This window comes from Janibacter sp. YB324 (assembly GCF_014217915.1).
GTDB classification, from domain to species: domain Bacteria; phylum Actinomycetota; class Actinomycetes; order Actinomycetales; family Dermatophilaceae; genus Janibacter; species Janibacter indicus.
Genome location: NZ_CP060120.1, coordinates 1,751,996 through 1,809,666, shown reverse-complemented (window position 1 = coordinate 1,809,666; position 57,671 = coordinate 1,751,996). Strand labels below are relative to the sequence as shown.

42 protein-coding genes and 1 tRNA gene (2 of these 43 running past the window's edge) are annotated in these 57,671 nt (G+C 71.6%); 30 read left to right on the top strand and 13 right to left on the bottom strand.

Annotated features, from left to right (window positions below; translation table 11 throughout):
• From H7A72_RS08725 to H7A72_RS08690, 8 genes are all read left to right on the top strand, one after another.
• A protein-coding gene (locus H7A72_RS08725; RefSeq protein WP_185220283.1) for a MauE/DoxX family redox-associated membrane protein crosses the window boundary here: on the top strand, positions 1-208 show its 3' portion. 272 nt of this gene lie to the left of the window's left edge; only the last 208 of its 480 coding nucleotides appear in the window; its start codon lies beyond the left edge, outside the window; it ends in the stop codon at positions 206-208.
• Entirely contained in the window at positions 205-1,002 is a 798-nt protein-coding gene (locus H7A72_RS08720; protein WP_185220282.1) for a thioredoxin domain-containing protein, read from the top strand. Before H7A72_RS08725 ends, H7A72_RS08720 begins: the two co-directional genes overlap by 4 nt.
• Positions 999-1,874, top strand: a complete 876-nt coding sequence (gene lgt / locus H7A72_RS08715; RefSeq protein WP_185220281.1) for a prolipoprotein diacylglyceryl transferase — start codon at positions 999-1,001, stop codon at positions 1,872-1,874. The genes H7A72_RS08720 and lgt overlap by 4 nt, the downstream gene beginning before the upstream one ends.
• Before the next feature lie 128 nt (positions 1,875-2,002).
• On the top strand, positions 2,003-6,568 hold the full coding sequence (gltB, locus tag H7A72_RS08710) for a glutamate synthase large subunit (RefSeq protein WP_185220280.1): 4,566 nt from the start codon (positions 2,003-2,005) through the stop codon (positions 6,566-6,568).
• Entirely contained in the window at positions 6,561-8,018 is a 1,458-nt protein-coding gene (locus tag H7A72_RS08705) for a glutamate synthase subunit beta (RefSeq protein WP_185220279.1), read from the top strand. The genes gltB and H7A72_RS08705 overlap by 8 nt, the downstream gene beginning before the upstream one ends.
• A gap of 86 nt (positions 8,019-8,104) precedes the next feature.
• Entirely contained in the window at positions 8,105-9,589 is a 1,485-nt protein-coding gene (pyk, locus tag H7A72_RS08700) for a pyruvate kinase (RefSeq protein ID WP_084451724.1), read from the top strand.
• Between the two features lie 43 nt (positions 9,590-9,632).
• Positions 9,633-9,718 (top strand) — tRNA-Leu (locus H7A72_RS08695).
• 28 nt (positions 9,719-9,746) lie between these two features.
• Complete coding sequence (locus H7A72_RS08690) at positions 9,747-10,346, top strand: ANTAR domain-containing response regulator (RefSeq protein WP_072624725.1); 600 nt, start codon at positions 9,747-9,749, stop codon at positions 10,344-10,346.
• Positions 10,347-10,361: 15 nt separating this feature from the next.
• On the opposite strand, the gene H7A72_RS08685 is transcribed toward H7A72_RS08690, so the two are convergent.
• From H7A72_RS08685 to H7A72_RS08675, 3 genes are read right to left on the bottom strand one after another with little or no spacing between them, the layout of a single operon-like run.
• Positions 10,362-11,114 (bottom strand): DUF554 domain-containing protein, encoded by a 753-nt coding sequence (locus H7A72_RS08685; RefSeq protein WP_185220278.1) that lies wholly within the window; start codon positions 11,112-11,114, stop codon positions 10,362-10,364.
• A 15-nt stretch (positions 11,115-11,129) separates the two neighbouring features.
• Positions 11,130-12,827: a hypothetical protein gene (locus H7A72_RS08680; RefSeq protein WP_185220277.1), complete on the bottom strand. Its 1,698-nt coding sequence runs from the start codon at positions 12,825-12,827 to the stop codon at positions 11,130-11,132.
• 3 nt (positions 12,828-12,830) lie between these two features.
• On the bottom strand, positions 12,831-13,274 hold the full coding sequence (locus H7A72_RS08675; protein ID WP_185220276.1) for a PaaI family thioesterase: 444 nt from the start codon (positions 13,272-13,274) through the stop codon (positions 12,831-12,833).
• 85 nt (positions 13,275-13,359) lie between these two features.
• Here H7A72_RS08675 and polA point away from each other — a divergent pair, with 85 nt between their 5' ends.
• A complete protein-coding gene (gene polA, locus H7A72_RS08670) occupies positions 13,360-16,026 on the top strand; it encodes a DNA polymerase I (protein WP_185220275.1) in 2,667 nt (888 codons plus the stop codon).
• A gap of 6 nt (positions 16,027-16,032) precedes the next feature.
• Here polA and H7A72_RS08665 read toward each other — a convergent pair whose 3' ends face one another.
• On the bottom strand, positions 16,033-17,007 hold the full coding sequence (locus tag H7A72_RS08665; protein WP_185220274.1) for a sugar phosphate nucleotidyltransferase: 975 nt from the start codon (positions 17,005-17,007) through the stop codon (positions 16,033-16,035).
• Between the two features lie 14 nt (positions 17,008-17,021).
• Positions 17,022-18,965, bottom strand: a complete 1,944-nt coding sequence (locus H7A72_RS08660; RefSeq protein ID WP_185220273.1) for an acyltransferase family protein — start codon at positions 18,963-18,965, stop codon at positions 17,022-17,024.
• 58 nt (positions 18,966-19,023) lie between these two features.
• Between H7A72_RS08660 and H7A72_RS08655 the strand changes: the two genes are divergently transcribed.
• Together H7A72_RS08655 and H7A72_RS08650 are read left to right on the top strand one after the other, a co-directional pair.
• A complete protein-coding gene (locus H7A72_RS08655; protein WP_185220272.1) occupies positions 19,024-19,617 on the top strand; it encodes a hypothetical protein in 594 nt (197 codons plus the stop codon).
• Entirely contained in the window at positions 19,617-20,453 is an 837-nt protein-coding gene (locus H7A72_RS08650; RefSeq protein ID WP_185220271.1) for a class I SAM-dependent methyltransferase, read from the top strand. Before H7A72_RS08655 ends, H7A72_RS08650 begins: the two co-directional genes overlap by 1 nt.
• A gap of 28 nt (positions 20,454-20,481) precedes the next feature.
• Here H7A72_RS08650 and H7A72_RS08645 read toward each other — a convergent pair whose 3' ends face one another.
• Positions 20,482-21,750: a lipopolysaccharide biosynthesis protein gene (locus H7A72_RS08645; RefSeq protein WP_185220270.1), complete on the bottom strand. Its 1,269-nt coding sequence runs from the start codon at positions 21,748-21,750 to the stop codon at positions 20,482-20,484.
• Positions 21,751-22,009: 259 nt separating this feature from the next.
• Here H7A72_RS08645 and H7A72_RS08640 point away from each other — a divergent pair, with 259 nt between their 5' ends.
• Genes H7A72_RS08640 through H7A72_RS08620 form a run of 5 tightly spaced genes read left to right on the top strand, consistent with a single transcriptional unit; the run spans position 22,010 to position 30,194 of the window.
• Positions 22,010-26,332, top strand: a complete 4,323-nt coding sequence (locus H7A72_RS08640) for an alpha-(1->3)-arabinofuranosyltransferase family protein (protein ID WP_185220269.1) — start codon at positions 22,010-22,012, stop codon at positions 26,330-26,332.
• A complete protein-coding gene (locus H7A72_RS08635) occupies positions 26,329-27,171 on the top strand; it encodes a glycosyltransferase family A protein (protein WP_185220268.1) in 843 nt (280 codons plus the stop codon). Before H7A72_RS08640 ends, H7A72_RS08635 begins: the two co-directional genes overlap by 4 nt.
• Positions 27,168-28,277: a glycosyltransferase gene (locus H7A72_RS08630; protein WP_084451705.1), complete on the top strand. Its 1,110-nt coding sequence runs from the start codon at positions 27,168-27,170 to the stop codon at positions 28,275-28,277. The genes H7A72_RS08635 and H7A72_RS08630 overlap by 4 nt, the downstream gene beginning before the upstream one ends.
• Complete coding sequence (locus H7A72_RS08625) at positions 28,274-29,992, top strand: hypothetical protein (RefSeq protein WP_185220267.1); 1,719 nt, start codon at positions 28,274-28,276, stop codon at positions 29,990-29,992. The genes H7A72_RS08630 and H7A72_RS08625 overlap by 4 nt, the downstream gene beginning before the upstream one ends.
• Positions 29,993-30,044: 52 nt before the next feature.
• Entirely contained in the window at positions 30,045-30,194 is a 150-nt protein-coding gene (locus H7A72_RS08620; RefSeq protein ID WP_185220266.1) for a hypothetical protein, read from the top strand.
• A 77-nt stretch (positions 30,195-30,271) separates the two neighbouring features.
• Here H7A72_RS08620 and H7A72_RS08615 read toward each other — a convergent pair whose 3' ends face one another.
• On the bottom strand, positions 30,272-31,507 hold the full coding sequence (locus H7A72_RS08615; RefSeq protein ID WP_185220265.1) for a glycosyltransferase family 4 protein: 1,236 nt from the start codon (positions 31,505-31,507) through the stop codon (positions 30,272-30,274).
• 100 nt (positions 31,508-31,607) lie between these two features.
• Between H7A72_RS08615 and H7A72_RS08610 the strand changes: the two genes are divergently transcribed.
• Genes H7A72_RS08610 through H7A72_RS08600 form a run of 3 tightly spaced genes read left to right on the top strand, consistent with a single transcriptional unit; the run spans position 31,608 to position 37,187 of the window.
• A complete protein-coding gene (locus tag H7A72_RS08610) occupies positions 31,608-32,435 on the top strand; it encodes a class I SAM-dependent methyltransferase (RefSeq protein WP_072624713.1) in 828 nt (275 codons plus the stop codon).
• A 13-nt stretch (positions 32,436-32,448) separates the two neighbouring features.
• A complete protein-coding gene (locus tag H7A72_RS08605) occupies positions 32,449-33,171 on the top strand; it encodes a class I SAM-dependent methyltransferase (protein WP_185220264.1) in 723 nt (240 codons plus the stop codon).
• The gene (locus H7A72_RS08600) at positions 33,138-37,187 is read left to right on the top strand and encodes an alpha-(1->3)-arabinofuranosyltransferase family protein (protein WP_185220263.1); all 4,050 of its coding nucleotides are present in this window, start codon (positions 33,138-33,140) and stop codon (positions 37,185-37,187) included. The genes H7A72_RS08605 and H7A72_RS08600 overlap by 34 nt, the downstream gene beginning before the upstream one ends.
• Here the strand turns inward: H7A72_RS08600 and H7A72_RS08595 are convergent.
• Positions 37,078-38,265 (bottom strand): acyltransferase, encoded by a 1,188-nt coding sequence (locus H7A72_RS08595; RefSeq protein ID WP_185220262.1) that lies wholly within the window; start codon positions 38,263-38,265, stop codon positions 37,078-37,080. The two genes, H7A72_RS08600 and H7A72_RS08595, sit on opposite strands and share 110 nt — an antisense overlap.
• Positions 38,266-38,345: 80 nt before the next feature.
• On the opposite strand from H7A72_RS08595, the gene H7A72_RS08590 reads away from it, so the two are divergent.
• From H7A72_RS08590 to H7A72_RS08575, 4 genes are all read left to right on the top strand, one after another.
• Complete coding sequence (locus H7A72_RS08590; protein WP_072624710.1) at positions 38,346-39,389, top strand: GHMP kinase; 1,044 nt, start codon at positions 38,346-38,348, stop codon at positions 39,387-39,389.
• Entirely contained in the window at positions 39,386-39,994 is a 609-nt protein-coding gene (locus H7A72_RS08585; RefSeq protein WP_185220261.1) for an SIS domain-containing protein, read from the top strand. The genes H7A72_RS08590 and H7A72_RS08585 overlap by 4 nt, the downstream gene beginning before the upstream one ends.
• On the top strand, positions 39,955-40,581 hold the full coding sequence (locus H7A72_RS08580; protein WP_185220260.1) for an HAD-IIIA family hydrolase: 627 nt from the start codon (positions 39,955-39,957) through the stop codon (positions 40,579-40,581). The genes H7A72_RS08585 and H7A72_RS08580 overlap by 40 nt, the downstream gene beginning before the upstream one ends.
• Before the next feature lie 76 nt (positions 40,582-40,657).
• Complete coding sequence (locus H7A72_RS08575) at positions 40,658-41,701, top strand: DUF3068 domain-containing protein (RefSeq protein ID WP_185220259.1); 1,044 nt, start codon at positions 40,658-40,660, stop codon at positions 41,699-41,701.
• Positions 41,702-41,771: 70 nt separating this feature from the next.
• Here the strand turns inward: H7A72_RS08575 and H7A72_RS08570 are convergent, their stop codons facing one another.
• A complete protein-coding gene (locus tag H7A72_RS08570) occupies positions 41,772-42,611 on the bottom strand; it encodes a class I SAM-dependent methyltransferase (protein WP_185220258.1) in 840 nt (279 codons plus the stop codon).
• A gap of 147 nt (positions 42,612-42,758) precedes the next feature.
• On the opposite strand from H7A72_RS08570, the gene rpsA reads away from it, so the two are divergent.
• Positions 42,759-44,252, top strand: coding sequence for a 30S ribosomal protein S1 (gene rpsA / locus H7A72_RS08565; protein ID WP_072624705.1), 1,494 nt, complete (start codon positions 42,759-42,761; stop codon positions 44,250-44,252).
• A gap of 67 nt (positions 44,253-44,319) precedes the next feature.
• Here rpsA and H7A72_RS08560 read toward each other — a convergent pair whose 3' ends face one another.
• Positions 44,320-45,612, bottom strand: a complete 1,293-nt coding sequence (locus tag H7A72_RS08560) for a hemolysin family protein (protein ID WP_084451689.1) — start codon at positions 45,610-45,612, stop codon at positions 44,320-44,322.
• A gap of 61 nt (positions 45,613-45,673) precedes the next feature.
• Here H7A72_RS08560 and coaE point away from each other — a divergent pair, with 61 nt between their 5' ends.
• The 4 genes from coaE (at position 45,674) to H7A72_RS08540 (ending at position 50,597) form a co-directional block, all read left to right on the top strand.
• A complete protein-coding gene (gene coaE, locus H7A72_RS08555; protein ID WP_185220257.1) occupies positions 45,674-46,882 on the top strand; it encodes a dephospho-CoA kinase in 1,209 nt (402 codons plus the stop codon).
• Positions 46,882-47,235, top strand: a complete 354-nt coding sequence (locus tag H7A72_RS08550) for a hypothetical protein (RefSeq protein WP_143445558.1) — start codon at positions 46,882-46,884, stop codon at positions 47,233-47,235. Before coaE ends, H7A72_RS08550 begins: the two co-directional genes overlap by 1 nt.
• Positions 47,236-47,268: 33 nt before the next feature.
• Positions 47,269-49,359 carry an excinuclease ABC subunit UvrB gene (uvrB, locus tag H7A72_RS08545; RefSeq protein ID WP_185220256.1) on the top strand — a complete coding sequence of 697 codons (2,091 nt, stop codon included), beginning with the start codon at positions 47,269-47,271 and terminating at the stop codon, positions 49,357-49,359.
• Positions 49,360-49,607: 248 nt separating this feature from the next.
• Positions 49,608-50,597 (top strand): TerC family protein, encoded by a 990-nt coding sequence (locus H7A72_RS08540; RefSeq protein ID WP_084451832.1) that lies wholly within the window; start codon positions 49,608-49,610, stop codon positions 50,595-50,597.
• Positions 50,598-50,679: 82 nt separating this feature from the next.
• On the opposite strand, the gene H7A72_RS08535 is transcribed toward H7A72_RS08540, so the two are convergent.
• On the bottom strand, positions 50,680-51,567 hold the full coding sequence (locus H7A72_RS08535) for a DMT family transporter (protein WP_223277583.1): 888 nt from the start codon (positions 51,565-51,567) through the stop codon (positions 50,680-50,682).
• 23 nt (positions 51,568-51,590) lie between these two features.
• Between H7A72_RS08535 and H7A72_RS08530 the strand changes: the two genes are divergently transcribed.
• Complete coding sequence (locus H7A72_RS08530; RefSeq protein WP_084451682.1) at positions 51,591-52,217, top strand: LysE family translocator; 627 nt, start codon at positions 51,591-51,593, stop codon at positions 52,215-52,217.
• A 3-nt stretch (positions 52,218-52,220) separates the two neighbouring features.
• Here the strand turns inward: H7A72_RS08530 and H7A72_RS08525 are convergent, their stop codons facing one another.
• Positions 52,221-52,898 (bottom strand): MBL fold metallo-hydrolase, encoded by a 678-nt coding sequence (locus H7A72_RS08525; protein WP_185220255.1) that lies wholly within the window; start codon positions 52,896-52,898, stop codon positions 52,221-52,223.
• On the bottom strand, positions 52,895-54,712 hold the full coding sequence (locus H7A72_RS08520; RefSeq protein WP_185220254.1) for a glycoside hydrolase family 15 protein: 1,818 nt from the start codon (positions 54,710-54,712) through the stop codon (positions 52,895-52,897). Before H7A72_RS08520 ends, H7A72_RS08525 begins: the two co-directional genes overlap by 4 nt.
• Positions 54,713-54,783: 71 nt before the next feature.
• On the opposite strand from H7A72_RS08520, the gene uvrA reads away from it, so the two are divergent.
• Positions 54,784-57,671, top strand: the 5' portion of a protein-coding gene (gene uvrA, locus H7A72_RS08515) for an excinuclease ABC subunit UvrA (protein WP_370543522.1). Its footprint extends 223 nt past the window's final position; 2,888 of the gene's 3,111 nt are visible here — the first part of the coding sequence; its start codon is at positions 54,784-54,786; its stop codon lies off the right edge, out of view.

Genomic DNA, 57,671 nt, shown 5'->3' with positions numbered 1-57,671 from the left:
CGGCATCGCGCAGGCGTGGGCCCGCGGGCTGACCATCGACTGCGGCTGCTTCGGAGGCGGCGGTCAGGTGTCTCCCGAGGAGACGAAGTACGGTCGCGAGATCGTCCGCGACCTGGCGCTCGCCGTGTGCGGCGCCTGGCTGGTCGCCCGGCCCGGTTCGACCTGGAGCCTCGATCGGCTCCTCTTCGGTGACAAGGAGAGCGTGTGAACGCCAACGATCGCAAGGCCAAGGCCCAGGCGGCCGTCCGCCGGAGCGGGGGTGGTGCCAACGTCATCCTCGTCGCCGGCATCGTCATCGTCCTCGCGATGGCCCTGATCATCGGCGGCGTCATCTGGGCAAGCCGCGACGACGGGGGGAGCGCGGGTGGCTCCACCCAGCTCCCCGACGGAGTGACCAAGGGCGAGCCCATCGAGCCCTTCGCCGCGGCGAAGCCGGCCAAGGACGCCCCGGTCGTCGACGTCTACGAGGACTTCCGGTGCCCGATCTGCCAGGTCTTCGAGCAGAAGATGGGTGGGTCGATCAACGAGCTCGCCCAGGACGGCAGGATCAGGCTGCGAGTCCACCTCAAGACGGTCATCGACACCAACACCGGTGGCAACTCGTCCGCCGTCGCCGGGTCGACCGCGGTGTGCGCCGCCGACCAGGGCCGGTGGGAGGAGTACCACTCCGCGCTCTTCGCGCTGCAGCCGGCGCAGGAGACCCGAGACGGCTTCCCCTACGGGTCCTACACCGAGGCCGCGGAGGAGGCCGGGCTCTCCGGTGAATCCCTCGCCTCGTGGGAGGACTGCGTCAACAAGGACACCTACGTCGACTACGTCAAGAGCGTCGACGACCAGACGGTCAAGGACGGCATCACCGGCACGCCGGCGATCTCCGTCGGCGGGACCAAGCTCAACTGGGGAGCGCTCATCGACGAGAAGACCGGCCGGGCCGACACCGAGCGCCTCCAGCAGGTGCTCACCAGCGCCACGGTGCCCCGGGACCTGAGGGTCACCCGATGAGTCCGGCGGCCCTCCCTTCGCCCACCGTCGGGGTCCTCGAGCTCGGACCGCTGACGATCCACGCCTACGCCCTGTGCATCCTCGCCGGCATCGCTGCGGCCATCTGGATCGGCGACCGCCGCCTGCGTGACCGCGGTGGCGAGGCGGGCGTCGTGCTCGACGTGGCCATGTGGGCGGTGCCCTTCGGCATCGTCGGCGGCCGGATCTACCACGTCATCACCACCCCCCAGCCCTACTTCGGCGAGGGCGGCCACCCGATCGACGCCCTGAAGATCTGGGAGGGTGGGCTCGGCATCTGGGGTGCCGTCGCGCTCGGCGCCGTCGGCGCCTGGATCGGCTGTCGCCAGCTCCGGGTGTCATTTCTCACCTTCGCCGACGCCGTCGTGCCCGGGATCCTCGTGGCGCAGGCCATCGGGCGGTGGGGCAACTGGTTCAACAACGAGATCTACGGTCCGGCCACGGACCTGCCCTGGGGGCTCGAGATCCACCGTTGGGACGGCGCCACGGGGCGGGCCGCGGTCGACGCGGCTGGTGACCCCGTCGTCCTCGGGACCTTCCACCCGACCTTCCTCTACGAGTCGCTCTTCCTGCTCGTCCTCGCGGTCGCGCTCCTCGTGCTCGACCGGCGGCTGCGGCTGGCGCCGGGGCAGGTCATGGCCCTCTACATCGCGGGCTACCCCGTGGGGCGCTTCTTCATCGAGCTGCTGCGCACCGACGCCGCGAACACGATCCTGGGACTGCGCGTCAACATCTGGACGAGCCTCGCCGTCTTTGTCCTCGGTGTGGTTCTGTACATCGTCCTCGGCCGACGCGCACGCTCGGGCGAGGAGATCAACATCTCAGACAGTGAGACAGTGCCTCTCAGTAGGTAAGACAGGCGCTGTTACACTTCCACTCGCCGTGGCCGTCGACGTCCGCGGATGCCCCCCCTGAAACAGGTACCCCGTCGACCCGGCTCCGGTGTCACGGGTACCTGTCCGAACCTTTGCACCCGAGGACGGTGACCGACGTGACCGATGTGTCCTTCTCCCCTTATGACCGCTGGTCCGCCCTGCCGCCCGACACCGGTCTCTACCGTCGTGACACCGAGAAGGACGCTTGCGGCGTCGCCATGGTCGCCACGATGCGTGGCCACGCCGGTCACGACATCATCGACCACGCCCTGCTCGCCCTGGCCAACCTCGACCACCGCGGCGCCACCGGTGCCGACCCGCTCGTCGGGGACGGCGCCGGCATCCTCAGCCAGGTCCCCGACCGGTTCCTCCGTGAGGTCGTCGACTTCGAGCTGCCCGAGGCCGGCCACTACGCCGTCGGCATCGCCTACGTCCCGACGGACGCGGGCGAGCGCGAGACGATGACCCAGCGCATCGACGAGATCGTCCACGAGGAAGGCCTGACGGTCCTCGGCTGGCGCCATGTGCCCGTCCAGCGCGACATCGTCGGCCAGATGGCCCGCGACTGCATGCCCGACTTCTGGCAGCTCTTCGTCGCCGCACCCGGCGGCGAGGTCTCCGGCTTGACCCTCGAGCGGCTGGCCTTCGTCGCCCGCAAGCGCGCCGAGCGCGAGACCGGCGTCTACTTCTCCTCGCTGTCGGCCCGCACCATCACCTACAAGGGGATGCTGACCACCGCGCAGCTCGAGCCCTTCTACCCCGACCTGTCCGACGAGCGCTTCGAGAGCGAGCTCGCACTCGTCCACCAGCGCTTCTCGACCAACACCTTCCCGAGCTGGCCGCTCAGCCACCCCTTCCGGTTCATCGCGCACAACGGCGAGATCAACACGGTCAAGGGCAACCGCAACTGGATGCGGGCGCGCGAGTCCCTGCTGAGCAGCGACATCATCCCCGGTGACCTGCAGCGGATCATGCCGATCTGCGCCCCGGAGGCGTCGGACTCGGCGTCCTTCGACGAGGTGCTCGAGCTGCTCCACCTCGGTGGCCGCTCGCTGCCGCACGCCGTGCTGATGATGATCCCCGAGGCGTGGGAGAACCACGCGACCATGCCGCAGGAGCTCAAGGACTTCTACGAGTTCCACTCCATGTTCATGGAGCCCTGGGACGGCCCGGCCTGCGTGACCTTCACCGACGGCAGCCTCGTCGGCGCGGTCCTCGACCGCAACGGCCTGCGTCCCGGTCGTTACTGGGTCACCGACGACGGCCTGGTCGTCCTCGCCTCCGAGTCGGGGGTGCTCGACCTCGAGCCCGAGCACGTCGTGCAGAAGGGGCGCCTGACGCCGGGCCGCATGTTCCTCGTCGACACCGCCGCCGGCCGGATCATCGAGGACGAGGAGATCAAGGGCCAGCTTGCCGCCGAGCGCCCCTACGGGCAGTGGCTGGACGAGGGCCGGATCATGCTCGGCGACCTGCCCCCGCGCGAGCACATCATGCACACGCCGGCGTCCGTCGCCCGCCGCCAGCAGACCTTCGGCTACACGCAGGAGGAGCTGAAGATCCTGCTCATGCCCATGGCGGAGAAGTCCATGGAGGCGCTCGGCTCGATGGGCACCGACACCCCGGTGGCGGTCCTGTCGGAGAGGCCACGGCTGATCTTCGACTACTTCACCCAGATGTTCGCCCAGGTGACCAACCCGCCGCTCGACGCGATCCGCGAGGAGCTCGTCACGGCGCTCGGCACGGCGATCGGCCCGGAGGGCAATGTCCTCGACGCCGACCCCGACCACGCCCGCCAGCTCGTCCTGCCCTTCCCCGTCATCGACAACGACGAGCTGGCCAAGATCGTCCACATCGACGCCGACGGCGAGCTGCCCGGCAAGGTGACGCACGTCGTGCACGGTCTCTACGACGTGACCGGGGGAGAGGAGGCGCTGCGCGCCACCCTGACCCGCATCTGCGCCGAGGTCTCCGACGCGATCGCCGAGGGCGCCCGGTTCATCGTGCTGTCCGACCGCGACTCCGGTCGTGACCTCGCGCCGATCCCGTCGCTGCTGCTCACGTCGGCCGTGCACCACCACCTCATCCGGGAGCGCACGCGCACCCAGGTCGGCCTGATCGTCGAGACCGGTGACGTCCGCGAGGTGCACCACGTCGCGCTGCTCATCGGCTATGGCGCCGCCGCGGTCAACCCCTACCTGGCCATGGAGTCCGTCGAGGACATGGTCCGTCGCGGGGTCATCACCGCGGTCGACGAGGAGACGGCGGTCCGCAACCTCATCAAGGCGCTCGGCAAGGGCGTGCTCAAGGTGATGTCGAAGATGGGCATCTCCACCGTGGCCTCCTATCGCGGCGCCCAGGTCTTCGAGGCGCTCGGCCTGAGCCAGGAGCTCGTCGACGAGTACTTCACCGGCACGGTCAGCCAGCTCGGCGGCATCGGTCTCGACGTCATCGCGGCCGAGACCGCGGCCCGGCACGCGCGGGCCTACCCGCCGGAGGGCATGCGCCCGCCGCACCGGGTCCTCGAGGTCGGTGGCGAGTACAAGTGGCGTCGCGAGGGCGAGCCGCACCTCTTCGACCCGGAGACGGTCTTCCGCCTCCAGCACTCCACCAGGGCGCGGCGCTACGACATCTTCAAGCAGTACACCGACCGGGTCAACGAGCAGTCCGAGCGGCTGATGACCCTGCGTGGGCTCTTCGCCCTCGCCGACGACCGCCCGTCGATCCCCATCGACGAGGTCGAGCCGGTCAGCGAGATCGTCAAGCGCTTCTCCACCGGTGCGATGAGCTACGGCTCGATCAGCCGCGAGGCCCACGAGACCCTCGCGGTCGCGATGAACCGCCTCGGTGCCCGCTCCAACACGGGTGAGGGGGGCGAGGACCTCGAGCGCCTCATGGACCCCGAGCGTCGCAGCTCGATCAAGCAGGTCGCTTCGGGTCGCTTCGGCGTCACGTCGGCCTACCTGACCAACAGCGACGACATCCAGATCAAGATGGCGCAGGGCGCCAAGCCGGGCGAAGGGGGGCAGCTCCCGGGCCACAAGGTCTACCCGTGGGTCGCGAGCACCCGTCACTCGACCCCGGGTGTCGGCCTGATCAGCCCGCCGCCGCACCACGACATCTACTCGATCGAGGACCTGGCGCAGCTGATCCACGATCTGAAGAACGCCAACCCGCAGGCGCGCGTGCACGTCAAGCTCGTCAGCGAGATCGGTGTCGGGACGGTCGCGGCGGGCGTGAGCAAGGCGCACGCCGACGTCGTGCTCATCTCGGGTCACGACGGCGGCACCGGTGCCTCGCCGCTCACCTCCCTCAAGCACGCCGGTGGTCCGTGGGAGCTCGGCCTCGCGTCGACCCAGCAGACCCTCGTGCTCAACGGCCTGCGCGACCGCATCGCGGTGCAGGTCGACGGGCAGATCAAGACCGGCCGTGACGTGATCATCGGTGCCCTGCTCGGCGCGGAGGAGTTCGGCTTCGCCACCGCCCCGCTCGTCGTCAGTGGCTGCATCCTCATGCGGGTGTGCCACCTCGACACCTGCCCGGTGGGCATCGCGACGCAGAACCCCGAGCTGCGCGAGCGCTACTCGGGCAAGCCGGAGTTCGTCGAGACCTTCTTCGAGTACATCGCCGAGGAGGTGCGTGAGCTGCTCGCCGAGCTCGGCTTCCGCACCCTCGACGAGGCCATCGGCCGGGTCGACCTGCTCGACACCCGCAAGGCGGTCGAGCACTGGAAGGCCTCGGGTCTCGACCTGGGCCCGATCTTCGCCAAGGTCAGCTCCTTCGACGGCTCGGGCGTGCGCCACGCGCGGGCCCAGGACCACGGCCTCGACAAGGCGCTGGACCACGAGCTCATCGCGGCGGCGCAGCCGGCCCTCGAGGGTGGCGAGCACGTCGCGGCGGAGTTCGCGGTGCGCAACGTCAACCGCACGCTCGGGACGATGCTCGGCCACGAGGTGACCAAGCGGCACCCGGAGGGCCTGCCCGACGGCACGATCGAGCTGACCCTCACCGGCTCGGCCGGTCAGAGCCTCGGCGCCTTCCTGCCCGCAGGCATCACCGTGACGATGGTCGGCGATGCCAACGACTACGTCGGCAAGGGCCTGTCCGGTGGTCGCATCATCGTGCGGCCCCCGGAGGACGCGAAGTACGTCGCCGAGGACAACGTCATCGCCGGCAACGTCATCGGTTACGGCGCCACCTCGGGCGAGATCTTCCTCCGTGGTGTCGTCGGCGAGCGCTTCTGCGTCCGCAACTCCGGCGCCACCGCCGTCGTCGAGGGCGTCGGCGACCACGGCTGCGAGTACATGACCGGTGGCACGGTCCTCGTCCTCGGGCCGACCGGCCGCAACTTCGCGGCCGGCATGTCCGGGGGCAATGCCTTCGTGCTCGATCTCGACGAGTCCCTCGTCAACCCCGAGCTCGTCGATGTCACCCCCCTTCGCGAGGGCGACCGGGAGGTCGTGAGTGGTCTGCTCCAGCAGCACCTCGAGCGCACCGGCTCCGCCGTCGCCCAGCGTCTGCTCGACGAGGGTGGTGCGGGCCTGGACCGCATCAAGCTCGTCCTGCCCCGCGACTACCAGCGCGTCCTCGACGTGCGGGCGGACGCCGAGGCCGAGGGCCTCGACGTCGACGGCTCCGTCGTCTGGGACCGGATCATGGAGGCTTCCCGTGGCTGACCCGCATGGATTCCTGAACACCCGCGAGCGCGAGCTCCCGCAGCGTCGTCCCGTCGACGTGCGCATCAAGGACTGGAAGGAGGTCTATGAGGAGCAGGAACGTGGCCAGCTGCAGCGCCAGGCCGGCCGCTGCATGGACTGCGGCATCCCCTTCTGCCACTCGGGCTGCCCGCTGGGCAACCTCATTCCGGAGTGGAACGACCTCGCGTGGCGCGGCGACTGGCACGACGCCATCGAGCGGCTGCACGCGACCAACAACTTCCCGGAGTTCACCGGTCGCCTGTGCCCGGCGCCCTGCGAGACCGCCTGCGTGCTCGGCATCAACCAGCCGGCCGTGACGATCAAGCAGATCGAGGTGCGCACGATCGAGGAGGCCTTCGGCCGCGGCGACGTGCCCCCGCATATCCCCGACCGGCTCACCGGCAAGACCGTTGCGGTCGTCGGCTCGGGCCCGGCCGGCCTGGCCGCGGCCCAGCAGCTGACCCGCGCCGGTCACACGGTGGCCGTCTACGAGCGCGCGGACGCCCCGGGCGGCCTGCTGCGCTACGGCATCCCGGAGTTCAAGATGGAGAAGCGGGTCCTCGACCGGCGCATCCAGCAGATGACCTCCGAGGGCACCCGATTCCGCTCCGGTGTCGACATCGGCAACGAGATCACCGGCCAGCAGCTGCGGGACCGCTACGACGCCGTCGTCCTCGCGATCGGTGCGACCGTGCCCCGCGACCTGCCGGTCCCGGGCCGGGAACTCGACGGTGTCGTCCAGGCGATGGACTTCCTCCCGCCGGCCAACCGGGTCGCGCTCGGCGAGGAGGTCGAGGGCCAGGTCACCGCCGAGGGCAAGGACGTCATCATCATCGGTGGCGGCGACACCGGCGCCGACTGCATCGGCACCTCCATCCGTCAGGGCGCGAAGTCCGTGACGAGCCTGGAGATCATGCCGCAGCCGGGCACGGAGCGTCCGGGCAGCCAGCCGTGGCCGACCTACCCGATGCTCTTCCGCGTCGCCTCGGCGCACGAGGAGGGCGGCGACCGGGTCTACGCCGTGTCGACGACCGAGATCATCGGCGACGACGAGGGCAAGGTCTCCGGCCTGCGCCTGACCGAGGTCGAGCGCACGGACCAGGGCTTCGAGCCGGTCGAGGGCACCGAGCGGGTCCTGCCGGCCCAGCTCGTCCTGCTCGCCATGGGCTTCCTCGGCCCCGACCCCGAGGGTGTCGTGGCGCAGCTCGGGCTCGAGACCGACGAGCGCTCCAACATCGTGCGCGGCAAGGACTACCAGACCGGTGTCCCGGGCGTCTTCGTCGCCGGTGACGCCGGCCGCGGGCAGTCGCTCATCGTGTGGGCGATCGCCGAGGGCCGCGCCGCAGCCAACGGTGTGGACACCTATCTCATGGGCCGCTCGCAGCTGCCGCGCCCGATCAACCCCACGGACCGTCCGCTCGTCGTCTGAGCCGGCACGGCCCGACGAAGGGGGATGACCGTCTCGGCGGTCATCCCCCTTCGTCCGTGGTGGCGTCACGGTCATAGGGTGGTGACATGCGTCGCGCCAAGATCGTGTCCACCCTCGGTCCCTCGACATCCACCCCCGAGCGCATCCGTGAGCTGGTCTCGGCCGGCATGGACGTCGCCCGGCTCAACCTCTCGCACGGCGAGTACGCCGTCCACGAGGCCAACTACCGCAGCGTGCGCGAGGCGAGCGACGCGACCGGCCACGCCGTGGGTGTGCTCGTCGACCTGCAGGGGCCCAAGATCCGCACCGGGCGATTCGCCGACGGTCCGATCACCCTCGCCGCCGGCGACCACTTCACCATCACCACCCGCGACGTGCCCGGCGACCGGGAGATCGTCGGCACGACCTATGCAGGCCTCGCCGGTGACGTGAGCGCGGGCGACACGATCCTCGTCGACGACGGCAAGATCACCCTCGCGGTCCACGACGTCGACGAGACCGACGTGCGTTGTGTCGTCGTCTACGGCGGCCCGCTGTCGGACAACAAGGGGATCAACCTGCCGGGTGCCGCGGTGAGCGCGCCGGCGTTGTCCGACAAGGACGAGCAGGACCTGCGCTGGGCGCTCGGTCTGCGGGCCGACTACATCGCCCTGAGCTTCGTGCGCTCTGCCGACGACATCACGAGGGTCCACGAGATCATGGACGAGGTCGGCGTGCGCCTGCCCGTCATCGCCAAGATCGAGAAGCCGCAGGCCGTCGACGCCCTCGAGGAGATCATCGACGCCTTCGACGGCATCATGGTCGCCCGCGGAGACCTCGGGGTGGAGCTGCCCCTCGAGCAGGTGCCGCTCGTGCAGAAGCGCGCCGTCGAGCTGTGCCGGCAGAAGGCCAAGCCGGTCATCGTGGCCACCCAGGTCCTGGAGTCGATGATCGACAACAGCCGCCCCACCCGCGCCGAGGCCTCGGACGCGGCCAATGCGGTCCTCGACGGCGCGGACGCGCTGATGCTGTCGGGGGAGACCGCGGTCGGCAAGTTCCCCATCGAGGTCGTCAAGACGATGTCGAAGATCATCGAGACGACCGAGGAGCAGGGTCTGAGCCGCATGCGCGACCTCATGGCCCCGCCGACGACCCAGGGTGGCGTCATCGCTGCGGCGGCTGCCGAGACCGGAGAAGCGCTCGGGGTGAAGTACCTCATCGCCTTCACCCAGCTCGGTGGCTCCGCACGCCGGCTGGCGCAGGTCCGCAGCGGCCTGCCGATGCTCGCCTTCTCCCCGGTGCAGGACACCCGCTCCCAGCTGTCGCTCGTGTGGGGCATGCAGACCTTCCTCACCCCGCCGGTGACCCACACCGACCAGTACGCACTCATGGTCGACGAGCAGCTGCTCGACCTCGGGTGGGTGACGGAGGGCGACCGGGTGGTCATCGTCGCCGGCTCGCCGCCCGGTGTCCCCGGCTCGACCAATGCCCTGCGGGTGCACCGCATCGGCGATGCTCGCAACAAGACGACCATCGCCTACCGTGACGACTCCGAGCCGCCCGCTGGGGCGCTGCCCGGCGGCATGGGCTGAGTCGGGCACCACCTGATCCGGTCGGTATGCTGACCACGCCCCGGCCGGGGTGGTGGAATGGCAGACACGGAGCACTCAAAATGCTTTGCCCGCAAGGGCGTGCGGGTTCAAGTCCCGCCCTCGGCACCAGAGCACAACCTACGACGAAGGGTCCAGCATGACCGCGCAGACGGAGTCCTCCCAGGGGCAGCGAGTGCTGCTCGCCGAGGACGAGGCACTGATCCGCCTCGACCTCGCCGAGATGCTCACCGACGCCGGCTACGACGTCGTCGGCCAGGCGAGCAACGGCGAGGAGGCCGTCTCGCTGGCGGAGTCGCTCCAGCCGGACCTGATCATCATGGACGTCAAGATGCCGGTGATGGACGGGCTCCAGGCTGCCGAGACCATCGGTGAGAAGCGCATCTGCCCGGTCATCATGCTCACCGCCTTCTCCCAGAAGGAGCTCGTCGAGCGTGCCCGCGACGCCGGCGTCATGGCCTACATCGTCAAGCCCTTCACGGTCTCCGACGTCACGCCGGCCATCGAGGTCGCCACCTCGCGCTGGGCGGAGCTGAAGGCGCTGGAGTCCGAGGTCGCCGACCTCGGCGAGCGGCTCGAGACGCGCAAGGCCGTCGAGAAGGCCAAGGGCGTGCTGATGAAGAAGCTCAAGATCAGCGAGGCCGAGGCCTTCCGGTGGATCCAGAAGACGGCCATGGACCGCCGTCTGGGGATGCGTGAGGTCGCCGACGCCGTCGTCGCCGGGATGGACAAGGCCTGAGCCGGGCCTGAGGGCTCAGCCCAGCGCGACGACGAGCTGGGTGAGCAGGGGAGCGACGACCAGCGCCGGCAGCATGTCCCCGACGGGGATCTGCCGGATCTGCAGCAGTCGCAACGAGATCCCGACGAGCACCAGGCCGCCGGTGGCGGTGAGGGCGGCGATGTGTGCCTCCGGCAGGACCGCGCCCAGGGCGACTCCCACGAGCGTCAGCGAGCCCTGGACGACCCCGACGCTCACGGCCGACATCAGCACACCCACACCGAAGGTCGAGGCGAAGGCCAGGGCGGCGAAGGCGTCGAGCACGGACTTCAGCGCCAGCTTGTCGATGCCGCGACCGAGCCCGTCGTCGAGGGTGCCGAGGATCGTCAGCGGGCCGACGCAGAAGAGCAGGCTCGCGGTGAGCCACCCCTCGACGAAGCGCTCACGGCCCTCGCTGTCGTCGCGCCGCGCCCCGACGACGGCCTGAACCCGCCCGGCGAGGCGACCGAGCCGCTCCTCGATGCGCAGGAGCGAGCCGACGATGCTGCCGATGAGCAACGAGCCCAGCACGATGAGTACCGGCGCCCCGGTGCCGACGGCGTCGGCCAGCGCCGGCGAGGTGACGTCCACGGCCGACAGGCCCGCCATGAGCAGGGTGACCAGACCGAGGCAGTCGGTGACGACCTCGCGGGTGCGGGCGGGCAGGCGTCCGCCCACGGCCATCCCGGCGAGTGCGCCGGCGACGACCGCGAGCACGTTGATGACGGTGCCCGCACCGATGAAGTCCACGTCGGCCCCCTTCGCTCAGCTGCCGGGGTCACGATAGACGCCGATGTCTCCCTCACGGTGCGTCATCCGCAGGACGGCGACCTCCCGGGCGGTCGCCGGGACGTTCTTGGCCAGCTCGGCCTCGGCGCTGTCGGTGAGGTAGATCGTGTCGGCGTCCTCGGGGCCGGTCCCGGCCCACAGGTGGTCGGCGTCCTCGGGGAAGGGCCAGGGCGTGAGGTAGTGCGGCTGCCAGCCCTGCCGGTGGGCCTGCCAGGCGACGGCCGGTGAGGCGCCGAGCGTGGGGACGAAGCCCAGTCCGCTGATGCGCAGGTGACGGCCTTCGCCGGCACCCAGGTCGTCACCGGCCGCTCGCGCCACGCGGGTCATCGAGTCGTACTCGGCCCATGCCGGCGGCAGGGCGAGGACCGTGGCCGCCACGCCGCCGGCCACCAGCGCCGCCCCGAGCGGGCGAGCAATCCGCACCGGGAGGTGCGGTGTCGCGGAGTCGAGGTAGGCCAGCCCGCGCCAGACGAGGGCACACCACGTGAAGGCGGCCACCGGCAGCCACGTGATGACCCAGTAGGGGGCCAGCGGCCACTCCGGCAGGCGAGATGCCGTCGCGAGCATCCCGAGGTTGGCCACGAGCGCCACCCGCGCCGGCCAGGCGCTGCTCGCGCGCCCCTGCGGCACGCGGTAGCCGGTGGCGATCGCCGCGAGCAGCACGATGATCCCGATGCCGACGACCGTGGCGAGCTCGCCCCCCTGGGTGAGCAGGTCGGGGGAGTTGCGGCGGAAGCCTCCGGGGCCGGGGGCGATGAGGTCGAGGTGCCCGATGCCGGCCGTGAGGCCGATCGGGTCTCCGGTGCCGGAGGTGGCCCAGCGGACGATCTGGGTGAGGTTGTTGGGCTGGTGGACGACCAGCTCGACGATGCTCGGGAGCCACACGAGGACGCCGAGCCCGAGCGCCCACCGGTGCGCCGGACGGTCGTCCGGGTGCCGTCGTCGACGGGTGCGGGTGAGCCGTGGCCGCAGCACGAGGCCGGTGGCCAGCGCGGCGAGGGCCACTGCGAGCGGCAGGAAGGCCAGGTTGGACTGGGCGATGAGCGAGACCGCGACGACGAAGGGGGGCAACGCCCGGCGGTCGCCACGTGCCAGCCCCCAGAGCAGCAGCAGCGCGAGGAAGGTCGGCAGGAGCGGGGCGTAGGGGTTGAAGGGGCGGAACATCGCCTCGCCACCGATGGCCCACTGGGTGAGCAGGACCCCGGCCGTGAAGACCACGACCCCGAGGGTGCCGCCGAGGCGACGGGCCCACACGACGCTCAGCACCGATGCGGCGGCGGCGACGAGGGCGCCGCCGACCGCCAGTCCGGCGGCGGACCCGCCGGTCAGGGCGAGGGGGAGGGCCAGCAGGTAGAACTGCAGCGGACCCAGGTGGTGTGTCGCCAGGTCCTGGTGGCCGCCGTCGCCGGAGGTGCTGCGCATGCCCGTCACCGGAAGGTGGCCGTCGAGGATCCCGGCGGTGCGCAGGGCGACGGTGGCGTCGTCTCCGCTGGGCTGCCAGCCGTGGGCGATGGCCTGGACGGCGGCGGCGATCGGGCCGATGACGACGGCCAGCAGCGCAACGGCGACCAGGGCCTCGCTCGTCGTCCAGCCGCGAGGGTCGAGCCGGTACCGGAGGTCGGTCAGACGCCGAAGGGGGAAGGGCCGCGGCCTGGTGCGTCGAGGGCGTCCCAAGCGTCAGGCGCCCGGCGCCGCGGGGCGCAGGATGCACGTGATGCGCGAGGTGCAGGTGCGCCGGCCGGAGTCGTCGACGATCGTCACCTCGTAGCAGGCCACACTGCCGCCGAGCGTCACCGGGACCGCGGTGCCGGTGACCCAGCCCTCGCGCGCCGCGCGGTGGTGCGTGGCATTGATGTCGAGCCCCACGGCGATCTTGCCGAGCGTGTGGGCGTGGAGCGCCGAGCCGATGGACCCCAAGGTCTCGGCCAGGACGACGCTGGCGCCGCCGTGGAGGATCCCGTAGGGCTGGGTGTTGCCCTCGACGGGCATCCGGGCGACGATCTTGTCGGCCGCCGCCTCGAGGATCTCGATCCCCATCCGCTCGGCCAGCGCCCCTCGGTGGGTCTGCAGCTGGTCACCCTCGAGCGTCGGCGCGACGGTGGGGGCGGGGGTCTCGTTCATCGGGGGTCTCCTGGGTCGGTCCTCGGGGCTGCGCCCAGCCTGCCACGGGCCGGGGCCGTCGGTGCAAGCGCCTAGGGTGTGACGTGTGAGTCGACTACTGCTGCTGGACGGACACTCCTTGGCCTACCGGGCCTTCTTCGCCCTCCCCGCTGAGAACTTCTCGACGAGCACGGGTCAGCACACCAACGCCGTCTACGGCTTCGTCGCCATGCTCATCAACGTCCTGCGCGACGAGGAGCCCACCCACGTCGCCGTCGCCTTCGACGTCTCCCGGGCGACCTTCCGCAACGAGCAGTACGCGGAGTACAAGGCCGGCCGCAGTGCGACCCCCGATGCCTTCTCGGGGCAGATCCCGCTGCTCAAGGAGGTGCTCGACGCGCTCAACATCACGCACGTCGAGCTCGAGGGCTTCGAGGCAGACGACATCATCGCGACGCTGGCCACCCAGGGGCGCGAGGCCGCCATGGACGTGCTCATCTGCTCCGGTGACCGCGACACGCTCCAGCTCGTCGACGAGCACACGACGGTCCTCTACCCGCGCAAGGGTGTCTCCGACCTCGTGCGGATGACGCCCGAGGCGGTCGCCGACAAGTACGGGGTCGGGCCCGATCGTTACAGCGATCTCGCCGCGCTCGTCGGCGAGGCGAGCGACAACCTGCCCGGGGTTCCCGGCGTCGGCCCCAAGACGGCGGCGAAGTGGATCAACGCCCACGGCGACCTGCAGGGCATCGTCGCCTCGGTCGACCAGATCGGCGGCAAGGCCGGCCAGTCGCTGCGCGACCACCTCGACCAGGTCCTGCGCAACCGTCGGCTCAACGCCCTGCTGCGCGACGTCGACCTGCCGGTCGGCGTCGACGACGTCGCCCGGCGCGAGTGGGACCGCGAGCAGGTCCACACCCTCTTCGACAGCCTCGAGTTCCGGGTCCTGCGCGACCGGCTCTTCGCGACCTTCGACACCCAGGAGTCGGAGGTCACCGGTGGGGTCGAGGTCGACGGCCGGGTGCTGGGTGCCGGCGAGGTCGGCCCCTGGCTCGAGGAGCACGGCACCGACCGGCTCGGCGTCGACGCCGTCGGTGAGTGGGGCCGGGGCGGCGGCGAGGTGCTCGGGCTGGGGCTGGCCACGGCCGAGGGCGAGGCCGCCCACGTGCCGGTCACCGACCTCGCCCCCGACGACGAGGCCGCCCTGCGCAGCTGGCTCGCCGACGCCGAGCGACCCAAGGTCATGCACGACGCCAAGGGCCCGATGCTCGCCCTCGCCGCCTCCGGCCTGCCGCTGGACGGACTGACCGTCGACACGGCCATCGCCGCCTACCTCGTGCGCCCCGACCAGCGCTCCTACGACCTCGCCGATCTCGCCGTGCGCCACCTCGGCCGCGACCTCACCGCAGGTGAGGAGGAGTCCGACCAGGGCATGCTCGACTTCTCCGCCGACGACTCCGAGGCCGGTCGCTCGTCCATGGTCCGCGCCGCGGCGGCGGTGGAGCTGGCGCCCGTCCTCGAGGAGCTCGTCGAGGAGACCGGCGGCACCCACCTCATGCGTGAGGTCGAGCTGCCCGTCGTCGGGGTCCTCGCCACCATGGAGGCAGCGGGCATCGCCGTCGACGGCGACGCGCTCACCGGCCTCGAGGCCGACTTCGCCGACAAGGTCGCGACCGCCCAGGCCGACGCGTGGGCCGCGATCGGGGACGAGCAGATCAACCTCGGCTCGCCCAAGCAGCTGCAGACGGTGCTCTTCGAGACCCTCGGGTTGCCCAAGACCCGGCGGACCAAGACCGGCTACACGACCGACGCGGACGCGCTCGCCGATCTCTACGCCAAGACCGAGCACCCCTTCCTCGAGGCGCTGCTGCGCCACCGCGACGCCACCCGGCTGCGGGTGACCGTCGAGGGCCTGATCAAGTCGGTGGCCGACGACGGTCGCATCCACACGACCTACCAGCAGACGATCGCTGCCACCGGTCGGCTCTCCTCGACCGATCCCAACCTGCAGAACATCCCGATCCGCACCGAGGAGGGCCGGCGCATCCGCGAGGTCTTCGTCGTCGGGCCCGGCCACGAGTCGCTCATGTCCGCCGACTACAGCCAGATCGAGATGCGCGTCATGGCGCACCTGTCCGGCGACGAGGGGCTCATCGAGGCCTTCCGGACCGGTGAGGACCTGCACCGCTTCGTCGGGGCGCGGGTCTTCGGCGTCGAGCCCGAGGGTGTCACCGCCGAGATGCGCAGCAAGGTCAAGGCGATGTCCTACGGCCTGGCCTACGGGTTGAGTGCCTTCGGGCTGAGCAAGCAGCTGGGCATCTCCACCGGCGAGGCTACCGACCTCATGGACGAGTACTTCGTGCGGTTTGGAGGCGTGCGCGACTACCTCGAGGAGGTCGTCGACCGCGCGCGAGCGACCGGCTACACCGAGACGATGCTCGGTCGTCGGCGCTACCTGCCCGACCTCACGAGCGACAACCGCCAGCGCCGTCAGATGGCCGAGCGGATGGCTCTCAACGCGCCGATCCAGGGCTCGGCCGCCGACATCATGAAGGTCGCGATGCTGCGCGTCGACCGGGCACTGGCCGAGAGCGACCTGCGCTCCCGGGTCCTGCTCCAGGTCCACGACGAGCTCGTCCTCGAGATCGCGGCAGGTGAGGCCGAGCCCGTCGAGCAGCTCGTGCGCGAGCAGATGGGCGGCGCCGTCGACATGGACGTGCCCCTCGACGTCTCCGTGGGGCTGGGTCGCAGCTGGCACGACGCCGCCCACTGACCCGGGTCAGTGGGCGGCGACCTCGCCGGTGCCCAGCACGCCGTCGGTCAGGTGCCGCCCCTCCGGGACGACGGCGTCGCGCCCGACGACGCTGCGGGTGATCCGGGCGCCGGACCCGACCCTTCCGCCGGGCAGGACCAGCGCCCCGTCGAGGAGGGCACCGTCGGCGACGGAGGCCCCGGGGTGGACGACGCTGCCGCCACCGAGCCGGGCCGACGGCGAGACCCGGGCACCGTCGATGACCAGTGACTCGCCGCGTGGGGTCGGCGCCGCCCCGGGCCACGGTGCGCGCAGCAGGTCGCGGTTCGCGGCGACGAGCGCCGCCGGGGTGCCGACGTCGAGGAAGTAGGCGTCCTCCCGGTGGGCGACGAGGCGTGTATCGGCCACGAGTGCGGGGAAGACCTCGCGCTCGAGGGACACCGAGCCGGCCGGGGGGATCTCGTCGAGGAGGTGCGGGCGCACGACATAGGTGCCGGCGTTGACCGTCGTCGACGGGGGAGCCGGCGACTTCTCGACGAAGGCCACGACCCGCCCCCGGTCGCCGACCACGACGCTCCCGTAGGCGCGGGCGTCGTCGACCTCGCGCACGTGCACGCAGGCGAGGACCCCGGCATCGGCGGCGGTGAGGGCCGACACCTGGGCCCCGAGGTCGTGCCCGGTGAGCAGGTCGCCGTTGACGACGACCACGACGTCGGCGTCACGAAGGGGGCCCAGCGCCTCCCGCAGGCCACCGCCGGTCCCGAGCGGGGTGGCCTCGACGACACACGTGAGGTCCACCCCCTTCGCCCGGCAGCGCTCGACGAGCGGCTCGAAGTCCTCGTGCCGGTAGCCGGTGGACAGCACGACCCGGCGCACGCCGGCGCGCTCGAGCGCACTCAGCTGGTGCTCGACCAGGGTCCACGGGCCGACGGGCAGGAGCGGCTTGGGGCAGTCGTCGGTGAGTGGTCGCATCCGGCTGCCGACCCCGCCGGCGAGGATCACCGCTGCCGGGGTGGTCAGCGCCGCTCCTCGCCGCGGGCGATCGCCTGCACCTGCGGGGCCAGCCAGCGCCAGAAGATCGGGCCGGACTCGCTCGTGAAGTGGATCGAGTCCTCGTAGAGCGGGACGTCGTTGATCGTGTCGTGCACCTCGTCGTCGGCGCAGAGCAGCGAGTACTGGTCGATGACCGGCACGTCGTGCTCCGTGGCCCAGGAGGCGACCGTGCGGTTGAGGGTGGTGACGTACTCGGTGTCGTTGATCCGCTCGACCTCCTCGAGGTTGAAGGTCGGCATCGAGTGGCAGGCGAGGTTCATCAGCGCGAACCGGCTGTCCCCGGCGGCCTCGTGGGCCTCGTCGAGGTTGTCCTCGATGAGGTCGACCCACTCCGGGGAGCCGAAGCGCACGACCTTGCCGTCGACCATGCGGTCGGTCACCAGGGTCTGGGCGACGAAGTAGACGACGACGTCGGGCTGGTCCTGGGCGATCGACGAGCGCCAGGACGAGCGCCAGTCACGGCAAGCCTGCGAGTCGTCCTGGGTCTTGCCGTCGCTGTAGCGCGGGACGTCGAGCGGGTCGCATCCGACGTCGGTGAGGGTGTCGACACGCAGGTCCGGGTGGGCCGACGCGCGGAAGGTGGTCGCCAGACTCTCGGGGATCGAGTTGCCGACGAGCGTCACCCGGGTCATCCGGCTGCCCGGTCGGTAGGAGTCCTCACCGACCTCGACCTTGCCGGACGCGCCGATCGCGGTGGGCGCGACCCGGTCCGCTGCCGCGGGCAGGGCAAGGGCCCCCATGACGAGCAGCGGTGCGCTGGCCCAGCACACGACTGCGCTCGCCCGGGGAAGACGGGGCACCAGGGCCTGGACCCCCTCACGCCGGACAGGGCGCTCGACGAAGCGGTAGGACAGGGCGGCGAGCGCGACCGTCAGGGCCACCTGCAGGGCTGCCCGGGCCGCGGTCGGCCACGGCACGATCTGGTCGTTGAGGAAGACGACGATCGGCCAGTGCCAGAGGTAGAGGCCGTAGGAGATCATGCCGATGCGACGCAGCGGCTCGAGCGCGAGTGTCCGCTGGACGAGGGACTCCGCGGGGCTGGTGGCCGCGACGAGGACGACGCAGACGAGCACGGAGAGCGGCACGGCCACACCCTCGAGGATCAGGCTCTGCCCGCGGTCGGCCCACCAGAAGGTCGAGACGACGACGAGCAGGGCCGGCAGCGCCAGCCGTCGGCACCACAGGTCGAGCGTGCGCACGACGTCGCGGGGGATCGACCCCGGGCCCCCGCTGATGAAGGCGGCGACCGCCGCCCCTACGAGGAGCTGGTGGGCACGGGTGTCCGTGCCGTAGTAGACGCGGCTGGGATCCAGCCCGGGCTGGTGGAGCGCGGCCATCAGGACGGCGGACACGGCGGCGAGGCCGGCCAGGGTCCACACGAGGGTCGTGCGGCGCCGTACGAGGGCCAGCAGGGCGACGAGCAGCAGCGGGTAGACGATGTAGAACTGCTCCTCGACCGCCAGTGACCAGGCGTGCCGCAGGGGCGAAGGGGAGGCCACCTGACCGAAGTAGGCCTCGTCGCCGAGGACGAAGCGCCAGTTGGCGACGTAGAAGAGCGTCGCCAGGGCGTCCCCGGCGACGCTCGCCCGTCGCCCCGGCAGGGTGAGGAAGACCGCGGCGACGATGACTGCGGCGAGCACGACGAAGAGCGCGGGCAGCAGGCGTCGTGCGCGGGCCAGCCAGAAGTCGACGAGGTCGATGCGACCGCGGTTGCCGCGGTACTGCGCGAGGAGCAGCGAGGTGATGAGGAAGCCGGAGATGACGAAGAAGATGTCGACGCCGAACCAGCCGCCCGGCGCCGACCGCGGGTAGACGTGGTAGGCGATGACGGACACCACCGCGAGCGCCCGCAGACCGTCGATCGCCGGTCGGTAGGGCAGGGAGGTGTGCTGGGTTGCTCTGGACATGTCCTGCTTCCGAAGGGGGCGGCTCATTATGACCCAACTCGTGGGTAATATGACGGCCATGACCGAGCACACCGAGGCGAGCTCTCCCACACGACAGTTCGCGCCACTGGCCATCATCCTGGGCATCCCGCTGATCTTCGCGGCGATCTTCTTCTACACCACCCCGGTCACCCTTGTCACCGGCGGGGACCAGGGCATCTTCAAGTGTGGTTCGCCCAGCTCGCCCAACAGCGACGCCGACAACGTCTGCGCCCAGCCGGAGAAGACCGAGCGCAACAAGGCCATCTACTCCGGCCTCTCGGGTGCGGGGCTTGTCGCCCTCGGGTCGGTGTGGCTCCTGCGCGGTCAGCGTCGCGACGACGACGAGTGGGACGACGAGCGGCCCCGTCGTCGCTCCGACGAGATCGACCTGCGCACCGACGCCGACGAGCGCCGGGGCGGTGACGAGCCCCTGCGCGGGGCCCGCCGTGAGCGCCGCGCCGACGCCGACTCGCGCTCGCGTCGGCGCGACGAGGACGAGGACCTCGACCTCGATGCCGACGAGCCGCGTGCCCCGCGGCGCGACGAGGCCCGACGCAGCCGCCGTGACGACGACCTCGACTCGCGCTCGCGCCGGCGTGACGACGACTGGTCCTCGGACGGCTGGCGCTGATGCGGGTCGAGGACTTCCTCGCCGAGGTCGAGCGCTCCTTCGCTGGTGACCCGCAGACGAGCGACCCGATCGACCCCGTCTTCGCGCACATCGCGGCGACCGTCAACGGCTACACCGCGGTCAACGAGCTCGCGGTGCTCAACGCCGCGGCCCGGGTGCTGCCCGACGACGAGTGCTACCTCGAGGTCGGCAGCTACAAGGGCCGGTCGATGTCGGCCGCGGTGCAGGGCATCACCGACAAGACCTTCTACATCGTGGAGAACTACCTCGAGTTCGGCATGCAGGGGCAGCAGGCCCGCGAGGAGCTCGACCACAACCTCGCGACCCACGCCCAGGACGTCGACGTGCGCCTCCTGGAAGGTAACTGCTTCTCGCTGCTGCACCGCCCGGGGGTCGTCGACCGTCCGATCGGCGTCTACTTCTACGACGGCGAGCACACCGGCCTGTCGCACTACCTCGCCCTGGGCATCATCGAGCCGTGGCTGGCCGACGAGGCGGTCATCCTCGTCGACGACGCCACCTACCCGATGGTCAGCGACGCGCACGACGCCTTCCTCGCCAAGCACCCCCAGTGGCGCCTCGAGCGGCGCTGGGACGCGTCGAGCAACAACGACCCCCGCTGGGCCAACGGCCTGCACGCCCTGAGCTTCCGCCGTGACGAGGCGACCGCACGCGGCGCGGACGAGCCGTGGGACGTGCGCTGGCGCCGGCTGGCCTACCTCTCCTCGCTCGGCCCCGGTCAGAAGGCGGCGTGGACGGCCATCCACCGCTTCCCGGAGCTCATCCCGCTGGCGAAGAAGCTCTACCCGTCGAAGAAGGCCAGCTCGATCGACTGACGCGCGGGTGACCCCGGCCGGCCCGTGATCACTCGCGGGTCAGGCCGAGCGCCTCCGTCGTCTCGGCCGAGTCCGGCCCGGGGGTCATCTCGCTGCGCGGCACGCGCAGCAGCCCGATGAGCGCGACCACCGCGGCCGTCGCGCCCACCGCGGTCAGCACCTCGGTGGGCGAGTGGTCGAACCACAGCAGCACCAGGGCGCTCTGCACCCCCGCCGCCGCCCACACGACGGCGGTCATGACGTGGTCGCCGCGGCTCATCCCGGCGAAGAGCCACACCTGGATCACCGCCCAGAGGGTGCCGATCAGGGCGAACCACACGAGGAGCGGCTCGGCGTCGACGAAGGCGCTGCCGCCGGAGATCGCGACGAGCGGGCCGGGGACGAGCGCGCACCCCAGGGCCACGACCAGCCCGATGGCCAGCACGCCGAGGGCCGAGCGGTGCAGCGTGGCCCGTACCCGCCCCCCTTCGGCCGAGTCGGCCACCGACGGTACGACGGCGAGGGCGACGAACTGGGTGCCCCAGAAGACGACCTTGCCGAAGAGCGCCGCGAGTGCGTAGGCGCCGCTGTCGTGGTCGGTGAGCACGGAGCGGGCGAGCACGACGTCGAGGCTGGAGAGCGCCATGAGCCCGGCCAGGGCGATGTTGCTGCGCACGAGGTCGCCGAGCAGCGCGAGGGCTCGGGGCGCCCGGCCCCCTGTGTCGAGAGCCGGCGCTGCGAGGAGCAGCGCCACGAGCAGCGTGACGAGCGAGGCGGCGAAGGTCGCGGCGAAGACCTGCGCCACCGAGAAGTCGAGTCCGGTGGCGGCGAGCGCCGCGAGCACCCGTGTGCCTGCGGTCACGAGGTAGACGACGGACAGGCGGCCGTAGGACTCACGGCCGAGCAGCACCCCCTGGAGCGCACCGGTGACGGTCATCGGCGGCAGCATCAGCGCCATCCACACGATCGACCACGACGTGTCCAGCCGCAGCCCGTCGCGGATCAGGGGGGCGCACGCGATCGTGCCGGCCGCGAGGGCGGACCCCACGGCCAGGGCCGGCCAGACCCCGGTCACCTGGGTGCCCCGCTCGCGGTCGGTGGTCGTCTGCCGCCGGGCCACGACGACCTGGAAGGCGCCCGCGGGCATGGCGAGCAGCACGCCATAGGTGTTGAGCGCGGAGAAGCCCCCGAAGTCGGCCGGGCCGAGGGTCGCCGAGACCAGCGCCACGAAGACATAGCTCATGACATTGGCGAGCCCCATCGCCACGCCGAGGGAGAGTCCGGCGACCGGCAGAGCGCGTCGTGCACGCGGCGACATGGCGCTCCTGACGAGGGGGTGGACGAAGGGGGTGGATGTGACCGCCACGATGTTACGCCCCGGTAGCGCACGGGTGTCCGTCGGTTAGGATCGGCTGGTCCGGCGTGCTGCAGGTGCGTCATCCCTGACCACGACGAGAGGAGTCGCCCCGGTGCGCAGCCGGTTCCGGTTCCCTCGTGCCCGCCTCCCTCGTGCCCGCCTCCCTCGGGTCGGCCCCCGGTCGCGGCACCCACGACCCGGGCGGCCGCGGTCGATCTCGGTGCGCGCGGTCTCGCTGCTCCTGCTCGCGCTGCTCGCGGTCGTCGTCTTCGCCAACAGCTGGGGTGTCTTCCAGACCGACATCAAGCCCGAGGTCTACCTCGCGCCGGGGGAGATGCTGCCGCGCTACCTGTCGGCGTGGACCTCCTCGCCCTACCTGGGCTCGCCCAACTTCAACGTCGGCCTCGTCCCGGTGCTCGTCGTGACCGCCCTGCTGCGCGCGGTCGGCCTCGACCCGGAGATGGCCTTCAAGGTCTACCACCTCCTCCTCTGGGGCCTGGCGGCCTGGGGGGCCAACCGGTTGCTGCGCACCCTCGTACCCACCGCGGGGGCCTGGGCCGGTCTCGTGGCCGGTGTCGCCTACATCGCCAACCCCTACGCGGTCGCCGGGGGCGGCACGCTGGCCATCGCGCTGCCGATGGCCCTGCTGCCCTGGCTGCTCGTGGCGATGACCCGGGCCCTGCGCGACGCGTCGGGCTGGAGCTGGCCGGCGGCCGTCGGTCTGGTCTTCTTCGGGATGAGCGGCATGAATGTCGGCGTCGTGCCGGTCTACCAGCTGCTGCTCGTCATCCCGCTGGCCCTCTTCGTGCGGGCCGAGCGCGGTCTGCCCTGGCGTGACGTCGCGATCGCCGTCGGCAAGTGCGCGCTCTTCGTCGTCGTCGTCTCGCTCTACTGGCTCATCCCGGGTGCCGCCGCGAGCGAGACCGGCGGCCAGATCGCCGAGAGCTCCGAGTCGCTCGACGGGATCGCCCGCACGAGCTCCTTCGTCGAGGTCCTGCGCGGTCTCGGCCTGTGGTCCTACTACGGCGCCTCCGACGCCGGCCCCTGGCTGCCGCAGTACGCCGTGTACTTCACCAGCGGCGTCATCATCCTGCTGACGATGCTCTGGCCCGCTGCCGCGCTCATGTCGCTCAAGGTCGTGCCCGCCCGGTTGGCCCGACTCGCCGCCGCCGCGGCGGGCATCGCCGCGGTGATCATGGTCGGCCTCTACCCGGGCGGTTACGGGGGCTCTCCCTTCGCTGCTCTCCTGCGACTCCTGCTCGAGCACATCGGCCCGCTCGTCGCCTTCCGCACGACCAACAAGATCGGTGCCGGGCTGGCGCTCGCCTTCGCCCTGGTCATCGGCTGGGCGGTCATCCACGCTGCTCCACGCCTGCTGCGCCGACGAGCAGTCGCACCCGCGGTGGGTGCCGCCGGCGCGGCCGTCGTCGTCGCCCTCGTGGCTCCCGCCGTCACCGGCAACCTTTACGTCTCGCCCGTCGACGTGCCCGACTACTGGGAGGAGGCCGCCGCCGCGGTCGACAAGGGTGACCCCGACAAGCGGGTGCTGCTCCTGCCGGGGCAGACCCGCTCGAGCTACCGCTGGAGCCTGGAGCGGCCCGACGACCTGCCCAACTCGCTCTTCCACCGCGACGCCGTCATCCCCGAGACCCTGCCCAACACCTCGGCCGACGGCGGCAACTTCCTTGCCGCCCTCGACGACACGCTCCAGTCGGGCACCTCCGGCAGCAACGACATCTCTCCCTTCGCCCGCTACCTCGGCGTCGACAACGTCCTGCTCCGGCACGACGTCGAGTGGGAGGGCGACGGCGGTGCCCGGCCGGGGGACACGGCGCGGGCTCTCGCGGACGATCCCGGGCTGCGCGGTCTGGACAACTTCGGCGATCCCGGGACCAACATGTTCACCCGAGCGACGCCACCGCAGTCGCAGGAGGAGGCGGTGCTGTCGCCGCTGCAGCTCTACGCGGTCGACGACGCCCCGGCTGCGGTGCGGGCGACCCCGGCCGACGGGACCCTCGTCGTCGCGGGCGATGCCTGGGCCGTGCCGGCCATGGACCGAGCCGGGCTGCTCGACGACACCCCGGCGATCCGCTACGCGCAGGACCTGTCGGGCGAGGAGCTGCAGGAGCTGCTGCGTCGAGACGGCCGACTGGTCCTCACCGACACCAACCAGCGTCGCTCGGCGATCACCAACCGGTTGCGCTCCAACCAGGGAGCGGTGCTCGCGGCCGATGAGGACCCCGGCGTCAGCCGCACGCTCGGCGACGACCCGAGGGACCAGAGCACGCTGGTGCGCGACGGCGTCCGGGTCACGGCGTCCGACAGCGGCGGCGCCTTCTTCGACCTGCCCCACGGCGTCGCCGAAAATGCCATCGACGGCGACCGCTCGACCTCTTGGCTCTTCGGTGACTTCCGCCGTGCCCCGGGCACGACCCTGACTCTCGACCTGCCCGAGCCCCGCACCCTCGACGAGCTGTCCATCGACACCACTGCGCTCGGCGACGTGACGATCTCCGGCTTCGACGTCGAGGTCGACGGGGAGCACACGAGCGCCGAGGTCGACGAGGACGGCACGGCGACGGCCGACCTGGGCGGGGTCCGCGCCGACGAGATCACCCTGACGGTCGAGGGCATCCGGGGCGAGGGGTTCTCCCTCGTGGGGATCTCCGAGATCGACCTCGGCGATGACGACCTCACCGCCACGCGCACGACCCGGCTCCCCTCCACGCTCAGCGACCTCTACGGCGAGCTGCCCACGCAGGAGCGGTCGGCCTTCGCCGACACCCCGCTGGACGTCTTCCTCACCCGGGTGACCAACACCGGCGACACGGCTGACGACACCGAGCAGGGCCTGCGGCGCAACTTCACCCTTCCCGACGACCGCACCTTCGACACGAGCGCGCGGGTGCGCGTCAAGGGCCAGCGTGAGGAGCTCGCCGACGAGCTCTCGGGGCTCGACACGACCTACCGCGCCAGGTCGAGCTACACCTACTTCGACTCGATGGCCCACCGTGCGTCCGGCGCCGCCGACGGTGACGACGAGAGCGCGTGGGTGCCCGGTGGCCGACTGACGCAGTCGTGGTGGCAGCTGACGGGCCCCGAGCGTGACCTGTCCGAGGTGACGGTCACGCAGGCTGCCGGTCCCGGTGACGAGGACGACACCGCCTGGGCGACCCGGGCCACGGTCCTCGTCGACGGCGAGGAGGTTGCCGAAGGCGAGCTGCGCCGCGGCACCGCCACGATTGCGCTGCCCGAGGGCACGAGCGGCCGCACGGTCCGCCTGCAGATCGACGAGGCCGACGACTCCGACGGCGAGCGGCCGCCGCGCTTCACCCAGATCGACACCGGGGTTCGCATGGAGGCCGGTGACGAGGAGCGCCCGTGCATCACCGTGGCGACCCTCGACGGTTCGCCGGTGCAGATGCGTCCCGAGGACCCCGAGGTCATCAACGGCCGATCCGGGCCGGCGACCGCCTGGGAGGGGTGCGGTCCGCTCGACGTGTCCTGGGGCGAGCACCGCCTGCGGCCCGTCGACGACGTGCAGCTCGACGGGATGTCCTTCGAGGACACCCAGCGCTCGCGTCACGAGCCGGTGCCGGCCCCGGTCGTCGAGGTCGACCGGAGTGCGATCTCCTCCTCGATGACCATCGACGTCGGGGAGTCGAGCAGCCCCTACTTCCTGAGCATCGGTCAGGGCCACGACCCACGATGGCGGGCCACCCGCGAGGACGGCACCGACCTCGGTGACCCCGTCGTCGTCGACGGCTACGCCGCCGGGTGGTACATCGACGACCTCGACGCCCAGCAGATCACCGTGCGCTACGGGCCACAGACCCGCGCCGACATCGGTCTGGTCCTCTCCGGCCTGGGCCTGCTCGTCGCCCTGGTCGTCTTCTTCCTCCCGCTGGCCCGACGTCGCGCCGCGCAGGTCCGGGCCTCGCGTGAGTCCGAGTGGGAGACCCCCGCCGATCCGGCCCCCGCCGATCCGGCTCCCGCCTCCGAGTGGGACGACGAGCTCGCGCTCGTCGAGGCTCCTCGCCGTGGCACGGCGACCGCGACCGCAGCGAGCCCCGTGGCCGACGTCGCCCCGCGCACCGAGACGAGTCCCGTGACCGACGACGTGACCGGCGGCGACGAGGACGAGCACGCGCCGCCACGCGGCTCGCTGCGCTTCCGCGGGCTGGGCGAGGTCCTCGCCGGGCGCTCCGGGGCACGCCGACTCGCCATCGAGGCCGCCGTCGTCGTGGGCGCCGGCGCGCTGACCGGCGTCGGTGGCGCGCTCGCCGCCCTGGCCGCGATGCTCGTCGTCCGGCTGCGTGGCCCTCGCGCCGGCCTGCTCATCGGGGTCGGCGCCGGCCTCCTCGTCGTCGCCGCCCTCGCCTTCGTGGCCCAGCTCGCCTGGGTCGACGGCACCCTCGGCTCGGTGAGCGCCGACTCGGTCAAGTCCGCCCTCGTGCCGCACCACATCGCCGGTGCCGGCCTCGTCCTCGCCATCATCGGCACCTACCTGCGACCCGACCCACCGGAGGAGCTCGACCCGTGAGCGATCGCCCCCAGCAGGACACGACGGCATCCGTCACCGTCGTCGTCCCGACGCGCAACAACATCCGCACCATCGAGGCCTGCCTGCGCTCGGTCGTCGAGCAGACGCACCCCGACGTGGAGCTCGTCGTGGTCGACAACCACAGCACCGACGGCACCCCCGAGGTGGCCCGTCGACTCGCCGACCGCGTCATCACCGCCGGGCCCGAGCGATCCGCCCAGCGCAACACCGGCATCGAGGCGGCACGCGGGGAGTGGGTCCTGTGGCTCGACAGCGACATGATCCTGCCCCCGCGCACCATCGCCCTCGCCCTCGAGACCGCCGAGGCCACCGGGGCCACCGGCATCGCCCTGCCCGAGCGGACGATCGGCGAGGGGTTCTGGACCGCCTGCCGGGCGCTCGAGCGCGAGTGCTACCTCGACGACCCGTGGCTGCACAACCCCCGGCTGGTGCGGCGTGACTACCTCCTCGGCGAGGGGGCCTTCCACACCGACATGTCCGGGCCCGAGGACGCCGACCTGCGGATGAAGATGCGCGCCTCCGGTGCCGGCATCGAGCTGGCCCCGATCATCATCGACCACGACGAGGGCCGCCTCACCGTCTCCGACGTCACGAGCAAGCGCTACTACTACGGCCGCAGCATCCCGGCCTTCGCCCGCGAGCACGAGGGTGCCGTGGGCCAGCAGGGTCGGGCCGTGCTGCGGGCCTACGTGCGCAACCACCGCCGGCTCCTCCAGGACCCGGCCCACGCTGCCGGCATGGTCGCGCTGCGGGCCATGGAGGCGGGCGGCTACGCGCTCGGGGCCCGTCGCGGACGCAAGGACCGGGCCGCGTCGTGAGCACGGCCGAGCGCCGCATGCTCTGGGTCTCGCTGCCCGACCAGCGGGCCCGCCGTGAGCTTTACTGGATGTCCCGGATGCCCGGCACCCGCGTGCGGGCGATGGCCCGGCAGGAGCCGGTGGGTGACATCGAGTGGGTCCCGAGTACCTACCGCCGGCCCATCACCCGCTTCGTCGAGGCGGGCGCCCTGGCCTGGGTGCGGGGTCTCGACGAGCAGCCACCGCAGGAGTTCGACTGGGTGACCTCGCTCGAGCTGTGCTCGCTCGTCACCGGTCAGGCGTCGCGGTGGCGTCGAGCGGCCCGTGCCTCGGGGGCGCGACGGCCGCTCCAGGCCGTGATCACCTGGGAAAATCTGCCCGATCAGCCGCTGTACAAGGTCCCGCCCTATCGCCAGGCGCTCAACTCCTGCCGCGACGCCGACCTCCTCCTGTGCATGGTCGATGCCGCTCGCGACCACCTCCTGGCCAACGACTTCGACGACGAGCTCATCCGCGTGGTCAAGCCCGGCGTCGACACCGAGGTCTTCCACCCGGCCGAGCGATCCGTCGAGGAGCCGGTCGTCGTCTTCGCCTCACCCCTCGCCGACAACAAGGGCATCGACCGGGTCCTCGACGCCATGACGATCGTGCGCCGGGAGATCCCCGAGGCCCGTTTGCGCGTCGCCGGTCGCGGCCCGCTCGAGCACCTCGTGCGCGCCGCCGCTGACGACCCGTCCTCGGGCGTCGAGCTCGTCGGCTCGCTCGACACGGCCGGCGTCGCGGACCTCATGCGTTCGGCGGCGGTCTTCACGACCGCCCCGCGCCCCACCTGGAAGTGGACCGAGCAGCTCGGTCTGGCCTACCTCGAGGCACAGGCGTGCGGCCTGCCGGTCGTCACCACGAGGTGCGGCACCAACGACGAGGCGGTGCAGCCGCCCAACTCCCTCGTCGACGACGACGTCGAGGCACTCGCCGAGGCCCTTCTGGCCTTCTTGCGCGACCCCGCGCACCGGGCCGCGGTGGGTGCGGCCAACCGAGACCACGTCGTCGCCCACCACGACCTCGCCACCCAGTGCGTCGCCATGGGCGCGGCCTTCGCCGAGATCGAGGCGCTGCACGCGAGATGAGTGCTCAGCGAGGGCCCGTCCGCCCCGGCGTCGCCGGGGCCCTGACGGGTGCCCTCGCCGGGATCGCCGTGCTCGGGCCGGCCCTCGCCCCGGGCTACACGCTGCACTACGACCTCGTCTTCGTCCCGGACCTGCCCCTGTCGGCGCGCACCCTGGGCACCGACGGCAGCGTGCCCCGGGCCGTGCCCAATGACCTCGTCGTCGCGCTGCTCGGCACCGTCCTGCCCGGCTGGGTCGTGCAGAAGCTGCTCCTGCTCGGCGCCTTCGTCGTCGGGGGAGCGGGTGCCGGGCGCCTCGCCCGGACGGTCCCCGGTGCCGTCGCGGCGGCCGTGCTGTGGTCGTGGAACCCTTGGCTCGGCGAGCGTCTGGGCATCGGCCACTGGGGCTACGTCGTCGGAGCCGCGCTCCTGCCGTGGGTCCTCGTCGCCGCCACCCGCGTGCGGAGCGGCCCACGTGGTGTCGCCGCGCTCGTGGCCACCCTGACCGCCGCCTGCCTCTGGGGCTCCACGCCGGGGGTGCTGGCCACGCTGCTGGCCCTCGTCACCGTCCTCTGCCTCGGCGGCCCTCTGCGTCTCCTCGCGCGTGATCTCGCCCTGGTCGCAGGCGTCGCGCTCCTCGCCAACGCCGCGTGGTGGTGGCCCTTCCTGCGGGCCGCCTCCCGGGCCGCCGACCCCGCCGGCACGACAGCCTTCGCGGCCGGGGCGGACACCCCCTTCGGCATCGTCGGCTCCCTCGTCCTCGGCGGTGGGCTGTGGCACGACCGCACGTGGTTCGTCGAGCGGACCGGCTGGCCCGTCGCCGCCCTGGCCATGACCGCGGTGCTCGTGCTGCTCGTCGGGGCGGTGCGCACCCGGCGGTGGTGGCGCGACCCGGTGACGCGGGCCGCGAGTGCTGCCGGGGTGGCCGGTCTCGGGCTGGGGGCGATCGCCGCGCTCCCGGGTGGTCACGGCCTGCTCACGTGGGTCGTGACGAGCGTGCCGGGGGCCGGACTGCTGCGTGACGGCCAGAAGTTCGCCGTGCTGTGGGTCCTGCTGCTCACCGTCGCCACGGCCGTCGTCGTCGACCGCCTGCACGAGCGTCGGCTGCCCGTGGTGGCGCTCGTCGTCGCCGTCGTGTGGCCGGTGGCCACCCTGCCCACACTCGCCTGGGGTCACTCCGGGACGTGGGGGAGCGTCGACTACCCCGACGACGTCCGCGCGGTGGCGGCCGACCTGCGAGCCGAGGGCGAGCCGGTGGCGGTCTTCCCGTGGTCGACCTACCGGCGCTACGCCTGGGCCGACGACCGGGTCGTCCTCGACCCGTGGAACCGGCTGCTGCCCCAGACCGTCGTCGGCGACGACCGCCTGTCCCTGCGGCAGGGGGAGTCGGTGGCGGGTGAGGACCCGACCGCGGCGGCCGTCACCACCGCCCTGGCCGAAGGGGGCGACGTCACCGACCTCCTGCGCCGGCACGGCGTGCGCTGGGTCGTCGTGGCCACCGACCAGCCGGCACCGGCCGGCAGCGTGCCCGAGCTGTCCGGCACGTCGTCACGACGGGTCGGTGACCTGGTCGTCCACGACCTCGGTCCGGTGACGACGAGCCAGGCACCGCCCGGCTCGGCTCGGTGGCTGGGGCTCGCCGGGACAGGGGCCGCGGTGGTCGGTTCGCTCCTGCTCCTGCTCGGGACCCGACGGGGTGAGACGTGGCCGACACGGCGACGGGCTCGCCTGAAGTGACCGCCCGGTATAGAGTGGCTGACGAATCGACACCCGCTCACGAAGGATGCTCATGAACGACGGCTCCAAGAAGGTCGCCTACAACGTCGGCGGCACCGTGCTCGGCGCACTGCTCGCGGCCGCTGCCATCTTCGGGATCGTGCAGTCGCAGAACCCGTCGATGCCGCAGGAAAACCAGCAGGTCATCAACTACAACAGCTGAGCGGCCCACCAGACCCACTGACGAAGGGGGCCGTCCGCTCGAGTCGAGCGGACGGCCCCCTTCGTCGTGCCCGCAGGTCAGGAGGCGACGACCTCCAGCTCGGTGCGGCGCGGCTCGGGCCGGGTGGCGATGAGCGCGTCGAGGTCGATGACGTCGTCGCGGTAGCGGTCGGTGAGACCCAGGACCGAGCCGATGACCGACTCGAGGCGCCGGCCGGCGCGCACCCAGTCGAAGGAGCTCGCGTAGAGCCGGGCGGTGCGCCCGAGGTCGCGGCGCATGGCGTGGTCGTCGACGAGCCGGATCACGTGGTCCTCGAACTCGCTCACGGAGTCAGCGAGCAGCCCGGTACGGCCGTGGACGATCGACTCGCTCGGGCCGCCGGCGAACTCGTAGGCGACGGCCGGGGTGCCGTGCAGGCCGGCCTCGACGATCGTCAGCCCCCAGCCCTCCTTGTGGGAGGGCATGACGACGACCCAGGCGCGGGCGAGGAGCTCGTGCTTGCGGCTCTCCTCGACGAAGCCCTGGAGGTGGACGCGGTCGGCGACGCCGCGGGCCCGGGCGTGCTCGGCGATCGCGTCCTCCCAGTAGCCGCCGCCGACGACGTGCAGCTCGAGGTCGGGGTGCGACATGGCCCGCGAGGCGAGGATGTCGACGGCCTGCTCGACGTGTTTGTGCGGGACGAGCCGGCCGAGGAAGAGCATCGTGGGCGCCTCGGTGCGCTCCAGCCGGGAGTAGGCGTCGAGGTCCTCCGGGCGGTCGTTGCCCGAGTAGACGAGATCGACGCGACCGGGGTCGACGCCGAGCTCCTCGAGATCGCTGCGGGTCGACTTCGAGACCGTGACGTAGCGACTGCGCCGGTAGACGAAGGGAGCCAGCCGCGACTCGAGCAGCCAGCCGAGGCGGGCCACCTTGGGCCCGAAGACCGCGGACCACTGGTCGCGGTGGACGTGGTGGACGATGTTGATGACCGGCAGGTCCCCGGCGACGAGCGGGGCCCAGAAGGGGACGCCGTTCTGCACGTCGAGGACGACGTCGTAGTCGTCGCGGTGCCGCAGCACGTGCAGCATCCCGTGGAGGTAGACGCTGAACTTCGACCCGCGCCGCAGCACCCGGACGTCGCCGTGCCGGGTGCGCGGGCTGGCGCCGGGGAAGGAGGCGGTGAAGATGGTGACGTCGTGACCCTGCTGGGTGAGCACCTCCGAGGTGCGCTCGGTGAAGGTCTCCGCACCGCCCGCCTCGGGGTTCTCACGGTCACGCCACGACAGGTAGAGCACCCGCAGCCGCTGCTTCGGGGAGGTCGTGCTCTGGGTCATCATCACTCCTTGTCGGCGTCGCGGAGCTCGCAGCGCCGACGGATAGGCTAACGGTGTGAGTTACCCAACGGTAGGCGAACGGCGCGTCCGGGAGTGTGAGATGTGCGGCTCCGCGGTTCGTGGCCTGGCGCTGCGCGGCGGCTGCGTGGTCGACGCGTGCGAGCGCTGCGGTCATCTCGAGCGCGATCTTCAGCGATGCCCCGCCGACCACCGCGACCTCGCCTACGGCGGCGAGCCGACGCTCGACCGCATCCGTCTCGACCTCACCTACCGGGAGCTCGTGCGTGATGGTGTGCCCGGGCGGGTCTTCGAGGTCGGCTTCGGCGCCGGCTCGATGCTGCGGCGCTTCCTCGACGACGGTGCCGAGGTCGCGGGCGTCGACCCCGATCAGCTCGGCGTCGACGTCGACGAGGTCGTGCGGGCCCGGGGTGATCTGCGCACCGGCGGCATCGAGGACGTCCGTGATCTGCCGGGGGAGCAGGATCTCGTCTACGGCATCCACGTGCTCGAACACGTGGCCGACCCGCACGCGGCGCTGCGCTCGTCCCTCGAGCTGCTGCGCCCCGGCGGCCGGGCGAGCTTCCTCACCCCCGCCGGTGACAGCTCCGGGGTCGAGCGCTACGGCGCGGCCTGGTGGATGCTCGAGGACCCGACGCACATCCGCTTCTTCACGGCGGACTCGCTCGCCCGGGCGGCCGCGGCCGCCGGCTTCGTCGACATCGAGGTCCGTCGTCTGCTGCTCGACAGCCTGAGCGTCGACGCCGCGAGTCTGGCCCGGGCGGTGCGTCCGGGGGACCGGCCCCGGGGTGTCCTCGGGTCCCGCCCCGTCCTCGCGGCCGCCCTCGCCAGCGTCCCCCTCGTCCTCGGGCAGCGGCTGCTCTCGCCGCGCAGCCGGCCCACGCTGCAGCTGCTGGCGCGTCGTCCATGATGGTGGGGTGCCGATGACCCCCGCCCACCCGCAGCGCCGTGGGCTGCGCCGCTCGGTGCGCCTCTTCCGTTCCTTCCTCGTCGAGCAGACCGAGCCGGAGCGCTTCTACTCGACGCTCGCCGACGACTCGATCGAGCTGCTGCGTGAGCACACCGAGCTCGCCGGGCGCACCGTCCTCGACGTCGGTGCCGGTCCGAGCGAGTTCGCGCGCGCCTTCCGCGCCGCGGGGGCCCACTACGTGCCCGTCGACCACGACCCCACGGTCGCGTCGGTGCGCGACGGGGGTGTCGTCGGAGACGCCCTGCGCCTGCCGCTGGCGGACGGCAGCGTCGACATCGTCTTCTCGAGCAACATGTGGGAGCACGTGCCCGACCCGGAGGCGGTGGCCGACGAGCTGCTGCGGGTCACCCGCCCGGGCGGTCTGGTCTTCCTCTCCTACACCAACTGGCTCTCGCCCTGGGGCGGCCACGAGACCTCACCGTGGCACTGGCTGGGGGGAGAGCGGGCCATCGCGCGCTACGAGCGCAGGCACGGTCACCCGCCCAAGAACCGCGTGGGCGAGACGCTGCACCGCGTCAGCGTGCGCCAGGGCCTGGAGTGGGCGGCCGGTGCCGACGCCGACGTCCTCGCCGCCCGACCGCGCTACCTGCCCGACGCGGCCCGAGTGGTCCTGCGGGTCGCCGGTCTGCGCGAGGTCGTCACGTGGAACCTCCTGCTGCTGCTGCGTCGCCGATGACGGCCCACCCGGAGCGGAACGCCCCGGGCCGCAGCGTCGAGGAGGCTCGGCAGCGGCTGCAGCGCGTCGTCGCGACCCTGCTCGTCGCCGTGCTCCCGTGGCTCGTCGCCCCGGGCCTGGTCCAGCCGGACACCAAGACCGACCTGGTGCTGTCGCCGGGGCGCTACCTCGGGCGGGCCCTGTGGGCGTGGAACGACCACACCGGCATCGGCGAGCTGCAGAACCAGGCCTACGGATACCTCTTCCCGATGGGGCCGGTCTTCCTCGCCGGGGAGGCCGCCGGTCTGCCCGACTGGGCCGTGCAGCGCCTGTGGTGGATGCTCCTACTCGTCGTCGCCTTCGTCGGTGCCGAGCGCGTGGCCGCACGTCTCGCCGGGCTCCCGACGGTCCCCGCGCTGGTCGTCGGCGCGGCCTTCGCGCTCTCGCCCCGCGTGCTCACCGTTCTGTCGGAGATCTCCGTGGAGGTCTGGCCGCAAGCGGTGGCCCCGTGGTTGCTCTTGGCCGCGGCGAAGGGGGTGGCCCCGGGTGCCGTCCCCGCCACCCGTCGGCGGATGGCCGTCACCACCGGGGTGCTCGCGGCCTGCCTCGGTGGGGTCAACGCGACGGTCTCCCTCGTCGCGCTCGTCCCCGCGGCCGCATGGGTCGTCCTCGCCCCGGCCGGTCGCGGCCGGTGGCGGGCCCTCGGGTGGTGGCTGCTCGGCGCAGTCGCCGGTGCCGCGTGGTGGCTGGGACCGCTCCTCGTGCTCGGCCGGTACTCCTACCCCTTCCTCGACCACATCGAGCTCGCCTCGACGACCACGGCCGTGGCCTCGGTGACCAATGTCCTGCGTGGGGCCAACCACTGGATCGCCTACATCCTCACCTCGGGCGACCACCCGACGTGGCAGAGCGGGTGGCTGCTGGCCCAGTCGGTCGGGGCGATCATCGCGACGACGGCGCTCGCCGGGCTCGGGCTCGCAGGTCTGGTCCGGCGGCGACACGAGGCCGCCGCAGGCCGGCCCGCGCCCGACCCTGGAGCCCACCTGACGCGCTGGGCCCTGCTCCTCGTGCTCCTCGGTGTCGTGGCGATGGCGGTCGGCCGCACCGGGTCCGCCTCCGGACCGCTCGCCACCACCGTCCAGCAGTGGCTCGACGGGCCGCTCGCTCCCCTCCGCAACGTCCACAAGGCCGATCTGCTCGTGCGGTTCCCCGTCGCACTGGGCGTCGGCCTGCTCGCCCACTGGGCCACCCGCGTCGAGCGCGGAGCCGGTCCGATCGTCCGCCAGGTCGTCGTCGTATCGACCGTGCTCGCGCTCCTGGGGTCCCTGGCGCCGCTCTGGGTGGGCCGGGCCGGCGATGCCTGGGCGACGACCGGCGTGCCGCAGACCTGGCACCGGGCGGCGGCCGAGGTCGACGATCTCGCGGCACGCGACGGGGGCACGACCCTCGTGCTGCCGGGGGCCCGCAGCGCTGACTTCACCTGGGGCCGCACGACCGACGAGCCGCTCACCGCCCTCGCCGAGTCGCCGGTGCTGGCGCGGGCCGCGGCCCCGCTGGGCCACCCGGGCGCCACGCGGGTCCTCGACCACCTCGACGAGATGACCGCCGGCGGACACCGCCAGCCGCAGCTCGCCGCCGGGTTGCAGCGGTTGGGCGTCTCGCGGGTCGTCGTCCGCGGGGGCCTGTCCGCCGACGTCGGGGCCGTCGACCCGCAGCGGGTGGCAGCCACCCTCGCGGCCTCGCCGGGACTCACCCGGGTCTGGACCGAGGGTGACGGCTCGGAGCAGGTGAGCATCTGGCGCCTCGACTCTCCTGCCCGACCCGCGACCCTCGTGCCCACCTCCGGCCTCGTGGAGGTCGCGGGCGCACCCGAGGCATGGTTCTCGCTGGTCGCGACCGGGCTGCTCGACCCCGACGCGGTGACCACCACGGCTGGAGATGGAGCCGAGGTGCGCACCGACTCCCTTCGCTGGCAGGCGCTCAACTCCGGTCGCCCGTCGAGCCGCGGTCACGGGCCGACCCTGCCGGCGGAGGACCCACGACCACAGGTCGTCGGGACCCGAGACCTCGCGCCGGGCGGGCAGACCATGGGGCGGACGACGCGGTTCCACGACGGGATCACCGGCGTGACGACCTCCTCGAGTGCTGCTGCTCCCTTCGCGCGCTACTGGCGCAGCGCCGGGTCGGGGCCGGCGGCAATGCTCGACGGCGACGCCCGCACGGCATGGCTCAGCGGGGACGGCGAGCCGGTCCAGCGGGTGACGCTGCGGCTGCCGGAGGGTTCGCGCCCGACGGGTGTGCTCGTCCACGAGGCGTGGGGCGGCGACATCGCCGACCTCGAGGCGGTCGAGGTCGGCGGCAGCGACGGCGTCAAGCGTGAGGGCACGGAGACCTGGCGCGTCCCGCTCGACGGCCGCGCGCGTGACCGCGTGACCCTCGAGCTGCGGCGCTCCGGGGACGACCCGACCGCCGCGCAGGCCCCCGTCGGCATCCGCGAGGTCGAGCTCGAGGGTGGTCCGCGGGCCACCACGGGTCTGACCCTGCCCGAGGGCGACGGCGCGGTGCTCGTCACCCGCGATCCCAGGGGCGCGGCCGACCCGATGGCCGGCGAGGACCCGCAGGACCTCGTGCGGGACGTCGGCCGGCTGCCGGAGACCCGGGTGTCGGCGACCGTGCGACTGCGGCCCGGCGAGGAGGCCCAGGACGTCGTGACCGCGCCGTGGAGTCTTACCGGGAGCACCCAGCCGACGAGCAGCGAGGGTGCCTCGGACCTGTCGCGATGGCCGGTGGCCGCGATCGACGCCGACCCCACGACCCGGTGGCGCCCGGCCCCGGGACCGGACCCGGTGCTGACCTTCGACCTCGGCGAGCGCCGCAGCGTCGAGACGATCACGCTCGATCGTGCAGCCGGCCCGGTGACGGTCGCCACCGAGTCGGCCCGCTACGTCCTGCCGAGCGGTACGAGCCTGCGCATCCCGCCCCAGCAGACCCGACACCTCACGCTGACCTTCAGCCGGCCGCAGACCCGAGCGTCCTGGTCGGCGCCCGAGGTGACCCTGGACGGGGTCGACGGACCGAGCAGCGAGGTGAGCCTCGAGTGCAGCGAGGCGGGGGCCGTGGGGCGCGAGAGCGGGCGGATCGGGCTGGCGCTCACCGCACCCCGGCCCGCTCTCGTCGCCGGCGATGCCGTCCCCGCCACGTCCTGCGGCAGCCTGCCCGCGGGGACCGGTGTCGTGTCGGCCAGCGCGACCGCGGCCCTGCTCCCCGAGACGCTCACCCTGGTGCCGACGGACTGGACGGCCACCGAGGTCACCCCGCGGCGCAGTGTCACGAGCACGCGCGAGCACACCGGCCGCTGGACCTTCGAGGTCGGGGCCGGCGAGGAGTCCTTGCTCGTGCTCTCGCAGGGGGCCAACGACGGGTGGCGTGCGACCGACGAGCGGGGGAGAGCGCTCGAGATGACGACCGTCGACGGCTGGCGGCAGGCCGTCGTCGTCCCGGCCGGCGGTGCGCAGACCGTGACCGTCGACTTCGCGCCCAACGCGCAGCACCGCCTGGCGCTGCTCCTCGGTGCGCTGGCCGTCGTGCTGCTGGTCCTGTGGGGCGCCGTCGAGCTGTGGGTGCTCCGTCGTGCGCGGTGGGCCTTCGGCGCCGCGCAGGAGAAGCTGCCGGAGGAGCCAGCGGAAGGTGCTGCTCGGGCGCACCCGGCACCCCTCCTGGTGGCCGTGCTGCTCGGTGGGCTCGTCGGCCTGCTCGTCGCCGGGTGGTGGGGTCTGCTCGCCGGAGCGCTCGCCGCGCTCGTCCCGATCCGCTCACGCGCCCTCGCGGTCGCGGTCGTGCTCACCGCGGCCGGCCTCGCGCTCGCCGTGCTCGGGGTGGCCGAGCGTCAGTCCGCCGGCGCGCTCGTCTCGCAGGTGCTGGGGACGATCACGCTCGGGGTGCTGGCTGCCGCTCTGGTGCGGCCGTCGAGCGGTGGGCCCGACGCAGGACCGGGCGCTCCAGGACCAGCCACGACAGATGGGCCAGACCCACGCTGACGATCGTCACGAGGAGCAGGGTCGCGGCGAAGGGGGCCGCGAAGAGCCGTAGGTCGAGCACGGCGAAGACCACCTGCAGGACGAGCACGTGCCAGAGGAAGACGCCGTAGGAGGTGTCGCCGAGCCAGCGTGCCGTGCCCGCGAGCGGCGAGGTGCTGATCGTCTCCGACAGGCCCCGGGTGGTGCCCGCGAGGAGGAGGCAGGCCGCGACGAGGCCGTAGAGCACCTCGGCGGCCAGCGCCTCCGGCGCCGACGACGCGTCGATGCCACGGGGTCCGGCGACCGGGGTGGAGGCGACGAGCCAGAGCACCGCGGCGAGGGCCACGAGGGTGCCGGGACTGGTCCGCAGCACCGTGAGGCCGGGGCGCTCGGTGAGGACCACCCCCGCCCGGTCGGCGCACACGAGCACGGCCACGGCCACCCCGACGGCGAACCACGCCGCGTGCCCGAAGGCACTGGTCGCGAGCACGGCTCCCCACTGACCGTCGGGGAGTGCGGCGAGCGTCTGCAGGGCCAGGCCGCCGATCGCGATGGCGGCGCAGAGCAAGAGCACCCGGCGTGCCGCGATCGCGGGGACCTCGTGCCGGACAACGGGGGCGCACGCCGCCGCGACCACGGGCAGCAGGAGGTAGAAGGTCACCTCGCTCGTCAGGCTCCAGGTCTGCGTGAAGGCCTGGAAGGTCCGGCCGGTCCAGCCCTGCCCGATGACCAGGTGGACGAGCACGGTGGGCAGGTCGAGGACGGCAGCGGCAGCCCCGCCGAGCCAGGCGGCCACGGCGACGACGGCGACCAGTGCCAGGAGGTAACCGGGCAGGATCCGTGCCGCACGACGGAGGAGGTAGCGACCGGCGGTCCACGGGACGTCCTCGCCGAGCGCCCGCCGGACGAAGGGGGTCGACAGCAGAAAGGCGGAGAGGGCGAAGAAGACCGCCACGCCGAGCTCGCCCCGGACCGCGAGCCCGCCGACGACGCCCTCGGCGCCGGCACCGGTCCAGAAGGCCACGTGCGACAGCAGCACCAGCCAGGCCGCGACGGCCCGGAGGGCGTCCAGGCCGAGCAGGCGTGACGTGGCGCTCATCGGGGGAGCCTGTCGTGTGTCGATGCCTTCACCTACCATTCGGTAACGCTTGCCCATTCTGCCTGCTCGAGAGGACCGCGATGACCCTGCGCCCTGTCCTGCGGGCCCGTGCACCCTTGCGGGTGAGCTTCGCCGGGGGTGGCACGGACGTCGCACCCTTCACCGAGCGCGAGGGCGGCGCCGTCCTGAGCGCCACGATCGGCAGCTACGCCTACGCGACCCTGCGTCCGCGCACCGACGGGCACATCACGGTCGAGTCCCACGACTACGGGACGAGCATCGGCTACGACGTCGGTACCCCCTTCGAGCTCGGCGGGGAGCTGGACCTGCCGAAGGCGGCGATCGCCCGCATCATGGCGCTCGTGGGAGCGATGCCCTCCGAGGGGTTCGACCTCTTCCTGCACACCAACGCCCCACCCGGCTCCGGCCTGGGCAGCTCGAGTGCCGTGATGGTCGCCGTCATCCAGCTCGTCGCCCGCCACTGCGGTCTCGACCTCGGCCCGCACGAGACGGCCGAGCTGGCCTATCGGCTCGAGCGCGAGGACCTGGCGATCCCCGGTGGCTACCAGGACCAGTACGCCGCAGCCTTCGGCGGATTCAACTACATGGAGTTCCGGACCGACGGCCAGGTCGTCGTCAACCCTCTGCGGGTGCGCCCCGACACGGTGCACGAGCTCGAGCACAACATGCTGCTCGCCTACACCGGCCGCACGCGGGTGAGCGACCACATCATCGCCGACCAGGTCTCCCGCTACGAGACGGGCAACGAGGACGCCATCGCCGGTCTGCGGGCGCAGCGCGACCTCGCCGACGCGATGCGCGTGGCCCTGCTGCGGGGTCGCGTCGACGAGATCGGTCACCTCCTCGGCCAGGCCTGGCAGCAGAAGCAGCGGATGTCCTCGCGGATCACCACCCCGCTGATCTCCGAGGCCGTCGAGCACGCGCTCGCGCACGGCGCGCTCGGCGGCAAGGTGACCGGCGCCGGCGGTGGCGGCCACATGATCTTCATCTGCGAGTTCGAGAAGCGGCACGTCGTCGCCGACGAGCTCATCCGGCTCGGTCTGACCGTCTCGGAGTTCACCTTCACCAAGCACGGCGTGACCACGTGGAAGGGACAGCAATGACGGCCACCGAGGCCCACCACTCGTTGGTGACCCGACAGCTCGGCGCGGGCATCGCCGCGTGGGCGCAGCTCGCCCACGAGATCGGCGAGCCCGGGCTGGTCGCCGCGGTCGAGGCGGCCGGGCGCGACGTCGTCGACGCCCTGCACGCCGGCGGCACCCTCCTCGTCGCCGGCAACGGCGGGTCGGCGGCGATCGCGAGCCACGTCGCCGCGGAGTTCCTCGGCAAGTGCGTGCACGACCGGCACCCGCTGCCGGCGATCAGCCTCGCCGAGTCGCACTCCTCGCTCACGGCGATCGGCAACGACTACGGCTTCGACCAGGTCTTCCTCCGTGGCGTGCAGGCCTTCGGTCGTCCCGGGGACGTGCTGCTCGCGATGTCCACGTCAGGGACCAGCCCCAATGTCGTCGCGGCCCTCGCCGAGGCCCGGCGCCGCGGGGTCACGACGATCTTCATGGTGGGGGCCAAGGGGGCCGGCCAGGCCGACCTGGCCGACCACCTGCTCGTCGTCCCCTCGCAGGAGACGCCGCGGATCCAGGAGGTCCACATGCTGTGGGCGCACGCCTGGTGCGAGGCCGTCGACCTGTCGATGCAGGAGTCGGGCTGACCCCGCAGCCGTGGTGGTTCGGCCCGCAGGAGCTCGCTCCTCCCGGCGACGGAGCCCCCTTCGACCTCGTGCTGCTCGACCGTGACGGCACGATCAACGTGCGCATCCCTGACGGCTACGTCACCCGGCCGGAGGAGCTCCTCCTGCTGCCCGGGGCGGCCGACGGAGTGGCCCGGCTGACGCGCGCCGGGTGCCGGACGGTCCTGGTGACCAACCAGCGAGGCGTGGCTCGAGGTCTGCTGTCGCGGGAGGGGCTGGTGGCGGTCCACCGGCACCTGGACGCGCTCTTGGCGCCGGCGGGCGGGAGGTTGGACGCCGTCGTCGTCTGTCCCCACGAGCAGGGGGCCTGCCGCTGTCGCAAGCCGCTCGACGGGCTCTTCCGGGAGGCCCTCTCGAGGGCGCCGTGGGCGCGGGCCGAGCGCTGCGTCATGGTGGGGGACATGCCGAGCGACCTCGAGCCGGCGGCGGGTCTCGGGATGCGGACCGAGCAGGTCTCGGCGGCACGCGATCTCGCCGAGGTCGCCCGCCTTCTCGCGCCGTCGGTCCGGGGGAGTGTCGTGCAGCGTGGCGAAGGCCACGTCCCCTAGGCTGTCGCGCGGCTGCTCAGGCGCCAGCAAAGTGCTACTGTCCGGTAAGTTTCATAGGGCCAAGGAGGGTCAACTCGTGCGCAAGTACCTGTTGCCGGCGATCATCATGGGCGTCGGTGCATTCATTCTCACCATGGGGCTGCTCTTCCGGTTCTATGCCTACCCCAAGCTGGCGGTGGTCCCCAACGACCAGAACACCACGCAGATCGTCCAGGACCCCAATGCGAAGTTCTTCGACGCCGACAACGTGCGTCCCGCCGAGGGCGAGCTGACGACGACGGCGCGCATCATCGGGGACCCGCAGGCCGCCGAGGCCGCCTCCGAGGAGTCGGGTCGCGACCTGGCCGTGTGGAACAGCGGCCAGATCAGCGACAACAACGGCGACAACATCCCGATGGACGGCAGCACCGAGGTCTACGTCTTCGACCGGCACACCGGTGAGGCCGTCAACTGCTGCGGCGAGTCGAAGAACGGCGAGGAGGTCAAGCGCGACGGCCTGCTCGTGAAGTTCCCCTTCGACACCCAGAAGGACGGCTCCTACAGCTGGTGGGACAGCACGGTCGGCAAGTCCTTCCCCGTGCAGTTCGAGGGCGAGGAAGACCTGCAGGGGATGAACGTCTACAAGTTCACCCAGGAGGTCCCCGAGACCAAGTACGCCACGCGTGAGCTCCCCGGCAACCTCTTCGGCGGCTCGGACAGCTCCGGTGCCGTCAACGCCGACCGCTACTACTCCAACAAGCGCACCTTCTGGGTCGACCCGGTGACCGGCGTGGTCATCGACCGCGTCGAGGAGCAGAACCAGGAGTTCCGCCACAACGGCAAGACCCTCACCGCGCTCGAGACGACCTCCAAGTTCACCAAGGAGACCGTCGACAAGAACGTCGAGGACTACAAGTCGAAGTCCTCGCTGCTCGGCATGGTCCACAGCACCTTCCCGATCGTCTTCGCGATCCTGGGTGTCCTGCTGCTGCTGACCGGTCTGCTGCTGTCGGTGCTCATCGGCCGCCGCAGCCGCCTCGACGAGCAGCCGGCCTACGTCGACCGCGGCCCCGACCCGGTCTTCGGCAACTCCGGCCCCGACGAGACGACGGTTCGCCGCAGCGACCTGCACGGCAACTGACGCTCGCGATCGCAGCGTCCCCGTCCCCGGCCCGGGGCGGGGGCGCTGCGGCGTGCCGGGCCCCGACCTCTCAGCCGGGGCGACGGGCGACGAAGATCGCCGTCCCGGGCAGGTGCGCACCGCGCAGTGGTGACCAGCCGCCCCAGGTCTCGGTGTTGTCCGGCGGCCACTCCGGCTCGAGCAGGGCCTCGAGGACGAGGCCGGCGTCGACGATCTCGGCGATCCGGTGGCCCGTCGTGCGGTGGTGCTCCACGTAGGTGGCGCGGCCGTCGGTGGACTCGACGTAGGGCGTCTCGTCGAAGTACGAGCCGGATGCGGTGAGGCCCTCCGGCCCGGGAACGTCCGGGAAGGCCCACCGGATCGGGTGCGAGGTCGAGAAGGCCAGGCGCCCGCCCGGTCGCAGCACGCGGGCCAGCTCGGCCATGAGCGCGGCGGAGTCGGCGACGAAGGGGGTCGCGCCGTACGCCGAGAAGACGAGGTCGAAGCTGCCGTCGGCGAAGGGGAGTCGGGTTGCGTCGGCTTGGGCGAGCAGTGGCGCCGGGCCGGGGGAGCGGGCGCTGAGCGTCGCTGCGGTGGCGAGCATGCCGGCGGACAGGTCGGTCGAGACGACCCGGGCGCCGTGCGCGGCGCACCAGCGGGCGCCCTGCGCCCCGCCGCCGCCGAACTCCAGGATGGTCAGGTCGGCGAGGGACTCGACCGGGCCGAGGACGTGCAGGTCCTCCTCGGTCCAGCCCTCGGGGCCCCACACGAGGTCGGCGTCGCCGAGGAAGCGACCGTGCTCGGCGAGGTAGTCGTCCGCCTCACGGTCCCACCACCCGCGGTTGGCGGTGACCGTCTCCTCCTGTGCGCTCTCGCGCCGCAGGACGTCGTCCGGCGTGGCCGGACCGGTCGTCGTGAAGCCCTCATCCATGGGGTGGACGCTAGTCGACGGGCGGTTTTGCTCCCTTCGCCCCGATAGCACTACGATGGGCAAGCGCTTTGTGTGCCCACCCGGGCATCCGGGTGCTGCAGCACCCGTCCATCGAGATCAACTGTCCACAATCGGAGTTCCTACTACATGACTGCCAGCACGGTCGACACGACCGCCCCTCAGATCGCCGTCAACGACATCGGCACTGAGGAAGATCTTCTCGCCGCGATCGACGCCACGATCAAGGACTTCAACGACGGCGACATCGTCGAGGGTCACATCGTCAAGGTGGACCGCGACGAGGTGCTCCTCGACATCGGCTACAAGACCGAGGGTGTCATCCCCTCGCGCGAGCTGAGCATCAAGCACGACGTCGACCCCTCGGAGATCGTCACCGTCGGTGACAGCGTCGAGGCCCTCGTCCTCCAGAAGGAGGACAAGGAAGGCCGACTCATCCTGTCCAAGAAGCGTGCGCAGTACGAGCGCGCCTGGGGCACCATCGAGAAGATCAAGGAAGAGGACGGCGTCGTCACCGGCACCGTCATCGAGGTCGTCAAGGGTGGTCTCATCCTCGACATCGGCCTGCGTGGCTTCCTCCCCGCCTCCCTCGTCGAGATGCGTCGCGTCCGCGACCTCCAGCCCTACGTCGGCAAGGAGATCGAGGCCAAGATCATCGAGCTCGACAAGAACCGCAACAACGTGGTCCTGTCGCGCCGTGCCTGGCTCGAGCAGACGCAGTCCGAGGTCCGCACGACCTTCCTCAAGGAGCTCCAGAAGGGGCAGGTCCGCTCCGGCGTCGTCTCCTCGATCGTCAACTTCGGTGCCTTCGTGGACCTGGGTGGCGTCGACGGTCTCGTCCACGTCTCCGAGCTGTCCTGGAAGCACATCGACCACCCGTCCGAGGTCGTCGAGGTCGGCGACGAGGTCACCGTCGAGGTCCTGGACGTCGACATGGACCGCGAGCGTGTCTCCCTGTCGCTCAAGGCGACGCAGGAGGACCCGTGGCAGCACTTCGCCCGGACCCACGCGATCGGTCAGGTCGTCCCGGGCAAGGTCACCAAGCTCGTTCCCTTCGGTGCCTTCGTGCGCGTCGAGGACGGCATCGAAGGTCTGGTCCACATCTCCGAGCTGGCCGAGCGCCACGTGGAGCTGCCGGAGCAGGTCGTCAACGTCGGCCAGGAGATCTTCGTCAAGGTCATCGACATCGACCTCGAGCGTCGCCGCATCTCGCTGAGCCTCAAGCAGGCCAACGAGGACGGTGCCAACCTCACCGAGTTCGACCCGACGCTCTACGGCATGGCCGCCGAGTACGACGAGCAGGGCAACTACAAGTACCCCGAGGGCTTCGACCCGGAGACCAACGAGTGGCTCGAGGGCTACGACGCCCAGCGCGAGGCCTGGGAGAAGCAGTACGCCGACGCCCACGCCCGCTGGGAGGCCCACCGCGCCCAGATCGAGAAGGCCGCGGCCGACGACGCCGCTGCCGCCGAGGGCGGTGCCGACTCCGTCGCCGCCACGTCGTACAGCTCGGACAGCACCCCCGCCCCGAGCGCCGGCGCCCCGGCCGCCCCGGCGAGCGAGGGCACGCTGGCCTCCGACGAGGCCCTGGCCGCGCTCCGCGAGAAGCTCACGGGCAACTGACCCCAGGCTTCTCGAAGGGGGCGTCGCACCATCCGGTGCGGCGCCCCCTTCGTCATGCGTCGACGCCTCAGTCCTCGGCGGGTGTCATCCGTAGGCGCGCGACGCGACGACCGTCGACCCCGATGACCTCGAGGTGGTGGCCGGCGACCTCGACGACGTCACCGACCCTGGCCACGCGGCCCAGTCGAGCCATGACCAGGCCACCGGCGGTGTCGACGTCCTCGCCGGAGAGGTCAGTCCCGATGAGCTCGGACAGCTCCTCGACGTTGAGCGAACCGTCGACGACGACGGCCTCCCCGCGGTGGCGCGTGGCGTCCTCGGGGTCGGTGCCGGTGTCGTACTCGTCGTAGATCTCGCCGACCACCTCCTCGACGAGGTCCTCCATCGTCACCATGCCGGCGGTGCCGCCGTACTCGTCGACCACGAGGGCGAGGGACTGCTTGTCGCCGCGCAGCCTGGCCAGCGCAGGCAGGACGTCGAGGCTGTCGGGCAGCGCGAGGATGGGCCGGGCCAGATCGCTGACCTGCGTCGTCGCACGCGAGGCCGGGTCAGCGCGCATGAGGTCACGGATGTGGACGAAGCCCGTGACGTCGTCGACGTCGCGGCCCGTGACGGGGAAGCGGGAGTGGGAGGAGTGCACCACCTGTGCGATGGCCTCCTCGACGCTCAGGTCGCCGGCGAGGAACTCGATGTCGGTCCGGGGGCGCAGGACCCGTGCCAGGGCCCGGTCACCCGCGCGGAAGACGTCGGTGAGGATCCGCCGCGGGTAGGGGTGCAGACCCTGATGACCCTCGATGAGGTCACGGATCTCCTCGGGCGTCATCTCCTCCTCCTCGGCGGAGGTGGAACCGCCCACGAGGCGCATCACGGCGTTGGTCGAGACCGACAGCAGCCAGATCACCGGTCGCACGAGCATCGCGAAGACGCCGAGGGGAGGGCCGAGGACCCGGGTGAAGGCGAGGTTGCGCTGCATGGCCAGTCGTTTGGGGACCAGCTCACCCAGAACGAGTGAGAGATAGGCGATGAGCAGCGTCATGGCCACCAGCGCGACCGTCGCCGCGGCTCCCTCGGGAATGCCGATGGCGACCAGACCCGGGACGAGGTCGGGCGCGATGGTGGAGCCGCCGTAGGCCGAGGAGAAGAAGCCGGCGACCGTCACACCGATCTGCACGGCGGACAGGAACTGGTTGGGGTTGCGCACGAGATCGGCGAGACGGCGCCCGCGCTCACCGCCGGCCTCGAGGGCGCGCACCTGCCCCTCGCGCAGGGTGACGATGGCCATCTCGGTCGCGGCGAAGACACCCCCGACGAGGACGAAGAGCAGGACGAGCAGGAGGTTGACCAAGGTCTGTGTGTCCACGCACTGACGCTACCGATGGAGGACGACGTGCGGGCCGGCGGCCCGGCCTAGGATCGGGCGCATGCTGCGCATCGGACTGACAGGCGGGATCGGGTCGGGGAAGTCGACGGTGTCGGCGAGGCTCGCCGAGCTCGGGGCGGTCGTCGTCGACGCCGACAAGATCGCCCGTGAGGTCGTCGAGCCGGGGGAGCCGGCACTCGAGCAGATCCGGGAGCGCTTCGGGGAGCGGGTCTTCGGGCCCGACGGGGCCCTGGACCGCCCCGCCCTGGGCCGGGTCGTCTTCGGCGACCCGGCGTCGCTCGCCGCGCTCGAGGGCATCACCCATCCGGCGATCTGGCGCCGGACGGCGGAGTACTTCGCGCAGGCCGAGGAGGCCGGCACGCCGATCGGTGTCCATGACATGCCCTTGCTCGTCGAGAAGGCGATGGCGGGGGAGTACCACCTCGTCCTCGTCGTCGACACCGACGAGGAGGTCCGGCTGCAGCGCCTCGTCGAGCTGCGGGGGATGCCGCCGGAGGAGGCCCGTTCGCGGATCGCCGCCCAGGCCACCGACGAGCAACGTCGCGCCGCCGCAGACGTGCTGCTGGACAACAACGGCACGCCCGAGGAGCTCGTGGCGCAGGTCGACCGGCTCTGGCAGGAGCGGCTGACCCCCTTCGCCGACAACCTCGCCGCCGGGCGTCGACGCGAGCGCGAGCCGGTCATCACCCTCTCCGATCCGGACCCGACGTGGCCGGAGCAGGCCGGGCGCCACCTGGCGAGGATCCGGCACGCGCTCGGGGAGCGGGCCGTGACGCTCGACCACATCGGCTCCACCGCGGTGCCCGGCTTCGTGGCCAAGGACGTCCTCGACCTGCAGGTAGGGGTCTCCTCGCTGGCCGATGCCGACGAGCCGGACTTCGTCGCGGCCCTCACGGCGGCGGGGTACCCGCGGGTCGCGGGCTACGTGGCGGACACGCCGCGCGTCGACGGACGGGAGCCGCAGGAGTGGCCCAAGCGGTTCCACGGCAACTGCGAACCGGGCGTCGCGGTGCACCTGCATGTGCGTGAGGTGGGCTCTCCGGGCTGGCGGTGGGCCCTGCTCTTCCGCGACTGGCTGCGCACCGAGCCGGCTGCGCGCGAGGAGTACGCCGCGGTCAAGCGGGGGGTCGAGGCGCGGCGGCTGTCGATGGAGGACTACGCCGAGGCCAAGGAGCCGTGGTTCGACGGGATCCACGAGCGGCTCGAGGTCTGGGCGCGCGAGACCGGGTGGACCCCGGAGGGGCGCTGATGCCCTCGTACCGGGTGGCGATCGACGTGCACGGCGTGGTGCCGGGTTACGCGCCGGAGGACCTGCTGCCGCGGGCGGAGGAGCTGCTCGCCGTGGGGCACCGGGTCGAGGACCGCTCGGTCGAGCTCGTCCGGGGTCAGCCGCAGATCCACCTGAGGTTCCTCGTCACCGGCAGCCACGACGCCGCCGAGGACGACGAGGCCGAGGGCGCCGTGCGGGCGCTCGTCGTCTCGCTGGCGCCCGTCGCCTCCCTGGGGCGGTGGACGCTGCGGCGGGGACCCGGTGGGCACTGGCGCACGATCCGCAGCGGTGACTCGCGGGACGGGGTCGAGGAGCACGCGGTCGACTTCTGAGGGCTGTCGGGGGCGTGGCCTACGGTGGACACCATGCGCCCGGTGACCGATCTGCAACGCACGGTGGCTCCCTTCGAGGTCATCTCCGAGTACGAGCCGGCCGGCGACCAGCCGACCGCGATCGCCGAGCTGGCACGGCGGGTGCGCGCGGGCGAGGAGGACATCGTCCTGCTCGGTGCGACGGGCACGGGCAAGTCGGCGACGACGGCCTGGCTCATCGAGGAGGTCCAGCGGCCGACGCTCGTCATGGCGCCCAACAAGACGCTGGCTGCCCAGCTGGCCAACGAGTTCCGCGAGCTGCTCCCCAACAACGCCGTCGAGTACTTCGTCAGCTACTACGACTACTTCCAGCCCGAGGCCTACGTCCCGCAGACCGACACCTACATCGAGAAGGACAGCTCGATCAACGAGGAGGTCGAGCGGCTGCGGCACAGCGCCACCAACAGCCTGCTGACCCGTCGCGACGTCGTCGTCGTCGCCTCCGTGTCGTGCATCTACGGCCTCGGCACCCCGCAGGAGTACGTCGACCGCATGGTCAACCTGCGCGTCGGTGACGAGATCGACCGTGACGAGCTGCTGCGGCAGTTCGTCACGATGCAGTACACCCGCAACGACCTGGCCTTCACCCGCGGCACCTTCAGGGTGCGCGGCGACACGGTCGAGATCATCCCGGTCTACGAGGAGCTCGCCGTCCGGATCGAGTTCTTCGGCGACGAGATCGAGGCCATCCACACCCTCCACCCGCTGACGGGGGAGGTGGTCCGCGAGGAGGAGACTGTGCACGTCTTCCCGGCGACCCACTACGTCGCCGGCCCCGAGCGCATGGAGCGGGCCATCACCGGCATCGAGCGTGAGCTCGAGGAGCAGCTGGCCACGCTCGAGCGTCAGGGCAAGATGCTCGAGGCCCAGCGGCTGCGCATGCGCACGACTTACGACATCGAGATGATGCGCCAGGTCGGCAGCTGCGCGGGCATCGAAAACTACTCGATGCACATCGACGGGCGCTCTCCCGGCTCGGCCCCCAACTGCCTGCTCGACTACTTCCCCGAGGACTTCCTCCTCGTCATCGACGAGTCGCACCAGACCGTGCCGCAGATCGGCGCGATGTACGAGGGTGACGCCTCCCGCAAGCGCACCCTCGTCGACCACGGCTTCCGCCTGCCGAGCGCGATGGACAACCGCCCGCTCACTTGGGAGGAGTTCCTCGAGCGCATCGGCCAGACGGTCTACCTCTCGGCCACGCCGGGCGACTACGAGTTGGCCAAGGCCGACGGACACGTCGAGCAGGTGATCCGCCCGACCGGCCTCATCGACCCGGAGGTGGTGCTCAAGCCGACCAAGGGTCAGATCGACGACCTGCTCCACGAGATCCGCGAGCGTGCCGAGCGTGACGAGCGGGTGCTCGTGACCACCCTGACCAAGAAGATGGCGGAGGACCTCACCGACTACCTCCTCGACAAGGGCGTGCGGGTGCGCTATCTGCACTCCGACATCGACACCCTGCGTCGGGTCGAGCTGCTGCGCGAGCTGCGGCTGGGCGAATTCGACGTCCTCGTCGGCATCAACCTCCTGCGCGAGGGGCTCGACCTGCCCGAGGTCTCGCTCGTGAGCATCCTCGACGCCGACAAGGAGGGCTTCTTGCGCAGTGCCCGCTCGCTCATCCAGACGATCGGTCGTGCAGCGCGCAACGTGTCCGGCCAGGTCCACATGTACGCCGACAAGGTGACCCCCTCGATGCAGGAGGCGCTCGACGAGACCCAGCGCCGCCGCGACAAGCAGATCGCCTACAACCGCGAGCGGGGCATCGACCCGCAGCCCCTGCGCAAGAAGATCGCCGACATCACCGACATGCTGCAGCGCGAGGACGCCGACACCGATGCGCTGCTCGGCTCGGGGCGCAGCCAGAGCCGCGGCAAGGGCAAGAGTGCTGCGGCTGCGGACGAGAGCGCGGCGCGGCGCGAGCGCGACCTGCCGGCGAGCGAGCTGGCCAGACTCATCCAGGAGCTCACCGACCAGATGCACCAGGCGGCGACCGACCTGCACTTCGAGCTCGCAGCCCGGCTGCGCGACGAGATCGGCGACCTGAAGAAGGAGCTGCGGCAGATGACGGCCGCGACCCGCTAGGGTGTCACCACGGGTCCCGGTCCCAGATGGCTCGCGTTACCCGCATCGCGTGGTGTGACGTGAGAGACTTCGAGAAGCCAGCGGAGGGGAGTATCCCCCAGCGATGTCTCGTCAGCACGGTCGGTCCGCCGACCCGGGGCATCGGCCCACACGGGTGGGAGAGACCTCCGGACGCATGACCCCTGTCCGGAAGGTTCCCCTTGTCCACCATCTCCACTCTCCAACCCGCGATCATCAGCGGCGGCACCATGGACGTGCCGACCTGGGCGTGGCTGCTCACGCTCGCTGTCGCGGCGGCGGTGCTCACCTTCGACGTCATCCACGTCGCCCGCAACCCGCACGTGCCCTCCACGCGCGAGGTCGCGACCGTCCTCGGGATCTACGTCTCGGCGGCCGTCCTCTTCGGGATCGGCCTCTGGTACGCCGAGGGTGGTGAGCGCGGCACCGAGTTCTTCGCCGGCTGGTTGACCGAGTACTCGCTCTCGATCGACAACCTCTTCATCTTCATCATCATCATGGCGAAGTTCGGGGTCCCCGGACGCTTCCAGCAGACCGCGCTGCTCTGGGGCATCATCATCGCCATCGTCCTGCGGACGATCTTCATCTTCGTCGGCGCGGCCGCGATCAACCAGTTTGCCTGGGTGTTCTACATCTTCGGCGCTTTCCTCATCTACACCGCCGTCAAGCTCGCGACCGAGAGCCACGACGAGGAGGACGACTGGGAGCCCAACGGCATCATCAAGTGGTTCCAGCGCACCGTGCCGAGCACGACCGAGTGGTCCTCCAAGCTCTTCACGAAGGAGAACGGCAAGCGCGTCGCGACCCCGATCTTCATCGTCGTCATCGCCCTGGGCATGACCGACCTGCTGTTCGCGCTCGATTCCATCCCGGCGATCTACGGCCTCACCAAGGAGCCCTACATCGTGCTGACGGCCAACCTCTTCGCCCTCATGGGTCTGCGGCAGCTGTACTTCCTCATCGGTGGTCTGCTGAAGAAGCTCGTCTACATGAGCCTGGGTCTGTCGGTCCTGCTCGCCTTCATCGGCGTCAAGCTCATCCTGCACGCCCTCCACGAGAACACGCTGCCCTTCATCAACGGCGGCGAGCACGTGGGCGTCCCGGAGATCCCGATCACCGTCTCGCTCGGCGCGATCGTCCTCATCCTCGGCGTGACGACCGTGGCCAGCCTCTGGAAGTCCAACAGGGACGCCAAGCAGGGCATCGACTCCAGTCACTGACCGCACGCCCGACCGCACCTCGAAGGGGGTGGCTCACCGCGAGGTGGGCCACCCCCTTCGTGCTGCCGTCACGGAGGGCCGCTCAGGCGGGCAGGTCCGGCTGGCGCCTCCTGCCGGCGCCCAGACCGAGGACGAGGAAGCTGGCGAGCACGACGAGGGCCATCCCGGTGAGCTGGACGGGGTCGAGCCGCTGGCCGAGGACCAGCAGACCCGCGAGCGCGGCGACCGCGGGCTCCAGGCTGAGCAGGATCCCGAAGACGGCGGGGGCCAGCCGCCGCAGCGCGAGCAGCTCGAGGGAGTACGGCAGCACCGAGGAGAGCACGGCGATCCCCAGTCCCTTGAGCAGGACGGTGCCGTCCCAGGCCGAGGTGCCGTGGACGCTCACGTCCCAGATGCCGAAGGGCAGGACGACGGCGGTCGCCACGACCATGGCCAGCGCCAGCCCCTCCAGCTGCGGGAAGGCAGCGCCGGTGCGACCGGAGAAGACGATGTAGGCGGCCCAGCAGGCACCCGCGAGGAGCGCCAGCACGATGCCGGTGCGCTCGAGGTCGGCGAAGGGGAGGCTCAGGGCCTGCGAGATGAGCACGACCCCGACGCCGGCCGCGGCGACCGCGAGGAGGTCGCGGGGGCGGCGGGAGAGCACGGCCGCGAGCGTCAGCGGTCCGATGAACTCGATGGTCACCGCGACGCCGATCGGCAGGTGCCCGAGCGAGGCGTAGAAGGCGAAGTTCATCAGGCCGAGCGCGAGCCCGAAGCAGCCCACGGTGGCCCAGTCCCGGGGGCGGTGACCGCGCCATCTCGGTCGGGCGAAGAGCAGCAGCAGCGCGGTCGCGATGAGCAGCCGGAGGACGACGGATCCGGCGGCGCCGATCTGCGGGACGAGGGTCGCGGCGAGGGCACCGCCGAACTGGACAGACACCACTCCGGCGAGCACGAGGAGCGGGGCTGGAACGGCATCGACACGTCTCACGGCGTCACCCTAGTCTTCGCCCCATGGCGACCTATCTGTCCTTCCTCGCCCTGGTCCTCGTCATCACGATCGCCCCGGGTCCGGACACCGCACTCACCCTGCGTGCCGCGCTCGTCCGCGGGCGTGGTGCCGGGCTGCTGACCATGGTCGGAGTGAGCTGTGCGGGCGCCGTGCAGGGCCTGCTCGCAGCCGGTGGGCTGGGCGCGATCATCGTCGCCAGTGAGCCGCTCTTCCTCACGGTCAAGTGGGTAGGTGCGGCCTATCTCCTGTGGCTGGGTGGCCACGCACTGTGGACGGCCTGGCGCGGGGACGTCTCGGCGGAGGCCGCCCGGGAGCCGGAGTCGCGCGGGCGTGGCGGTCGGGGTCGGCTCTTCGCCCAGGGCTTCCTGTGCAACATCACCAACCCCAAGGTGCTGGCCTTCAACCTCGCCGTGCTGCCGCAGTTCGTCGGTGACCGCGCCGGTCTGCCCGTCCTCGCGCTCTACGCCCTGAGCCTCGTGGCCCTCGGGTCGCTCTACCTGTCGACGGTCGTGCTGCTCGCCGACCGGGCCCGGTCCTTCCTGTCCGCCCCGCGGGTGCGTCGACGGATCGAAGGGGGCATGGGCGCGGCGATGATCGGCTTCAGCGCCAAGGTCGCCACGACCCACTGACCCTCACCAGCCGCGCTCGCGCCACTCGTCGAGGTGCGGGCGCTCGGCGCCGAGGGTGGTGTCGGAGCCATGGCCGGGGTAGACCCAGGTGTCGTCGTCGTAGACGTCGAAGACCCGCTGGGTGACGTCGGCGAAGAGCGCGTCGAAGCTCTGCCCCTCCATCTTGGTGTTGCCCACACCGCCGGGGAAGAGGCTGTCCCCGGTGAAGAGGTGCGTGTGCCCCTGCGGATCGTCGTAGGCCAGGGCCACCGAGCCCGGGGTGTGCCCGCGCAGGTGGACGACGTCGAGGGTGATCTCACCGAAGCGCACGGCGTCGCCGTGCTGCAGTCGCACGTCGGGCGCGAGCGGCAGGGCGTCGGCGTCGTCCTCGCCCGCCTGGGTCGTGGGGGAGAAGGTCTGAGCGGTCTCCTCGAGGGCACGCACGTGGTCCCAGTGCTGGTGCGTCGTCACCAGCTGGGCGAGGCCCGACCCACCGGCGGCGACGAGCTCACGGATGCGCTCCCCTTCGTCCGCGGCGTCGACGAGCAGCTGCTCGCCGGTGGCGCGGCAGGTGAGGAGGTAGACGTTGTTGTGCATCTGCGAGACGGCCATCTTGCGGATCGTCAGGTGGGCCAGCTCGCGGGTCGACCACGGGCCGCCCGGCTGGACGTCCGGGTCGTAGGCGTCGGTGGGGGTGCTCATGCGGGGTCTCCTTCGTCGGGGGTGGCGGCCGCGGCGGCCTCGGCGTCGCGCAGGGCATAGGCAGCGCCGATGAGGGTCAGGTGGCTGAAGGCCTGCGGGAAGTTGCCGGCCTGGCGGTCGCCCTCGACGTCGTACTCCTCGGCGACGAGGCCCACGTCGTTGAGCAGGCCGCACAGGCGCTGCATCAGCGCGTGGCCCTTGTCGAGCTGTCCGGTGAGGGCATAGGCGCTGACGAGCCACCACGAGCAGGCGAGGAAGGGGTGCTCGTCGCCGGCGAGCCCGTCGACACCGCTCTCCGTGCGGTAGCGCAGGAGGAACCCGTCGCGCATGAGGTCGCGCTCGACCGCGGCGACGGTGCCGAGGACCCGAGGGTCGTCGGGCGGGAGGAATCCCACCATCGGGATGAGCAGGAGGGAGGCGTCGACCTCGTCGGTGTCGTAGTGCTGGGTGAAGGTCTGCTTGGCGTCGTTCCAGCCACGCTCGAGGACGTCGGCGCGAACCCGCTCACGCAGGTCGCGCCAGAGCTCGACCTCGCCCTCGTAGCCGTGGACCTCCACCGCCCGGATGGCCCGGTCGAAGGCGGCCCAGACCATGACCCGGGAGTGGGTGAAGTGGCGCAGCGGACCACGGATCTCCCACAGGCCATTGTCGGCCTGGTCCCAGTGCTCGGCGAGGTTGTTGACGAGCGAGCGCTGCACGGCCCACGACTGGGGCGACTCCTGCAGACCCTGGGCCCGAGCGTCCTCGAGGGCGATCATCACCTCGCCGAGGACGTCGGTCTGCTTCTGGTCGACGGCGCCGTTGCCGATGCGGACGGGGCGGCTGTCGGCGTAGCCGGGCAGATGGTCGAGCTCGTGCTCGGGCAGCTCGCGTCCGCCGTCGACGGCGTACATGATCTGCATGTCCTCGGGGTCCCCGGCGATCGCCCGGACGAGCCAGTCACGCCAGAGCTTGGTCGTGCCGACGTAGCCGGACTTCAGCAGGGCCTCGAGCGTGAGCGATGCATCGCGCAGCCAGCAGTAGCGGTAGTCCCAGTTGCGCACGCCGCCGAAGTCCTCCGGAAGGCTGGTGGTCGCGGCCGCGACGATGCCGCCCCGGCGGGTGTCGGTGAGCAGGCGAAGGGTGAGCAGCGACCGGACCACCTCGGCCCGGTAGGGGCCCTCGTAGGTGCAGCGGGAGGCCCACTGCGACGAGCGCTCGTGGGTGGCCCCGATGCGGGAGCTGATGTCGAGCGGCGGCGGGATGGCCTTGTAGGAGGCGAACCACGTCGTGGAGAAGTTGTAGTGCTCGCCGGCGCGCACGGTCCAGCGGTCGCGGTGGTGGTGGCCGTCGGGGCGCGGCAGGCGGGAGCCACGCAGGACGAGCATGTCGTTGCCGGCGATGGCGGTGATGACCTCGTCGTCGAGCTCGTGGCCGGGGGAGTGCGCGACCCAGGGCCGGATGCGGCCGTAGCCGAAGCGCACGACCCACTCGTGCTCCATCTCCACCTCGCCCTCGAGTCCTTCGACGACGCGCACGAGGTCGGCCCGGCCGTCGCCCAGCGGCATGAGGTCGGTTACCCGCACGGTGCCGGTCGCCGTGCGGTGGACCGTCTCGAGGATGAAGGAGTCGCCGCGGTAGGAGCGGGTCGTCGTCGCCTTGCCGACCGGCCCGATGAGCCACCGACCGTGCTCGGGGGTGCCGAGGAGCGCGGTGAAGCAGGAGGAGGAGTCGAAACGGGGGAGGCAGAGCCAGTCGACGGATCCCCCCTTCGACACCAGGGCGGCGGTCTCGGTGTCACCGATGGCGGCGTAGTCCTCGATCGGGGTACTCATCCGGACAGGCTAGGCCCTGTGGCGGCCGCCTCGCCGGAGGCCTGGCGGCGTTGTCGGTGGCGCCACTTAGGGTGGAGGGCGTGACTGCTGCCAAGGCTTCTGGCTCCCGCCTGCACGACCGGATCGTCGTCCAGGGGGCCCGTGAGCACAACCTGAAAGACATCCACGTCGACATCCCGCGCGACTCGCTCGTCGTCTTCACCGGTCTGTCCGGCTCGGGCAAGTCGTCGCTGGCCTTCGACACGATCTTCGCCGAGGGTCAACGCCGCTATGTCGAGTCGTTGTCGGCCTATGCCCGGCAGTTCCTCGGCCAGATGGACAAGCCGGACGTCGACTTCATCGAGGGCCTGTCGCCGGCGGTCTCCATCGACCAGAAGTCGACCAACCGCAACCCGCGGTCGACGGTCGGGACGATCACCGAGGTCCACGACTACCTGCGTCTGCTCTTCGCGCGCGTCGGGCGGCCGCACTGCCCGGTCTGCGGCGAGCCGATCACCCGGCAGAGTCCGCAGCAGATCGTCGACCGGCTGCTTGAGCTGCCGGAGCGCACCCGCTTCCAGGTCCTCGCGCCGGTGGTCCGCGCTCGCAAGGGCGAGTTCGTCGACCTCTTCGCGGAGCTGCGGACCAAGGGCTACAGCCGGGCCCTGGTCGACGGCGAGGTGGTCTCGCTCGCCGAGCCCCCCACCCTCGAAAAGCAGGTTAAGCACACCATCGACGTCGTCGTCGACCGCCTCGTGTCCAAGGGGCCCGAGGACCGGGCTGCCAAGCAGCGGGTCACCGACTCGGTGGAGACCGCGCTCGGGCTCGCCGGGGGCGTCCTCGTCATCGACTTCGTCGACCTCGACGAGGACGACCCGCAGCGGCAGCGCCGTTACTCCGAGACGATGGCCTGCCCCAACGACCACCCGCTGAACATCGACGAGATCGAGCCGCGCTCCTTCTCCTTCAACTCTCCCTTCGGCGCCTGCCCCAAGTGCACCGGTCTGGGCACCGAGCTCGAGGTCGACCCGGAGCTCGTCGTGCCCGACGACGACCTGACGCTGGCCGAGGGCGCCATCGCCCCGTGGGCCCAGGGCACGCAGTCGGCGCAGTACTTCCAGCGGACCATGGCCGCGCTGGGCGACGACTTGGGCTTCGACATGGACACCCCGTGGCGGGCTCTTCCGAGCCGCGCCCGCACGGCGCTCCTCGAGGGGCGCAACCACAAGGTGCACGTCAAGTACCGCAACCGCTTCGGCCGGGAGCGCTCCTACAGCACGGGCTTCGAGGGGGTCATCCCCTTCATCAAGCGCCGCCACACCGAGACCGAGTCGGACTGGAGCCGGGAGAAGTACGAGGGCTACATGCGGGAGATCCCGTGCCCGACGTGCGCCGGTACTCGCCTGAAGCCCGAGTCGCTCGCCGTCCTCGTCGGTGGCCGCAGCATCGCCGACGTCTCGTCGCTGTCGATCCGTGAGGCCGCAGGCTTCCTCGACACCGTCGACTTCTCCGACCGTGAGCGGCAGATCGCCGAGCAGGTGATCAAGGAGATCAACGCCCGACTCGGGTTCCTGCTCGACGTGGGTCTGGAGTACCTCTCCCTGTCGCGCGCGGCCGGCACGCTGTCGGGCGGCGAGGCCCAGCGCATCCGTCTGGCCACGCAGATCGGGTCGGGCCTCGTCGGCGTGCTCTACGTGCTCGACGAGCCGAGCATCGGTCTGCACCAGCGGGACAACCACCGACTCATCGAGACGCTGACCCGGTTGCGTGACCTCGGCAACACACTCATCGTCGTCGAGCACGACGAGGACACCATCGCGGCCTCCGACTGGGTCGTCGACATCGGTCCGGGCGCCGGTGAGCACGGGGGGCACGTCGTGCACTCGGGCCCACTCGCGGAGCTGTTGACGAGCGAGCGCTCGGTCACCGGCCGTTACCTCGCGGGCGAGCTGGAGATCCCGGTCCCCGAGGTACGCCGGCCCCAGCAACCCGGCCGTGAGCTGACGGTCAAGGGCGCCCGCGAGCACAACCTCGCCGGGGTCGAGGTCGACTTCCCGCTCGGCAACTTCATCGCCGTCACGGGCGTCTCGGGCTCCGGCAAGTCGACGCTCGTCAACGACATCCTCTACAACGTCCTGGCCAACAAGCTCAATGGCGCCCGGCGGGTCCCGGGCCGGCACAAGACGGTCACCGGTCTGGAGCAGCTCGACAAGGTCGTGCACGTCGACCAGAGCCCCATCGGGCGCACACCGCGGTCCAACCCCGCGACCTACACAGGGGTCTTCGACCACGTGCGCAAGCTCTTCGCCGCCACGAGCGAGGCCAAGGTTCGTGGCTACCAGCCCGGTCGCTTCTCCTTCAACGTCAAGGGCGGTCGCTGCGACGCCTGCTCCGGTGACGGCACCCTGAAGATCGAGATGAACTTCCTGCCGGACGTCTACGTGCCGTGCGAGGTCTGCCACGGTGCGCGCTACAACCGCGAGACGCTCGAGGTGCACTTCAAGGGCAAGAACATCGCCGAGGTGCTCGACATGCCGATCGAGGAGGCCGAGGACTTCTTCGCCGCGGTCCCGGCCATCGCGCGGCACATGAAGACGCTCAACGCCGTGGGCCTCGGCTACGTCCGCCTCGGCCAGCCGGCGACCACGCTCTCCGGTGGTGAGGCACAGCGCGTCAAGCTGGCCGCCGAGCTGCAGAAGCGCTCCAACGGCCGAACGATCTACGTGCTCGACGAGCCGACGACCGGTCTGCACTTCGAGGACATCCGCAAGCTGCTGCTCGTCCTCCAGGGGCTCGTCGACAAGGGCAACACCGTCCTGGTCATCGAGCACAACCTCGACGTCATCAAGTGCGCCGACTGGATCGTCGACATGGGCCCCGAGGGAGGCTCCGGGGGAGGCACCGTCGTCGCCACCGGCACCCCCGAGCAGGTGGCCGCCGTCCCTGCGTCCTTCACGGGGCAGTTCCTCGCCCCGGTCCT

What these genes read in the sequence shown, in the direction of transcription:
- lgt (WP_185220281.1), top strand. Translation starts at nt 999, where the DNA reads ATGAGTCCGGCGGCCCTCCCTTCGCCCACCGTCGGGGTCCTCGAGCTC.
- pyk (WP_084451724.1), top strand. Translation starts at nt 8,105, where the DNA reads ATGCGTCGCGCCAAGATCGTGTCCACCCTCGGTCCCTCGACATCCACC.
- H7A72_RS08690 (WP_072624725.1), top strand. Translation starts at nt 9,747, where the DNA reads ATGACCGCGCAGACGGAGTCCTCCCAGGGGCAGCGAGTGCTGCTCGCC.
- H7A72_RS08675 (WP_185220276.1), bottom strand. Translation starts at nt 13,274, where the DNA reads ATGAACGAGACCCCCGCCCCCACCGTCGCGCCGACGCTCGAGGGTGAC.
- H7A72_RS08660 (WP_185220273.1), bottom strand. Translation starts at nt 18,965, where the DNA reads ATGTCCAGAGCAACCCAGCACACCTCCCTGCCCTACCGACCGGCGATC.
- H7A72_RS08655 (WP_185220272.1), top strand. Translation starts at nt 19,024, where the DNA reads ATGACCGAGCACACCGAGGCGAGCTCTCCCACACGACAGTTCGCGCCA.
- H7A72_RS08650 (WP_185220271.1), top strand. Translation starts at nt 19,617, where the DNA reads ATGCGGGTCGAGGACTTCCTCGCCGAGGTCGAGCGCTCCTTCGCTGGT.
- H7A72_RS08645 (WP_185220270.1), bottom strand. Translation starts at nt 21,750, where the DNA reads ATGTCGCCGCGTGCACGACGCGCTCTGCCGGTCGCCGGACTCTCCCTC.
- H7A72_RS08625 (WP_185220267.1), top strand. Translation starts at nt 28,274, where the DNA reads ATGAGTGCTCAGCGAGGGCCCGTCCGCCCCGGCGTCGCCGGGGCCCTG.
- H7A72_RS08620 (WP_185220266.1), top strand. Translation starts at nt 30,045, where the DNA reads ATGAACGACGGCTCCAAGAAGGTCGCCTACAACGTCGGCGGCACCGTG.
- H7A72_RS08615 (WP_185220265.1), bottom strand. Translation starts at nt 31,507, where the DNA reads ATGACCCAGAGCACGACCTCCCCGAAGCAGCGGCTGCGGGTGCTCTAC.
- H7A72_RS08610 (WP_072624713.1), top strand. Translation starts at nt 31,608, where the DNA reads ATGTGCGGCTCCGCGGTTCGTGGCCTGGCGCTGCGCGGCGGCTGCGTG.
- H7A72_RS08605 (WP_185220264.1), top strand. Translation starts at nt 32,449, where the DNA reads ATGACCCCCGCCCACCCGCAGCGCCGTGGGCTGCGCCGCTCGGTGCGC.
- H7A72_RS08595 (WP_185220262.1), bottom strand. Translation starts at nt 38,265, where the DNA reads ATGAGCGCCACGTCACGCCTGCTCGGCCTGGACGCCCTCCGGGCCGTC.
- H7A72_RS08590 (WP_072624710.1), top strand. Translation starts at nt 38,346, where the DNA reads ATGACCCTGCGCCCTGTCCTGCGGGCCCGTGCACCCTTGCGGGTGAGC.
- H7A72_RS08585 (WP_185220261.1), top strand. Translation starts at nt 39,386, where the DNA reads ATGACGGCCACCGAGGCCCACCACTCGTTGGTGACCCGACAGCTCGGC.
- H7A72_RS08570 (WP_185220258.1), bottom strand. Translation starts at nt 42,611, where the DNA reads ATGGATGAGGGCTTCACGACGACCGGTCCGGCCACGCCGGACGACGTC.
- rpsA (WP_072624705.1), top strand. Translation starts at nt 42,759, where the DNA reads ATGACTGCCAGCACGGTCGACACGACCGCCCCTCAGATCGCCGTCAAC.
- coaE (WP_185220257.1), top strand. Translation starts at nt 45,674, where the DNA reads ATGCTGCGCATCGGACTGACAGGCGGGATCGGGTCGGGGAAGTCGACG.
- H7A72_RS08550 (WP_143445558.1), top strand. Translation starts at nt 46,882, where the DNA reads ATGCCCTCGTACCGGGTGGCGATCGACGTGCACGGCGTGGTGCCGGGT.
- uvrB (WP_185220256.1), top strand. Translation starts at nt 47,269, where the DNA reads ATGCGCCCGGTGACCGATCTGCAACGCACGGTGGCTCCCTTCGAGGTC.
- H7A72_RS08540 (WP_084451832.1), top strand. Translation starts at nt 49,608, where the DNA reads ATGGACGTGCCGACCTGGGCGTGGCTGCTCACGCTCGCTGTCGCGGCG.
- H7A72_RS08530 (WP_084451682.1), top strand. Translation starts at nt 51,591, where the DNA reads ATGGCGACCTATCTGTCCTTCCTCGCCCTGGTCCTCGTCATCACGATC.
- H7A72_RS08525 (WP_185220255.1), bottom strand. Translation starts at nt 52,898, where the DNA reads ATGAGCACCCCCACCGACGCCTACGACCCGGACGTCCAGCCGGGCGGC.
- H7A72_RS08520 (WP_185220254.1), bottom strand. Translation starts at nt 54,712, where the DNA reads ATGAGTACCCCGATCGAGGACTACGCCGCCATCGGTGACACCGAGACC.